This is a genomic window from Bradyrhizobium sp. SEMIA (assembly GCF_014844175.1).
Lineage (GTDB): Bacteria > Pseudomonadota > Alphaproteobacteria > Rhizobiales > Xanthobacteraceae > Bradyrhizobium > Bradyrhizobium arachidis.
Genome location: NZ_CP046601.1, coordinates 4,656,110 through 4,711,867, shown reverse-complemented (window position 1 = coordinate 4,711,867; position 55,758 = coordinate 4,656,110). Strand labels below are relative to the sequence as shown.

At 64.2% G+C, this 55,758-nt stretch carries 53 protein-coding genes and 8 pseudogenes (1 of these 61 running past the window's edge); 25 read left to right on the top strand and 36 right to left on the bottom strand.

From position 1 onward, the window contains the following. The 3 genes from FOM02_RS23115 to FOM02_RS23105 all read right to left on the bottom strand — a co-directional run. Positions 1–53, bottom strand: the start of a protein-coding gene (locus FOM02_RS23115; protein WP_231164214.1) for a hypothetical protein. It extends 220 nt beyond the left edge of the window; 53 of the gene's 273 nt are visible here — the first part of the coding sequence; the start codon lies at positions 51–53; the stop codon falls past the left edge of the window. A 258-nt stretch (positions 54–311) separates the two neighbouring features. Next, positions 312–551: a hypothetical protein gene (locus tag FOM02_RS23110; protein WP_231164215.1), complete on the bottom strand. Its 240-nt coding sequence runs from the start codon at positions 549–551 to the stop codon at positions 312–314. A gap of 26 nt (positions 552–577) precedes the next feature. Further along, positions 578–814 (bottom strand): hypothetical protein, encoded by a 237-nt coding sequence (locus FOM02_RS23105; RefSeq protein ID WP_027560972.1) that lies wholly within the window; start codon positions 812–814, stop codon positions 578–580. A 144-nt stretch (positions 815–958) separates the two neighbouring features. On the opposite strand from FOM02_RS23105, the gene FOM02_RS23100 reads away from it, so the two are divergent. Further along, positions 959–1,384, top strand: coding sequence for a DUF5413 family protein (locus FOM02_RS23100; RefSeq protein WP_027560971.1), 426 nt, complete (start codon positions 959–961; stop codon positions 1,382–1,384). 59 nt (positions 1,385–1,443) lie between these two features. Beyond that, complete coding sequence (locus FOM02_RS23095; RefSeq protein ID WP_027560970.1) at positions 1,444–1,980, top strand: DUF4112 domain-containing protein; 537 nt, start codon at positions 1,444–1,446, stop codon at positions 1,978–1,980. 78 nt (positions 1,981–2,058) lie between these two features. On the opposite strand, the gene FOM02_RS23090 is transcribed toward FOM02_RS23095, so the two are convergent. The 4 genes and pseudogenes from FOM02_RS23090 to msrA form a co-directional block, all read right to left on the bottom strand. Beyond that, positions 2,059–2,352, bottom strand: coding sequence for a hypothetical protein (locus tag FOM02_RS23090; RefSeq protein WP_027560969.1), 294 nt, complete (start codon positions 2,350–2,352; stop codon positions 2,059–2,061). 214 nt (positions 2,353–2,566) lie between these two features. After that, the gene (locus tag FOM02_RS23085; protein ID WP_035731827.1) at positions 2,567–2,731 is read right to left on the bottom strand and encodes a DUF3309 family protein; all 165 of its coding nucleotides are present in this window, start codon (positions 2,729–2,731) and stop codon (positions 2,567–2,569) included. Positions 2,732–2,839: 108 nt separating this feature from the next. Then, entirely contained in the window at positions 2,840–3,259 is a 420-nt protein-coding gene (gene msrB / locus FOM02_RS23080; protein WP_027560968.1) for a peptide-methionine (R)-S-oxide reductase MsrB, read from the bottom strand. Between the two features lie 30 nt (positions 3,260–3,289). Next, positions 3,290–3,993, bottom strand: a pseudogene (gene msrA / locus FOM02_RS23075) (peptide-methionine (S)-S-oxide reductase MsrA). A 306-nt stretch (positions 3,994–4,299) separates the two neighbouring features. Here msrA and FOM02_RS23070 point away from each other — a divergent pair. Then, complete coding sequence (locus tag FOM02_RS23070; RefSeq protein WP_027560966.1) at positions 4,300–5,985, top strand: caspase family protein; 1,686 nt, start codon at positions 4,300–4,302, stop codon at positions 5,983–5,985. A 301-nt stretch (positions 5,986–6,286) separates the two neighbouring features. On the opposite strand, the gene FOM02_RS23065 is transcribed toward FOM02_RS23070, so the two are convergent. The 6 genes and pseudogenes from FOM02_RS23065 to napE form a co-directional block, all read right to left on the bottom strand. Next, positions 6,287–7,402: an ATP-dependent DNA helicase gene (locus tag FOM02_RS23065; protein WP_027560965.1), complete on the bottom strand. Its 1,116-nt coding sequence runs from the start codon at positions 7,400–7,402 to the stop codon at positions 6,287–6,289. Positions 7,403–7,665: 263 nt separating this feature from the next. Then, positions 7,666–8,325 (bottom strand): NapC/NirT family cytochrome c, encoded by a 660-nt coding sequence (locus tag FOM02_RS23060; RefSeq protein ID WP_027560964.1) that lies wholly within the window; start codon positions 8,323–8,325, stop codon positions 7,666–7,668. Beyond that, positions 8,322–8,792: a nitrate reductase cytochrome c-type subunit gene (locus tag FOM02_RS23055; RefSeq protein WP_027560963.1), complete on the bottom strand. Its 471-nt coding sequence runs from the start codon at positions 8,790–8,792 to the stop codon at positions 8,322–8,324. Before FOM02_RS23055 ends, FOM02_RS23060 begins: the two co-directional genes overlap by 4 nt. Beyond that, the gene (gene napA / locus FOM02_RS23050; protein ID WP_265442148.1) at positions 8,789–11,302 is read right to left on the bottom strand and encodes a nitrate reductase catalytic subunit NapA; all 2,514 of its coding nucleotides are present in this window, start codon (positions 11,300–11,302) and stop codon (positions 8,789–8,791) included. Before napA ends, FOM02_RS23055 begins: the two co-directional genes overlap by 4 nt. 16 nt (positions 11,303–11,318) lie before the next feature. Then, positions 11,319–11,632: pseudogene (locus tag FOM02_RS23045) on the bottom strand (chaperone NapD). A gap of 25 nt (positions 11,633–11,657) precedes the next feature. Continuing rightward, on the bottom strand, positions 11,658–11,843 hold the full coding sequence (gene napE, locus FOM02_RS23040; RefSeq protein ID WP_027532529.1) for a periplasmic nitrate reductase, NapE protein: 186 nt from the start codon (positions 11,841–11,843) through the stop codon (positions 11,658–11,660). A 278-nt stretch (positions 11,844–12,121) separates the two neighbouring features. On the opposite strand from napE, the gene FOM02_RS23035 reads away from it, so the two are divergent. Continuing rightward, positions 12,122–13,327, top strand: coding sequence for an LLM class flavin-dependent oxidoreductase (locus FOM02_RS23035; protein WP_027560959.1), 1,206 nt, complete (start codon positions 12,122–12,124; stop codon positions 13,325–13,327). A gap of 215 nt (positions 13,328–13,542) precedes the next feature. Further along, positions 13,543–14,037 (top strand): septal ring lytic transglycosylase RlpA family protein, encoded by a 495-nt coding sequence (locus FOM02_RS23030; RefSeq protein WP_027560958.1) that lies wholly within the window; start codon positions 13,543–13,545, stop codon positions 14,035–14,037. 69 nt (positions 14,038–14,106) lie between these two features. Here the strand turns inward: FOM02_RS23030 and FOM02_RS23025 are convergent, their stop codons facing one another. Continuing rightward, positions 14,107–14,268, bottom strand: a complete 162-nt coding sequence (locus FOM02_RS23025) for a hypothetical protein (protein ID WP_167336536.1) — start codon at positions 14,266–14,268, stop codon at positions 14,107–14,109. Positions 14,269–14,663: 395 nt separating this feature from the next. Here FOM02_RS23025 and FOM02_RS23020 point away from each other — a divergent pair, with 395 nt between their 5' ends. From FOM02_RS23020 to FOM02_RS23010, 3 genes are all read left to right on the top strand, one after another. Beyond that, positions 14,664–15,452 (top strand): helix-turn-helix transcriptional regulator, encoded by a 789-nt coding sequence (locus FOM02_RS23020; protein WP_027560957.1) that lies wholly within the window; start codon positions 14,664–14,666, stop codon positions 15,450–15,452. 205 nt (positions 15,453–15,657) lie between these two features. Then, on the top strand, positions 15,658–17,442 hold the full coding sequence (locus FOM02_RS23015) for a caspase family protein (RefSeq protein ID WP_027560956.1): 1,785 nt from the start codon (positions 15,658–15,660) through the stop codon (positions 17,440–17,442). 140 nt (positions 17,443–17,582) lie between these two features. Next, positions 17,583–17,930, top strand: coding sequence for a hypothetical protein (locus FOM02_RS23010; RefSeq protein ID WP_027560955.1), 348 nt, complete (start codon positions 17,583–17,585; stop codon positions 17,928–17,930). Between the two features lie 250 nt (positions 17,931–18,180). Here the strand turns inward: FOM02_RS23010 and FOM02_RS23005 are convergent, their stop codons facing one another. Further along, entirely contained in the window at positions 18,181–19,110 is a 930-nt protein-coding gene (locus FOM02_RS23005) for a helix-turn-helix transcriptional regulator (protein ID WP_231164362.1), read from the bottom strand. 860 nt (positions 19,111–19,970) lie between these two features. Here FOM02_RS23005 and FOM02_RS23000 point away from each other — a divergent pair. The 3 genes from FOM02_RS23000 to FOM02_RS22990 all read left to right on the top strand — a co-directional run bounded on the left by FOM02_RS23000 (position 19,971) and on the right by FOM02_RS22990 (position 23,812). After that, a complete protein-coding gene (locus FOM02_RS23000) occupies positions 19,971–21,146 on the top strand; it encodes an OpgC family protein (RefSeq protein ID WP_027560952.1) in 1,176 nt (391 codons plus the stop codon). A 264-nt stretch (positions 21,147–21,410) separates the two neighbouring features. Then, positions 21,411–22,289 (top strand): L,D-transpeptidase, encoded by an 879-nt coding sequence (locus FOM02_RS22995; protein ID WP_027560951.1) that lies wholly within the window; start codon positions 21,411–21,413, stop codon positions 22,287–22,289. 701 nt (positions 22,290–22,990) lie between these two features. Next, on the top strand, positions 22,991–23,812 hold the full coding sequence (locus FOM02_RS22990; protein ID WP_159073938.1) for an ABC transporter substrate-binding protein: 822 nt from the start codon (positions 22,991–22,993) through the stop codon (positions 23,810–23,812). Here the strand turns inward: FOM02_RS22990 and FOM02_RS22985 are convergent. Continuing rightward, positions 23,777–23,935 (bottom strand): hypothetical protein, encoded by a 159-nt coding sequence (locus FOM02_RS22985; protein ID WP_156950890.1) that lies wholly within the window; start codon positions 23,933–23,935, stop codon positions 23,777–23,779. The two genes, FOM02_RS22990 and FOM02_RS22985, sit on opposite strands and share 36 nt — an antisense overlap. Positions 23,936–24,065: 130 nt before the next feature. Here FOM02_RS22985 and FOM02_RS22980 point away from each other — a divergent pair, with 130 nt between their 5' ends. The 10 genes and pseudogenes from FOM02_RS22980 (at position 24,066) to FOM02_RS22930 (ending at position 33,142) form a co-directional block, all read left to right on the top strand. Beyond that, positions 24,066–24,929: a helix-turn-helix domain-containing protein gene (locus FOM02_RS22980; RefSeq protein ID WP_027560949.1), complete on the top strand. Its 864-nt coding sequence runs from the start codon at positions 24,066–24,068 to the stop codon at positions 24,927–24,929. A gap of 112 nt (positions 24,930–25,041) precedes the next feature. Continuing rightward, on the top strand, positions 25,042–26,403 hold the full coding sequence (locus tag FOM02_RS22975) for an FAD-binding oxidoreductase (RefSeq protein WP_027560948.1): 1,362 nt from the start codon (positions 25,042–25,044) through the stop codon (positions 26,401–26,403). Positions 26,404–26,640: 237 nt separating this feature from the next. After that, the gene (locus tag FOM02_RS22970) at positions 26,641–27,807 is read left to right on the top strand and encodes a cytochrome P450 (protein ID WP_027560947.1); all 1,167 of its coding nucleotides are present in this window, start codon (positions 26,641–26,643) and stop codon (positions 27,805–27,807) included. A 548-nt stretch (positions 27,808–28,355) separates the two neighbouring features. After that, positions 28,356–29,306: a sulfonate ABC transporter substrate-binding protein gene (locus FOM02_RS22965; RefSeq protein WP_027560946.1), complete on the top strand. Its 951-nt coding sequence runs from the start codon at positions 28,356–28,358 to the stop codon at positions 29,304–29,306. A 2-nt stretch (positions 29,307–29,308) separates the two neighbouring features. After that, positions 29,309–29,431, top strand: coding sequence for a hypothetical protein (locus FOM02_RS22960; RefSeq protein WP_265442147.1), 123 nt, complete (start codon positions 29,309–29,311; stop codon positions 29,429–29,431). 10 nt (positions 29,432–29,441) lie between these two features. Then, a complete protein-coding gene (gene ssuD, locus FOM02_RS22955) occupies positions 29,442–30,605 on the top strand; it encodes an FMNH2-dependent alkanesulfonate monooxygenase (protein WP_265442146.1) in 1,164 nt (387 codons plus the stop codon). Continuing rightward, positions 30,602–31,408 carry an aliphatic sulfonate ABC transporter permease SsuC gene (gene ssuC, locus FOM02_RS22950; protein WP_027560944.1) on the top strand — a complete coding sequence of 269 codons (807 nt, stop codon included), beginning with the start codon at positions 30,602–30,604 and terminating at the stop codon, positions 31,406–31,408. The genes ssuD and ssuC overlap by 4 nt, the downstream gene beginning before the upstream one ends. Positions 31,409–31,428: 20 nt before the next feature. Next, a pseudogene (locus FOM02_RS46890) lies at positions 31,429–32,275 on the top strand (ATP-binding cassette domain-containing protein). A gap of 32 nt (positions 32,276–32,307) precedes the next feature. Further along, positions 32,308–32,889 carry a flavin reductase family protein gene (locus tag FOM02_RS22935; protein WP_027560942.1) on the top strand — a complete coding sequence of 194 codons (582 nt, stop codon included), beginning with the start codon at positions 32,308–32,310 and terminating at the stop codon, positions 32,887–32,889. A gap of 97 nt (positions 32,890–32,986) precedes the next feature. Then, the gene (locus tag FOM02_RS22930; protein WP_027560941.1) at positions 32,987–33,142 is read left to right on the top strand and encodes a hypothetical protein; all 156 of its coding nucleotides are present in this window, start codon (positions 32,987–32,989) and stop codon (positions 33,140–33,142) included. Between the two features lie 239 nt (positions 33,143–33,381). Here FOM02_RS22930 and FOM02_RS22925 read toward each other — a convergent pair whose 3' ends face one another. Next, a complete protein-coding gene (locus FOM02_RS22925; RefSeq protein WP_027560940.1) occupies positions 33,382–34,530 on the bottom strand; it encodes a M20 family metallopeptidase in 1,149 nt (382 codons plus the stop codon). A 110-nt stretch (positions 34,531–34,640) separates the two neighbouring features. Next, positions 34,641–35,891: a vanadium-dependent haloperoxidase gene (locus FOM02_RS22920; protein ID WP_027560939.1), complete on the bottom strand. Its 1,251-nt coding sequence runs from the start codon at positions 35,889–35,891 to the stop codon at positions 34,641–34,643. A 344-nt stretch (positions 35,892–36,235) separates the two neighbouring features. Here FOM02_RS22920 and FOM02_RS22915 point away from each other — a divergent pair, with 344 nt between their 5' ends. Next, positions 36,236–36,568, top strand: a complete 333-nt coding sequence (locus tag FOM02_RS22915) for a GYD domain-containing protein (RefSeq protein WP_027560938.1) — start codon at positions 36,236–36,238, stop codon at positions 36,566–36,568. A gap of 125 nt (positions 36,569–36,693) precedes the next feature. Here the strand turns inward: FOM02_RS22915 and FOM02_RS22910 are convergent, their stop codons facing one another. From FOM02_RS22910 to FOM02_RS22875, 8 genes and pseudogenes are all read right to left on the bottom strand, one after another. Further along, positions 36,694–38,076, bottom strand: a complete 1,383-nt coding sequence (locus tag FOM02_RS22910) for a sigma-54 interaction domain-containing protein (protein ID WP_027560937.1) — start codon at positions 38,074–38,076, stop codon at positions 36,694–36,696. 39 nt (positions 38,077–38,115) lie between these two features. Beyond that, positions 38,116–38,465: pseudogene (gene fliN, locus FOM02_RS22905) on the bottom strand (flagellar motor switch protein FliN). A 3-nt stretch (positions 38,466–38,468) separates the two neighbouring features. Continuing rightward, positions 38,469–39,092, bottom strand: a complete 624-nt coding sequence (locus tag FOM02_RS22900) for a FliH/SctL family protein (protein ID WP_027560935.1) — start codon at positions 39,090–39,092, stop codon at positions 38,469–38,471. Beyond that, complete coding sequence (fliG, locus tag FOM02_RS22895) at positions 39,092–40,180, bottom strand: flagellar motor switch protein FliG (protein WP_027560934.1); 1,089 nt, start codon at positions 40,178–40,180, stop codon at positions 39,092–39,094. Before fliG ends, FOM02_RS22900 begins: the two co-directional genes overlap by 1 nt. Positions 40,181–40,209: 29 nt before the next feature. Further along, positions 40,210–41,825 (bottom strand): annotated as a pseudogene (fliF, locus tag FOM02_RS22890) (flagellar basal-body MS-ring/collar protein FliF). A gap of 192 nt (positions 41,826–42,017) precedes the next feature. Next, positions 42,018–42,293, bottom strand: a complete 276-nt coding sequence (locus tag FOM02_RS22885) for a DUF1153 domain-containing protein (RefSeq protein WP_002714638.1) — start codon at positions 42,291–42,293, stop codon at positions 42,018–42,020. 404 nt (positions 42,294–42,697) lie between these two features. Then, complete coding sequence (locus FOM02_RS22880) at positions 42,698–43,405, bottom strand: flagellar hook assembly protein FlgD (RefSeq protein ID WP_027560932.1); 708 nt, start codon at positions 43,403–43,405, stop codon at positions 42,698–42,700. Between the two features lie 13 nt (positions 43,406–43,418). Further along, positions 43,419–45,020: a flagellar hook-length control protein FliK gene (locus FOM02_RS22875; RefSeq protein ID WP_027560931.1), complete on the bottom strand. Its 1,602-nt coding sequence runs from the start codon at positions 45,018–45,020 to the stop codon at positions 43,419–43,421. 344 nt (positions 45,021–45,364) lie between these two features. On the opposite strand from FOM02_RS22875, the gene mnmA reads away from it, so the two are divergent. Next, positions 45,365–46,546, top strand: coding sequence for a tRNA 2-thiouridine(34) synthase MnmA (gene mnmA / locus FOM02_RS22870; protein ID WP_027560930.1), 1,182 nt, complete (start codon positions 45,365–45,367; stop codon positions 46,544–46,546). A 21-nt stretch (positions 46,547–46,567) separates the two neighbouring features. Then, on the top strand, positions 46,568–47,206 hold the full coding sequence (locus FOM02_RS22865; protein WP_027560929.1) for a class I SAM-dependent methyltransferase: 639 nt from the start codon (positions 46,568–46,570) through the stop codon (positions 47,204–47,206). 380 nt (positions 47,207–47,586) lie between these two features. On the opposite strand, the pseudogene FOM02_RS22860 reads toward FOM02_RS22865, so the two are convergent. The 10 genes and pseudogenes from FOM02_RS22860 to FOM02_RS22810 form a co-directional block, all read right to left on the bottom strand. After that, a pseudogene (locus tag FOM02_RS22860) lies at positions 47,587–48,210 on the bottom strand (succinylglutamate desuccinylase/aspartoacylase domain-containing protein); the annotation flags it as partial. Positions 48,211–48,265: 55 nt separating this feature from the next. Next, positions 48,266–48,610 (bottom strand): RidA family protein, encoded by a 345-nt coding sequence (locus tag FOM02_RS22855; RefSeq protein ID WP_027557462.1) that lies wholly within the window; start codon positions 48,608–48,610, stop codon positions 48,266–48,268. Between the two features lie 56 nt (positions 48,611–48,666). Further along, positions 48,667–49,464: a transporter substrate-binding domain-containing protein gene (locus tag FOM02_RS22850; protein ID WP_027557463.1), complete on the bottom strand. Its 798-nt coding sequence runs from the start codon at positions 49,462–49,464 to the stop codon at positions 48,667–48,669. A 26-nt stretch (positions 49,465–49,490) separates the two neighbouring features. Then, positions 49,491–50,219 (bottom strand): amino acid ABC transporter ATP-binding protein, encoded by a 729-nt coding sequence (locus FOM02_RS22845; protein ID WP_027557464.1) that lies wholly within the window; start codon positions 50,217–50,219, stop codon positions 49,491–49,493. Continuing rightward, positions 50,206–50,856 (bottom strand): amino acid ABC transporter permease, encoded by a 651-nt coding sequence (locus FOM02_RS22840; protein WP_027557465.1) that lies wholly within the window; start codon positions 50,854–50,856, stop codon positions 50,206–50,208. Before FOM02_RS22840 ends, FOM02_RS22845 begins: the two co-directional genes overlap by 14 nt. 10 nt (positions 50,857–50,866) lie before the next feature. Next, positions 50,867–51,526: an amino acid ABC transporter permease gene (locus FOM02_RS22835; protein WP_027557466.1), complete on the bottom strand. Its 660-nt coding sequence runs from the start codon at positions 51,524–51,526 to the stop codon at positions 50,867–50,869. Between the two features lie 9 nt (positions 51,527–51,535). Continuing rightward, positions 51,536–52,502, bottom strand: a pseudogene (locus tag FOM02_RS46885) (amino acid deaminase). Between the two features lie 142 nt (positions 52,503–52,644). Further along, positions 52,645–53,487, bottom strand: a complete 843-nt coding sequence (locus FOM02_RS22820) for a metallophosphoesterase family protein (RefSeq protein WP_027557468.1) — start codon at positions 53,485–53,487, stop codon at positions 52,645–52,647. 90 nt (positions 53,488–53,577) lie between these two features. After that, positions 53,578–54,210 carry a tetratricopeptide repeat protein gene (locus FOM02_RS22815; RefSeq protein WP_265442142.1) on the bottom strand — a complete coding sequence of 211 codons (633 nt, stop codon included), beginning with the start codon at positions 54,208–54,210 and terminating at the stop codon, positions 53,578–53,580. A 228-nt stretch (positions 54,211–54,438) separates the two neighbouring features. Continuing rightward, a pseudogene (locus tag FOM02_RS22810) lies at positions 54,439–55,073 on the bottom strand (acriflavin resistance protein). A gap of 156 nt (positions 55,074–55,229) precedes the next feature. Here FOM02_RS22810 and FOM02_RS22800 point away from each other — a divergent pair. Then, on the top strand, positions 55,230–55,652 hold the full coding sequence (locus tag FOM02_RS22800) for an MAPEG family protein (RefSeq protein ID WP_027557471.1): 423 nt from the start codon (positions 55,230–55,232) through the stop codon (positions 55,650–55,652). Positions 55,653–55,758 lie beyond the last annotated feature (106 nt).

The window sequence follows — 55,758 nt, the reverse complement described above, 5'->3', positions numbered from 1 at the left end:
GCGATGGCGGCGGTGAAGGCGAATAGCGAAGCGATGGTGTGATAGCGTGACATGTAGAATACGTCCCCGAGTTCCTAGGGCTTGAGCCACTTGATTTTGGGGCGCCGCACGCGGCTTGATCTGCCGCATGTCACAGCCTTCACGCCGGGAGCCCGCTCCCGCATGTGGTCGCTCGATTTCCTGATGTCCGAATCGAAAAGTGCTGCGCCGCCCGATTCGAGTATGCGCCATTGTCACGGAGCTGCAATGGCTGGCGTGAAGGAATTCGCAGTTGTTGCACGCACGTCACTCGGAAAGCAGCAACGTGCGGGTCAGATCAGCCGATCGGACGATGCGTTCGCCTCGTCCGCATCATCAGCGCCGAGCGCGGCAGCGTGTTCCTCGACCGCGCTGATGCCCTTTGGTGTGAGCTCGAACAGATCTCCGTCCTTCATCACATAGCCGTCGGCGATCAGCTCGCCGATCTTGCCGTGTCGGTCGTCGGCGAAGGCAACGGATTGGCTGATGTCCCTGAGGATCGAGAGCTGTTCGTCGCGCAGCATGTCTGACATCTCCGATCTCGGCAGGGACTCGATCCTCACATGCCGTGGCTCTGGAAGACCTTGCTGCAGGCGCGCGACAGCTTGGCGCGGTTGGCTTGCAGGCAGCTCTGCACCGCACCGTCATTGCCAAGCTCCTTGCGGCAGAGCCGCGATGCGTCCCGCGAGCAGGCGTTCTGCTCCTGCGGCGTGCCCATGTGGCCTTGCGCAAGAGCGGGGGATAGGCCGCTCATGGCGACCAGCGTGATCGTCGCCAGGACAAGTTTGCGGGACATCGGCGGCTCCAATCCGGCAGGAATGTTTCAGGTCCTGTCTGAACTCGGCGCCTTGCCACTTGTTCCCCTCGAGACAGCGCCCGCGGCCGCTGTTCAAGGTTCCCGCAGCGCTGCTATAACGGGGCGAAGTAACGAGGGTGTTCGATGAAACGCTATCTGGTGTTTGCGCTGGTCGGTCCTTTCGTCGGCGGGTTCCTGCTGCTGCTGACCACCACCTACCAGTCCGGCTATTGGGCCCAGACCAACCTCGGCGAGGTCGGCAAGCTGTTCGCGGTGTTCTTCAAGTCCCTGCAATACAGCTATCTGTTCGGCTTCCTGCCCTCGCTGATGATCGGCGCGGTCGACGACATCCTGCTCCATGTCAGGCGGATCGGCCCGGTCGTGCGCATGCTGCTGGTCGGACTGTTCGCCTTCCTCCTGGCTTCCCTGACCTACAGCTCGCGCGGGCCGGACTCCGGCGCGGTTCAGTTCATCCTGTACGGCCTGGTCGGGTTCGTGCCGGCCGTGATTTCATCCTGGCTCGTGCATAGATATGTCGAGGAGCCGCGACCGGCGGCGGCCCCGACCTGAGCGCGCGACGTTCGGGCGCAGCAGCAACCTCCGCTGCGCCGGTGCGTTCTCAGAAGGCCATGACCATGTCCGACGACGACATCCTTGCTCCGCGCAAATCCCGTTCGGGAGAGCGCTCGCGTTTTTCGGACCGCGAGGCGCGCGGGCCGATCATCGACCAGGAGGGGCATGAGATCCGCCCTGAGACGCTGGACCAGGGCTTTCGCGAGTTTCGCTTCGAGTTCGGCAAGGATAATCCGTTCGGCAATCTCACCCGCGAGCAGCGCATCGCGCGGCTCGAGGCGATCGCCAAGCTGCTCGACGTCGCCTTCATCCTGCCCGGCACCAATATCCGCTATGGCATCGACGGGCTGATCGGGCTGATCCCCGTCGTTGGCGACATCATCACCACCGCGATCTCGCTGTGGCTGGTGCGCGAGGCGCGCGCCTTGGGCGCGCCCTGGTACATCACGGCGCGCATGCTCGGCAATGTCGCGGTCGACGGCGTGGTCGGCATGGTGCCGTTCGCCGGCGATGCCTTCGACGTCATGTTCCGCGCCAACATGCGCAACGTGCGCCTGCTCCGCCGCTGGCTCGACAAGCAGCCGCGGATGTGAGGTCCCCAAAAACGCAAAAAGCGCGATGGCCCTTCGGCAATCGCGCTTGCTGCGCACATCGGAGGCTTGCGAAGAAACTTACGCCGCGTCGGCGTCGGTCTCGGCGGCCGGGGCCGGCTTGGGACGGCGGGGCAGCGGGAAGGCTTCGCTCTCATAGAGCGAGCGGATGCCGTTCTGGTCGAAGCGCGCTTCCTCGACCTGGAGATAGGCGCCGTTCAGCGAATCCGTCGGCAACTGCTCCATCGCGAACTGCACGGCTTCGGCCGCGGTGCCGAACCGGCGATAGGTGAAGCCCGCGCGCTTCTTCTTGCGGATTGCGGCGGGGAACAGTTCGGCGGAAGTATTGAAGTTGAACGGACGCAGTGGACGCATGGTCAAAGACCTCGTGAGCTTCTCTGGGGCTTTAAGCGCGTGGGGTTTGGGAGGGCAGGGGCCGCAATCGAGCGGGCCCGCCGCACATGTCATTTTCGCCCACTAATATAGGCCGATTTGACAGAATTGCGACCCCTGCGATGGGAGATGATGAATCCACGCATGGCAGCCCCGCAGGGACGATAAGATAAGTAATTTCAATTACTTATATGGTTTACAGTTTGCCAAGAAGCAGCAGCACCAGCAACACCACCAGCACGACGCCGCCGATCCCCATACCGGAATGGCCCATGCCGTAGCCGTAGCCGCCGATCCGGCCGGACCAGCCGCCCAAGAGATAGATGATCACCAGGATGATCAGGATGGTCCCAAGCGTCATGGCATCCTCCCTGGCGGCCGGCGGACTGTGCGCATCGGCCGCACCGCCAGGAGAGAAAAGCATAAAGGTGCCATCGGGTTCCACTGGGGAACCCGATGGCACGCAATATTATTTCGGCTCGAGCTTCAGCGCCGCCGAATTGATGCAGTAGCGCAGGCCGTTCGGCCCGGGACCGTCAGGGAAGACGTGGCCGAGATGGCCGCTGCACTTGGAGCACAGGACCTCGGTGCGGATCATGCCGTGGCTCATGTCCCGCTCCTCGTCGATATGGCTCTCGACGGCGGGCTGGGTGAAGCTCGGCCAGCCGCAGCCGGAATCGAACTTGGCGTCGGATTCGAACAGCACATTGCCGCAGCCGGCGCAGACATAGGTGCCGGCGCGCGGGTCGTGCTCATACTCGCCCGTGAAGGGACGCTCGGTCGCCTTCTCGCGCAGCACCGCGTATTGCATCGGCGTCAGCTCGCGCCGCCACTGCTCCTCGCTCTTGATGACCTTGTCGTCGGTGGTTTTCGCTTTGGTGTCGGGCATGGGTCTCCCGTTTCTCTTGCGATCTTTCGATCAGTTGGTCGCCTTGCTGGCACTGACCAGCGTCGGCTTCTCGATGTAGTTATCCGCGAACAGCTTTTTCAGGTTCTCGACCTTGGGAAGGTCGTTGTAGGCGATGTAGGGCTGGTTCGGGTGCAGCGTCAGATAGTCCTGGTGATAGGCCTCGGCCGGGTAGAACGCCTCCAGCGCGCCGACCTTGGTCACGATCGGCCTCTTGAACACCTTGGCGCTGTCGAGCTGCGCGATATAGGCCTCCGCCACCTTCTTCTGCTCATCGGAGGTGGTGAAGATCGCCGAGCGATATTGCGTGCCGGTGTCGGGGCCCTGGCGATTGAGCTGGGTCGGATCGTGCACCACCGAGAAGTAGATCTGGAGGATCTTGCCGTAGGAGATCTTCTTCGGGTCGTACTTGATCTCGACCGACTCGGCGTGGCCGGTCCGGCCGCCCGAGACGGTCTGGTAGTCGGCGGTCGCCTTGGTGCCGCCGGCATAGCCGGAGACCGCGTTGACGACGCCCGCTGTGTGCTGGAAGACGCCCTGCACGCCCCAGAAGCAGCCGCCGGCAACCACGGCGGTCTGGATGCCGGTTGCGGGCGCGCGTCCATGGCGGGAGCGGGGATCACGACCGCGTCCTCGGCGGCCCGTGACGGCAAGGCGAAGGCCAGCGTCGCGGCGGCGGTGGCGGCGAGCAGGGACAAAAGGACAGGTCGGCGCATGGCGGATCCTCTTTCGGAAGGGCTGGCAGTCTAGGGCGCTTGGGCTCGGGCGAACAGTCCGCCCGGCCGCGTTTTCGCGTCATCCGAGATACGGGCAGAGCCGGCGATTGTTACGCCGCCAGGCACACGAGGCTGTGAAGACCGCCGCGTGAGACGGCTGGCTTGGCGAGCTATGGAACTTCGGGTTAGAGCATGATCCGGAAAAGTGTGAGGCGGTTTTCCGCAAAGATCATGCGCAAACAATAGATGAACCCGCGCGATCGACGATCGACTTAGAAAAGTGGTGGCTGGAGCTGACCTGACAACATGCTGCGCGTCGTTTCCCTGACCCTCGTCGTCCTCATCGCGGGGGCCGCGATCGCCGCGGCCGAGCCGCAAGCCGGCGACGATCTCGCCATTTGCCGCGACCGCCAGGGCGAGGCCCAGGCCCGTGCGACAGCCTGCGACAATCTGCTCAATGCCGACCGTGTCACCGGCAAGGACAAGGCCATCGCGCTCTCGGTGCGCGGCAACACGCTGCTCAACAAGCGCGACTACGTCCACGCGATCGAAACCCTGTCCATGGCCATCGACCTCGATCCGGACTACGTCATCGCTCTCAACCTCCGCGGCCTCGCCTATGAGCGCAAGGGCCAGGATGATCTCGCGATGGCCGACTACAACCTCGCGCTCCAGAAGCGGCCGACCTACGGCGTGCCTTACAACAATCGCGGCGTCATCCAGTTGCGCCGGGGCGCGCTGCAAAGCGCGCTCGACGATTTCAACCTGTCGATCAAGTACACGCCGAAATTCCTGCTCGGCTGGACCAACCGGGCCCGCGTGCGCACCTTGATGAAGGATTACAACGGCGCGATCGCCGATTTCGCGGAGGCCGAGAAGATCGATCCAGCCGCGCCGCAGATCGCCAGCAACCGCTGCATCACCTACGGCCTGATGGGCAAGTACGACCAGGCCTTTGCCGATTGCAGCGGTCTGATCGAGCGGCAGCCGAAAAACGTCTACGCGATCAACAATCGCGCCGATGTCAGCATGATGAAAGGCGATCTCGATGCCGCGCTGAAGGACTACAACACGGCGATCCAGATCAATCCGAACAATGTCCGCGCCCATGCCGGCCGCGGCCAGATCTACGAGCGCAGGAAGGATCTCGCCCAGGCCCGCGCCGACTATCGCTCGGCGGCCTATTCGCTGACGAATTTCGACGAGATCGACGTTGCGCGCGCCCGCGCCATTGCGCGGGAGCGGCTTGCCGCGCTGACGCCGCAGGCGCCGGCCGCCGCGGGCAGCCGCCGTGTCGCGCTCGTGATCGGCAACGGCGCCTACAAGAACGTCCACGCCTTGCCCAATCCGCCGCGCGACTCCAAGCTGATCGCGAACGCGCTGCGCGATGTCGGCTTCCAGAGCGTGATCTCCGTCAGCGATCTCACCCGCGACAAGTTCTTCGAGGCGTTGCAGACGTTCGCAGCCGAAGCGGAGAAGGCCGACTGGGCCGTGGTCTATTACGCCGGCCACGGTTTCGAGATCGGTGGGGTGAACTACCTCGTTCCGGTCGACGCCAAGCTCGCCGCCGACCGAGACGCCGAGACCCAGGCGGTCGCGCTGGAGCAGGTCATCGCAGCAGTGGGCGCGGCACGTAAAGTGCGTCTCGTCATGCTGGATGCCTGCCGCGACAATCCGTTCGAGCCGACCATGCAGCGCACGCTGTCGCTGAAGCTGGTCGACAAGGGTTTTTCCAACATCGAGCCCGGCGCCGGCTTCATGGTGGTCTACGCCGCCAAGCACGGCGAGACCGCGATGGACGGCGACGGCGGCGCCGACAGCCCCTTCGCCATCGCGCTCGCCCGCGAGATCAAGGAGCCGAAGGTCGAGATCCGAAAGCTGTTCGACATCATCCGCGACGACGTCTGGGCCGCCACCAAGCACGAGCAGCAGCCGTTCACCTACGGCTCCCCGCCGGGCCGGGAAGATTTTTATTTCGTGGCGGGGAAGTGAGGACGGAGTGCGGGACGCGATGGCGGAGCCTCAATCTCCGCTGTCGTCCCCGCGAAGGCGGGGACCCATAACCCCAGGGAGGAGTCGTGGTGCGAGGCGCCCACTCCGAGTCTTCGCAAAACTTCTTCTTGTGGGTATGGGTCCCGGATCGGCGCTACGCTTGTCCGGGACGACAGCGGAGGTTGAGGCGACGGTGCCGTAGGGTGGGCAAAGCGAAGCGTGCCCACGCGTCTTATTGCTTATGGAGAGAGATCGTGGGCTCGGCGCTTTGCGCCTTTGCCCACCCTACGGCAGCGGAGTTCTAAACGACGATACTCAACCGCTTCGCCGCGCGCGTAATCCCCGTGTACAGCCACCTCGCGCGGCTGTCCTGAAACGCAAAACTCTCGTCGAACAGCACGACGTCGTCCCATTGCGAGCCCTGCGACTTGTGCACCGTCAGCACATAGCCGTAGTCGAACTCGTCGTAGGGCTTGCGCTGCTCCCAGGCGATCTGCTCGACGCCGCCCTCGAAGCAGTCGGCGCGCACCGAGACCTTCGTCACCTTGTGGCCGAAATCCTCGTCGGGCGACAGCCGCATCGAGAGGATGCGCGATTTCGAGCGCGAAGTGTTGCGCGACTTCACGCGCCAGAGGCCGCCGTTGAACAGGCCCTTCTTGCGGTTGTTGCGCAGGCACACCAGCTTGTCGCCGGCGACCGGAAAGACGTCCTCGATGTTCTGGCGCTGGCGCACCCGCATGTTGTAGGCGCGCCTCGTGTTGTTGCGGCCGACCAGCACCTGGTCGGCGCCCATGACGCGATCGGGGTCGAGTTCTTTCCGCGACACCACCTCGCTCTCGCCGTAACGGCCGATGTCGAGCTCGCGGCCCTCGCGCACGTCCATCGACATCCGCACGATCGGATCGTCCTGGGCCTGGCGGTGCACTTCGGTCAGCATCGCGTCCGGCTCGGAATTGGTGAAGAAGCCGCCGCCCTGGATCGGCGGCAGCTGCGCCGGATCGCCCAGCACCAGAAGCGGGCAGTCGAACGACATCAGGTCGCGGCCTAGTTCGGCGTCGACCATCGAGCATTCGTCGATCACGATCAGCTTGGCCTTTGAGGCCGGCGCGTCGTCCCACAATTCGAAGCTCGGCTGCTCCTCGCCGGATTCGCGGGCGCGGTAGATCAGCGAGTGGATGGTGGAGGCCTCGTCGCAGCCCTTGTTGCGCATGACGAGGGCCGCCTTGCCGGTGAAGGCGGCGAACTTCACCTCGCCGTCGACGCCTTCGGCGATGTGGCGCGCCAGAGTGGTCTTGCCGGTACCGGCAAAGCCGAACAGGCGGAACACCGGCGGCGTGTCGCCCCGGCCGGGTTTGGCCTTGAGCCAGTCGCCGACGGCCTTGAGGGCGGCATCCTGATGCGGGGTGAAAGTGGCCATATCTGTCTTGAGGAGGGGCGAAACGAGGCGATTCGCCGTCCGTCAAAACTAACCATTCGCCCCGCCCATTCAAGCGCGGGGAGACGCATCTTTGGGCCCTTTTCCGCGGCCATCCTGCGAGACGCCCGCCTTTGGCGGGCTCCCTCAGGATGAGGGCGGAGTACGCGGCGGCAATTTCAACGGGCACCGATGCCGATTAGCCTCGCGCAGCGGTCGTCTCGAAGGACGAGGCGCTTGCACGGGCCCCGCCAAGAGCAGCAGCGCTACTGCCAGCCGGGAACGCCGCGCATGTCGGGCAGGTGGTGGGCGATGCCCTTGTGGCAGTCGATGCAGGTCTTCTCGCCGGTGAACAGGAAGCGCTGGTGCGCCACCGACGCCCGCGGCGACTGCTTGGTGATGTCCATGGAATCGGCGCTGTGGCAGTTGCGGCACTCCAGGGAATCATTCGCCTTGAAGCGCGCCCATTCATGCGCGGCGAGCTCGAGCCGGTGATCCAGGAATTTTTCGCGCGTGTTGATCGTGCCGAAGATCTTGCCCCAGACCTCCTTGGAGGCCTGCATCTTGCGCGCGATCTTGTCGGTCCAGTTGTGCGGCACGTGGCAGTCCGGGCAGGTCGCGCGCACGCCGGAGCGGTTGGTGAAGTGGATGGTCGACTTCAGCTCGGCGTAGACGTTGTCCTTCATCTCGTGGCAGCCGGTGCAGAACTTTTCGGTGTTGGTCAGCTCCAGCGCGGTGTTGAAGCCGCCCCAGAAGATCACGCCGGCTATGAAGCCGGCGAGCACCAGAGTGCCCAATGCGAACACCGTGCTCGGCCGTGTCAGCACGCCCCAAAGCTCGAGCGCGAAGTCCCAGCTTCGCGCTAGAAAGCCGCGCTTGGCCTTCTGCTCCAGCTTTTCATTGGGCCCGTCGGCGGTCGTCGTCATCGCCGGCCACCCGGGCTTGCGCGCGACAGCAGCGTGTCGATGTCGGTGAAGTCATTGCTGACAGGCGGCATCGCGGTGTTCTGCGGCACGTGGCATTCCGTGCAGAAGAAGCGGCGCGGCGAGATCGAGGCCAGGAACTGGCCGTCGCGGTCCATGAAATGCGTGATCGAGACCATCGGCGCCTGCGATTCCGCCGTGCGCGCCCGCGCATGGCAGGACAGGCATTTGTTGCCGTTGAGGTCGATCTGGTAGCCGTCGATATTGTGCGGGATGACCGGCGGCTGCTCCGGATAGTTGCGCGACTCCCGCTCGGAGGTGTTGCGGTTCGGCAGCATCGGCGGCGCCGGGCCTTCGTCATTGAGCGGGGTCGGGCCGCGCAGGCCCGACGTCACCGTCTGCGCGGTCAGCGAGCTCGCGCCGGCCGCGATCGCGACCGCGAGCAGCGCTATGCCTAATCGTTTCATCATGACTGGGTCACCCGCTCGATGCGCACGGCGCATTTCTTGAAGTCGGTCTGCAGCGAGATCGGATCGGTGGCGTCCAGCGTCACCTTGTTGATCAGCTTGGACTCGTCGAACCACGGCACGAACACGAGACCCTTCGGCGGCCGGTCGCGGCCGCGCGTCTCGACGCGGGCGCGGATGAAGCCGCGGCGCGACACGACCTTCACCTCGTCGCCCCGGCGCACCTTCATGTCCTGCGCATCATCAGGGTGCATGAAGCAGACGGCTTCGGGGAACGCCTTGTAGAGCTCGGGCACGCGGCGCGTCATGGTGCCGGAATGCCAGTGCTCCAGCACGCGGCCGGTCGAGAGCCAGTACGGGTACTCCTGGTCAGGCGATTCCGCGGCCGGCTCGAACGGCAGCGCGAAGATGCGCGCCTTGCCGTCCGGATAGCCGTAGAACTGCACGTAGGTGCCCTGCTTGACGTAGGGGTCGCTGCCCTCGCGGAAGCGCCACCGCGTTTCCTGTCCGTTGACGACGGGCCAGCGCAGGCCGCGCTCCTTGTGATAGCTCTCGAACGGCGCGAGGTCGTGGCCGTGGCCGCGGCCGAACGAGGCGTACTCTTCAAAAAGCCCCTTCTGCACGTAGAAGCCGAACGCCTTGGATTCCTCGTTGGCGTAGCCTTCCTCGATCTCCGAGGTCGGAAACTTGTCGACCTGGCCGTTTTTGTAGAGCACGTCGAACAGTGTCTTGCCGCGCACCTCGGGCTTCTTGGCGATCAGCTCCTCCGGCCACACCTCCTCGATCTTGAAGCGTTTCGAGAACTCCATGAGCTGCCAGAGGTCGGACTTGGCTTCGCCCGGCGCATTGACGAGCTGGTGCCAGAACTGCGTGCGGCGCTCGGCGTTGCCATAGGCGCCTTCCTTCTCCACCCACATCGCGGTCGGCAGGATCAGGTCGGCGGCGAGCGCCGTCACGGTCGGATAGGCATCGGAGACCACGATGAAATTGTCGGGGTTGCGGAAGCCCGGATAGGTCTCCTCGTTGACGTTGGGGCCGGCTTGCAGATTGTTGTTGACCTGCACCCAATAGGCGTTGATCAGGCCGTCCTTCAGCATCCGGCTTTGCAGCACGGCATGCGCGCCGTTCTTGTCGGGAATGGTGCCTTCGGGCAGCTGCCAGATGTGCTCCGTCTTGTCGCGATGCTCCTTGTTGGTCACGACCATGTCGGCGGGCAGCCGGTGCGAGAACGTGCCGACCTCGCGCGCGGTGCCGCAGGCCGAGGGCTGGCCGGTCAGCGAGAACGGGCTGTTGCCGGGCGAGGAGATCTTTCCGGTCAGAAGATGGATGTTGTAGACGAGGTTGTTGCACCAGACGCCGCGGGTGTGCTGGTTGAAACCCATGGTCCAGAACGAGACCACTTTTGTCTTGGGATCGGCGTAGAGTTCGGCAAGCGCCTCAAGGCGATTGAGCGGCACGCCGGACATCTTTGCCGCCTTCTCCAGCGTGTAGTCCGACACGAACTTGGCGAACTCGTCGTAGCTCATCTCGGTGGAGTCATTGGCCTTCGCCGCGCCCGTCGCCTTCTTCTGCAGCGGATGCTCGGGCCGCAGGCCATAACCGATGTCGGTCTGTCCGCGCCGGAAGATGGTATGGGCGTTGACGAAGTCCTTGTTGACGCGGCCGGTCGTGATGATGTGGTTGGCGATGGCGTTGAGGATGTAGAGATCGGTCTGCGGCACGAACACCATGCCGATGTCGGCGAGATCGAACGAGCGGTGCTCGAAGGTGGAGAGCACGGCGACGCGGACATGCGGCGCGGAGAGCCGGCGGTCGGCGAGGCGCGTCCACAGGATGGGATGCATCTCCGCCATGTTGGAGCCCCACAGCACGAAGGCGTCGGTGGCCTCGATGTCGTCGTAGCAGCCGGCCGGCTCGTCGATGCCGAAGGTGCGCATCATGCCGGCCACGGCCGAGGCCATGCAGTGCCGCGCATTAGGATCGATGTTGTTGGTGCGGAAGCCGGCCTTGAACAGCTTCGAGGCCGCATAGCCCTCCCAGATCGTCCACTGGCCGGAGCCGAACATGGCGACGCCGTTCGGCCCGCGCTTCTTGATCGCCTCCTTCCACTTCGCCTCCATGATGTCGAAGGCTTCGGTCCAGGTGACGGGCGTGAAGTCGCCGTTCTTGTCGTATTTGCCACCCGTCTTGCGCAGCATCGGCTGCGTCAGGCGGTCGTGGCCGTACATGATCTTGGAGAGGAAGTAGCCCTTGACGCAGTTGAGGCCGCGATTGACCTCGGCCTTGATGTCGCCATGGGTGGCGACGACGCGATTGTCCTTGGTCGCGACCATCACGGAGCAGCCGGTGCCGCAGAAGCGGCAGGCGGCCTTGTCCCATTTCAATTCGCTGTTGTCGCGCTCGGTGACGAGATTGGCGGCAAGCGCAGGTGCCGGCATGCCGGCAGCGGCGGCCGCGATCGCGGCGGCTTCCAGCTTGAGCATCTGGCGGCGGTCGAGCTTCGGCGATGTCATGATGGCTCTCCGGCCCTTAAGTCGTTTCGATGGCGTGGAAGACGAGCGCCGCGGAATAGACGTGGCGCAGCGACTGGATGGTGTTGAGCAGGGTGCCGAGACTGCCGGCATCCGGCGCCTCGGTCACGACGACGAGTTTTCCGCGCGGTCTCGTCCGTGAATTTCGCAGCCGGGAAGCGCAGCGATCTCGGCTTCCAACTCGGAAAGACGCTCGGGGCGCGCCTGCACGACGATGCTGGCGATCTCGCAGCCGGGCGGGGAGATAACGCGCTCGGCGCTGAGCACCCGGCCGGTGATCAGTGCGCGGCGGTTGAGTGTGGTTTGGGCCATGATGCCTGTCTTTCGCTTGTCGGGATCAATGCGGGGAGGGCGGCGGGCCGGGAGGACCGGCGAACATCTGGTAGATCCAGACGCCGAGGCCGTAGGAGCCGACCGTTCCGACCGCGAGGACGGGCATCACGACCGCGGTCAGGAACAGGAAGGCGAAAATCTCCATGCGCTTACGGCGCACGCGCGAGGTCGTGTCGTCAGGGGCCGACATATTCGGTCTCTCTGAAATGGTATCGAGAATCGGGACGGCATCCGGGCCGTTGCCTTGCTGCATTTTAGATGCAGCAGGGCCGCTAACGCGTTGATCTGGATCAAGCTGTCGGGTTCGACGCACCGTGCAGGCCCGCGCCAGGACCGGCCCTGAGCATGATGCGCAGGCGAAGGATCGATCTCCCGCGCGGCGGAATTGCTGCTCCGTAGACAGCGCCGCCTCGCCCACTAAGATGAGCGCAACAAGAACAACCGGGCAAGAGAACTGGGAGAGGCGTCATGAAATTCGGCATCTTCTACGAGCTGCAGCTGCCGAGGCCCTGGGTCGCCGGGGACGAGCTCGCCCTCTACCAGAATGCCCTCTCGCAGATGGAACTCGCCGACAAGCTCGGCTACGACCATGCCTGGGTCGTCGAGCATCACTTCCTGGAAGAATACTCGCACTCGCCGTCGCCGGAATCCTTCCTTGCGGCCGCAAGCCAGCGCACCAGGAACATCCGTCTCGGCCACGGCATCCTCCAGCTCACGACCAATCATCCGGCGCGCGTCGCCGAGCGCGTTGCGGTGCTCGACCTGCTCTCCAACGGCCGCTGCGAATTCGGCATGGGCGAGAGCGCCTCCATCACCGAGCTGACGCCGTTCGGCCGCGACATGGAGACCAAGAAGGAGGTGTTCGAGGAGGCCGTCGCCGCGATCTTCCCGATGTTCAAGGACGCAGGGTCCGAGCACCACGGCAAATATTTCGACATCCCCTTGCGCAACGTCGTGCCCAAGCCCGTGCAGAAGCCGCATCCGCCGCTCTGGATGGCCTGCTCGCAACTGCCGACCATCGAGCGCGCCGGCCGTCACGGCTTTGGCGCGCTCGGCTTCCAGTTCGTCAGCGCCGATGCCGCGCATGCCTGGGTGCATGCCTACTACAACGCCATGACCAAGCGGCTGCACAAGCTTGCCGACTACGAGATCAATCCGAACATGGCGCTGGTGTCGTTCTTCATGTGCGCGAAGACGGACGAGGAGGCGCGCGCCCGCGCCGACGGCGCCACCTTCTTCCAGTTTGCGCTGCGCTTCTACGGCGCCTCGCAGAACCGTCAGCGGCCTGCGCCCTACACCGTCAACATGTGGGACGAGTACAACAAGTGGAAGCGCGACAACCCTGAAGCGCAGGAGGCGGCGCTGCGCGGCGGTCTGATCGGCTCGCCCGAGACGATCCGAAAGAAGCTGAAGCGCTTCCAGACCTCGCATATCGATCAGGTGATTCTGCTGAATCAAGCGGGCAAGAACAGCCACGAGCACATCTGCGAATCGCTCGAGCTGTTCGGCCGCGAGGTGATGCCGGAATTCCAGAACGATCCGGCGCAGGCCGCGTGGAAGCAGGGCGTGATGAGCGGCGAGATCAAGCTCGAAGAGATCGACACAGAGGCTTTCACGGATCGCTACGGCAAGCTCGCGATCAATGTCGCACCAGCCAAGGCGGCGGCGGAGTAGGCCGTTCGTCAGGTCATGTTGCTGACGCATTCTCTGTCTTAACCGGCGACAACGTAAAACACTGCGTGGGAACCACTTTGGTTCGCACGACGGTTCCATAGCCAAGGGGTTGGCACGAGTCCGTAAAAGTCCGGTGCAAGCTTGATGAACGCGTTCGCGTTCGCTTGCGCTGTTTGCGGTGTCGGGAACCGGCGATCTAAAAAATCACAGGAGTTATGATGTCGTTCCGCTCGAGCGCCGCAGTTTGCGGCGCCCTGGTTGCGCTTGCCGTTTCTGTTACCGTTGCTCGGGGTGAAACGCGTGGGGTTCCTTCAAGCACCGTCGTTGATGCCGCGTCCGGAAATGCAGTCGTCGGCGCTGCATCCATGTACAATCCATTCAAGCCCGGCAAGGAGGAGGGCGGGCCGAGCACAGCTTCCGGCGAGCGCTATAATCCGTCGGAGTGGACGGCGGCCATCAAGACGAGCTTGCGCAGGAAATTTGGTGGGGTCCTGTTTGGTGAGAGGCCGAAATATGCCCTCGTCGAGGCCGTCGGCAAGAAGGTCATCGTCAAGATCAATGATGTGGGACCACTCAGGCCCGGCCGCATCATCGACTTCAACGAGCGCACGATGCGGCACTTCGATCCAAGCCTCGAGCGCGGAGTGATCCAGGACGTCAAGGTCAGCCCGCTTTCAGGGGACGATTGGACACCGGGGCCAGTGGGCTGAACGTCTCATGCGATAAGCGCAAACAACAAGCCAAAGCGCGATGACGAGTTATCATGACCTCATCGCGCTTTAGCTCCTGCCGTACTGGTCCTGATCGTAGGACTGCAGGATGCGGACGAAATCAGCCATGCTGGATCGATCTCGGTTTTCGGCGATTGCCGCAACCTCGGTATTGGACGTGGACTGGCTTCCTTGCCAGAACCGCATCAGGAGATCGGTGATGTTTTTCATGGCGTACTCTCTGCGGCCAAGCGTGGCAGTAGACACCAATTGAGCGGCAACGCGCCGCTAAAGCGTGATCCGGAAAAGTGCGAAGCGGTTTCCCGGATAGATCGTGCGTAAAATCTAAAGGTCGAGAAAAGCCGGCGGGCGTTACGCCGCCGACCTTGCCCCGCAACTGCCGGCTCGCAAGACCGGTTCCGTTGCTTTGCACTCTCGATTGATTGGTAGCATCGGGCACTCGGATGGCGCCATTGCGCACGGGTATGAAGGGGGCATACTTAGGTTGGCTTTGACTAGTGAATCGGAATCGGTCGACCCCGCCGCTGCCTACGCCGGCCTCGCCGACTTCCGGTAAAATTCTCTTGCTGCTATCCTCCGGCAAAAGGCGTCTGACGGAGGAAACGATGCGGTCCTATGGGGCGGGCTCAGGCTTGGCGGCGGCTGACGTCACGTCCGCAGTGCTCGCCATCGGCCACCCCGACTTCCCAAAGGTCCTGATCGACACGCTGCGCCGGCAGGCCGGGGTTGGTCATTGCATGGTGTTCGCGCTGAGCCGCGCCGGCGCGGCGAGCTGTTTGCTCGATGCCGGCAACATCCCGACCGGCGCCGATCTCGGCGCGGCCTATGCCGGGCAATTCCACGAATCCGATCCCAATCGCGATGCGCTGTTCGAGGGCGAGGGCGGTGCGCCGATCATGCTGCCCTTGTTCGCGCCGCGCATGTACAGTGCGCGCTATCGAAAAATCTTCTTCAACGATTCCGACATCGTCGATAAATGCGCCACCGCGATCTGGACCGGCGACACCTGCTTCTATGTCAATTTCTACCGCATCACGTCTCAGGGGCGCTTCGGCGATGCCGAGCGTGCGCGGCTGCAAACGATCGCGCCGGCAATCGGCGCCAGCGTCGCACGTCATTTCCAGCAGATGGCCACTGCGACGCCAGACCAGAACCTCGCCGCACTGTTCGCAACGCGCGCGCCGCTCTCCGCGCTGACGCCGCGCGAGCAGGAGGTGTGCCGCCGCATCCTGCTCGGCTTCAGCTCCGAGGCGATCTCGCAGGCCCTCGGCATCAGCCTGCATTCGACCCTGACCTACCGCAAGCGCGCCTATGAGCGGCTCGGCATCTCCTCGCAGAACGAGTTGTTTGCGATCGTGCTGGGTCTGCTGGCGGGTCCGCGCGGCCTGAACTGAGGGAGATTCCAACTCAGCGACATCTGCTCTCGAGGGCAAAGCGGACATGCAGTCTGCCGCCAGGATCATCGCTTTTGAGCCGGAGCGACGTTTGCGCACTGAGCCCGAGCCTCGAAATTGCATGAAATGTGATGGACGTCACAGATTGGCTGCTTGCCTTTCGGCAGGCTGTGCATAGGCTGCGCACATATTGTCGGGGACTGTAATGGGCGCTTTTCGTTGGTTTTCTTTGTTTGTTTCGATTTGGCTGATGTGCGGCTCAGCATATGCGGAGCGCCGCGTCGCGCTAGTGATGGGCAACTCGGCCTATAAGAGCGTACCCAAGCTCTCCAACCCCGCGAACGATGCCGCCTTGGTCGGGGGCATGTTCAAGAAGGCCGGGTTCGACTGGATCGACATCAGGACCGATCTGAATGCTTCCGAGATGCGCAAGGCACTGCGCGACTTCGGCGGACGCGCGCGAGATGCTGAGGTTGCCGTCATCTACTATGCCGGTCACGGCATCGAGCTTGATGGCACCAACTACCTGATACCGACCGATGCGGCTCTTGAAACCGACAGCGACGTTCTCGATGAGACCGTGGGACTTGACCGTGCGCTGTTCGCCGTTGAGCCTGCCAAGCAGCTTCGGCTCATCATCCTTGATGCTTGCCGCGATAACCCCTTCGCCAAGACCATGAAGCGAACGGTTGCTGCCCGTGCCATCGGACGCGGCCTTGCCAAGGTCGAGCCAACCAGCCCGAACACCATGATAGCTTTCGCAGCGAAGGCCGGGTCCACGGCTTCCGACGGCGACTCAAGGAACAGCCCCTTCGCCGCAGCGCTGGTCGAGCGGCTGCCGACGCCCGGGCTCGATCTGCGGAAGGCGTTCGGCTTCGTCCGAGACGATGTTTTGAAGAACACCAGCTACAAGCAGGAGCCGTATGTCTACGGTTCGCTTGGCGGCGATGATGTGGCGCTCGTTGCTGCGAAGCCGATTTCCGGTGGGCCTCAGGCCAGCCCGGATGACGCGATACGCCGGAACTATGAGCTTGCCCTGCAACTCGGCACCCGTGATGGCTGGAACGTCTTCCTCGCCCAATACCCGGATGGCTTCTATGCCGGGCTTGCCAAGGGGCAACTCAACAAGATTGCAGCGGAGGAAGCTCGCGCACTGGCGGTCGAGAAGGCTCGGCAGGCCGAAGACGAAAAGGCACGCCTGGCCGCCGACCGCGCGAAGAAGACCGAACAGGACAAGGCCGCGGCCACGGCCAAGGCTGCCGAGGATGCACGGGTCGCCGCCGAGAAGGCCAAGCAAGTCGAGGAGGCAAAAGCCGCCGCAGCCGAGCAACGGCGTAAGGAGATTGAGGCCGCTGTTGCGAAGGCTCTGGCCGACAAGCAGGCAGCAGAGAAGAAAAGCGGCTCCGAAGCTGACCAGAAGGTTGCGGCCCTCCCATCGCCCGCACCTTCGGCTGAACCGGTGCAGTCGCCGCGAGAGCTCGCCAAGTCCGTCCAGTCCGAACTTCGCCGCGTCGGCTGTCTTGCCAATCTGGAGAATGGCGAGTGGAGCGCCAAGTCACAACGCTCCCTGGCACTGTTCAACAAGTACGCCGGAACGAAGCTTGATACGACGCTCGCAAGCGCCGATGCGCTGGACGCGATCAAGGCCCGGTCAAGCCGCGTCTGTCCGCTGGTGTGCGATCATGGTTTCAGGGCAGATGGAGATGCCTGCGTCAAGATCGCATGCCGCGCTGGCTATCGCGTCAACGACGACAACGAATGCGAGAAGGTCCAAGACAAGAAGCCGGTCGCCACGCGCGAAGATGCGACGAAGCGGGATGCGGAGCGTAGGAAAATCGAGGCTACACCGGCGAAGCCGCAGACGAGCGGACAGATCGTTTGCAATAGCGCCGGTTGCCGACCAGTATCCAAAGGTTGCCGATTGGAGTTTCGCAGGGGCGGCGGGAGTGCCAACACGCACACTGGCGAAAGTGTTGAAGTCTGTAACTAAGCCCATCCCCTCCATTCTGGTTCGGATCGCCGGCTCCAGCAATTTCTTGGGGTCGAGACAGGCGGGCAACGCCCCGTGCTTCGGAACTTTGCCGATGCCTCGTCGTTCCCGGTGAGCGGGCACGAACGTAGGCGGAATCTATGAAATGGATGTTGGTGGTTCTGGTAGGCGGGGTCTCGCCCGTCAACACCGATCTGGTGTTCGATAAGTTCAGCGACTGTCTCGCCGCCGAGGAGCAGATGCGGCAGCACTATGCCGATGCGTTCGATGCGTGGGACCGCATGGCTGCGGCTAGGATCGACCGGCGCAGGGACTACAAGAAGGCCCGCGATGTTGAGGCCAAGCGGCTGCTGAGCAATGTGGGGACATGTGTCCCGCATGGTGGCGGCGATCCGCAGACGGTCACCACTCCGCAGCAGCAACCTCCTGCTCCATCTTCGCAGCAGCCTGCTACGCCATCCCCGTCGCAGCCGGCGCCGCGAACTTAGCGGCGTTGATGCCCTGACACCTCAGACCGGCGCTTCAAGCGCGCCTATGAGCGGCTCGGCATCTCCTCGCCGAACGAATTGTTTGCGATCGTGCTGGGTCCGCTCGCGAGGCCGTGCAGCCTGAACTAACGCGAACTCCAAGTCCGCGATATCGGCTTCCGAGCGCAAAGCGTACAGGTAGTCTGCGGCCAGGATCGTCGCTTCTTGCCCAATGCGGACATTCGCTAGCAGGATCTCGCGCGCGCGCCGATCAGGGGCACGTGGCTCGGCCGGGATCCCTGTCGGCGTAACGAACCCCACGCGGCGAATCGCCGAAGCGAGCTCGGAACAGGCGATTGAAATGCGAAACATCCGAGAAGCCGACCTCCAGCGCGATATCGGAAATTAGCTGCGCGCCGGCGCGGGCCTCGGTCAACAGTTTGAACGCAAGTTGGAGACGTAGCTCATTCACGTGCCCGGTGAACGACGATCCTGATAACGCCATCAGGCGCTGCAGATAGCGAGGTGAGATGCCTTGGCGATGAGCGACCTCCTCGACGCTAAGCCCAGGCTTCTGAAAATTTGCCGCGATGTAGTCGAGTACGGCGCCGTGGCGCGCGGCCACGACCGCACTCGCATCGCTCTCGCCCAAGGGAGCGCGCTCGCCGACCGCGAGCGCAACAAGATCACAGGTGTGAGCTACGACCGCATCACGCAGCTTGGGGGCGGCCAGAGCCCCCTCCTTAAATGCTGACTTCAGATAGGTCATGAGGAGGCGGAGGGCTTCATTCCGCTGAGGAATCGGCCGCATGGCGAGGCTCTCGATGTCTGTCACGCGCTGCGCAAGCGCCTCGCGGGGTACCGCCAGACCAAATAATATTCCGTCGATATAGGTGACGGTAGCGGGCTCCGAATGCAGAATCGAGATTGCGTCGCCGGCGCAAAGCTCGATGTCGCGGCCGCGCTGCGACAAACGACTTTTGCCGGGTAAGCTGACGATGAGGCCGATCGAGTCCTCGCCGTCAGTAACGCTTGCCCGCAAGCGCTTGAAGCGCATGGGAGAGCCTTTCAGTGCGAGCGTGCGTAGCCCCCGGAGCGCTTGCAATGTTGCGTCGGCTTGAAACGGAACGTCCGTTAGAGGTTCGATATCTACGTGAACTATTCCCCGCACAAACCTCTCGCGCCATAGTGGAAGTCGCATCCGCTCCGGATGCTCGCGCGTCGAGAATCGATGCGTTACGAAATTGGCTGCGTCCGTAGACATGGGGACCTCCAGCCTTGGTAAGCGACTGCGTCAAAATGCTGCGGCAGGCCAGCTGCCGGTATCCGTATTTTGCAATTCGCGCACCGACCGTCTCCTCAGGTACGCAGGATTCCAAGAAGCTACTTCGTTTGTCTGCTAGTCTCATTCACCTGTGATAGATGCTGATGTGAACTGGCTCACGTGGCGACCAGAAAATTGCAGCAATTTTTGATTGCAAATGCCGCGTGCAAATATCTCCTTTAAGAGGAGATGATTGTAATGGCTCTATTTCAAATTGCTGCCATCGGATCCGGTTTGAACATCCCTGGCAGTCTGGAAGACCAGATCCAACTTTATTGCGCTGCTCGCGACTGATCGGGCTCATTGGCCCGCGGGCAGAAGTTCTGCAGAACAACACTGTGCTCTGATCCGGTTTCCTATCGTGCCTTGATCGCCGCATCACCTTTAAGGTCGTCGGACACAGATTACTTCCCGGCACTATTCCTTTTTAGCTGCCGGATGAAATGGTCGAAATCTGTCACATGGGACGTCGACGTGGCGATCAGGAAGAGGTTCGATCATGTCCATCATACTCGACATGCTTTATCGCGAGTACTGCCGGGCCCGCCTCACCGAAATGCGAAGCCAACTTTTGATACGGGGCGTTGGCGATAAAGTCCTGGAAGCGCCTTGGGAGGACGATGATCCTCCCGACCCTGGCGCTCGAAGGAGTAGCTGGGCGACGAAGGAGCCCCCATCACCCATCGGATAGCTGGAGCGCGTTATCGACCCTATGAGGCGCGAGCGCGGGCCAACAGATGGACGATCGAACTCAAACCTCGACGCGATTGTTCGGCGAAACTCCGCCGGAGTTCAGAGCGGCCGGCCGCGATCTGCGTATCGATGTCTGTCGCGGGATCGCGTTATGGTGGATCTTTCTCGATCATGTTCCCAATAACATCGGGAGCTGGCTGACACCGCGCAACTACGGTTTCTGCGATGCCGCCGAGATCTTCATGTTCCTCTCGGGCGTGACCTGCGCGCTGGCCTACGGCAGGGCGCGTGAGCGCGAGGGCTGGAGCGGCATGATCGGCCGTTCGCTGCGCCGGGGATGGGACATCTACGCGGCGTTTCTGCTGCTTACACTCGCTTGCGCTATTCTGGTCTACCTTGCGGGCAGCGATGATCTCGCCGACGGGAGCAATACGCGAATTCTGCTCGAACGTCCGGGCGCGACGCTTGCGCACGCCGCAATCCTGCAATACCGGCCTGTCAACACCGACGTCCTGCCGGTTTTTGTGATTTTTCACGTGCTGTTCGCGCCGCTGCTGTGGCTGCTGCTGCGAGCGCCGAACGTCACGCTTGGGGTGTCCTTGTTGCTCTACGCGCTCGTGCACGTCTTTGGTTGGAGAGTTCCCGCCTGGCCCAGCGGCGTCTGGTTCTTCAATCCGCTGGCCTGGCAGTTTCTGATCGTGCTGGGCGCATGGTGCGTCATTGAGGGAGAGAAATTCCGGCCGTGGGTGATGTCGCGCTTGACGCTTGTTCTGGCCGTCCTCTATCTGGTTTTCGGCCTAGTCCTTGCGCAGAGTTGGAGCATCGCGCCGCTGGTCGCGCAAATTTTGAGGGACCTGCCATTTCCACTGGATAAATCGAATCTCAGTCCGATACGGCTGCTGCATTTTGTGGCTCTTGCAATTGTGGCGCTACGATTCATTCCGCGGAATTGGGACGCGCTATCGACGCCGGTGCTGAGCTGCGCGAAGTGCTGTGGCGAGAATTCGCTGCCGATCTATTGTCTCGGCGTCCTTCTGGCGCTCGCCAGCCAACTTACGCTGCTCGACCTCTCGGAGGGGCTTGCGATGCAGATCGTGGTGAGTGTTGCCGGAGTGCTGATGATGATCGGCGTCGCGCGGTTACTGAACGCGATCGGCATCCAGCGCGAGCGGATGTCAGCGGGGACGCAGTCGATCGGGAAAGTTCCGCCGGTTCGCTAAGCTGGTAGATTGCGGGTGGAGCACGGAGGGTAGGGCGGCAGAGGCGAGGCTTCGAGAAATAAGTCCTGTTGCAACCTGTCACCCACGCTGGTTTTCGCGATGAGAAACGCATCGTCCTCGTCGCGACATTTCCAGCGGTACGCCAAATGCCGAACATGAGTTCGCGTTAACCATAGCGAACGGCTCCCGTCTGAGCGACATCGCTTCGAAGTTTCTTAAATTTTGCTGGGTACCTCTCTTGGACAGAGTGACCTGGGGAAAGATATGGCTAAGCGCGCCAAACGTGGAAAGGCGGAGACGTTCGCACTCCCAATGGCCGCGAGAGTTGCTATTGGCGTCGTGGCCGTCGCCGCGTTGGGGTACGGTTTGCTGACTCGCCCGGCGAGCGAGCAACCGGCACGGAAGCCCTCCGCGCAGGAAGCCCGGGCGTCGTCAACGCCCGTTTACGTGGCAACTCCAGTTCGTGCATCAGCGGCAGTTCCGGCTCCAGCGCCAGCTCCGATTCCGGCCCCCGCCCCGGCGCCTCTGGTCGAGCCACCAAAAGCCGCCGACGGTCCCGGAGCATTGGTCCGGCAGGTCATTGATTACGCCAGCCACCAGGCACCGGGCACCGTGATCATCGATACCAAGAACACGTTCCTCTATTTCGTCCTGAACGACAGGCAGGCGCTGCGCTACGGCATCGGTGTTGGCCGCGAAGGTTTCACATGGTCCGGTGAGCAGACTGTGGCCCGCAAAGCTGAATGGCCGGATTGGCATCCGCCCACAGAGATGATCGGGCGTCAGCCTTATCTGCCGCGGTTCATGGCAGGCGGTCCCGGCAACCCGCTCGGCGCCCGTGCGATGTATCTGGGCGAGACCGAATATCGCATTCACGGCACCAACAATCCCGATACGATCGGGAAGCGGGTTTCGTCCGGCTGTATCCGGCTGACCAATGACGACGTCGTGGACCTCTATGAGCGGGTGAAAGTCGGAGCGAAGGTGATCGTGCTTCCGGCAACCGTAGCCCGCCGGCCTTCCCAGGGCGCGCCGACCGACGCCGCGTTCCGGTTGCCGGACCCGGCATCTCCATCGAAGCGGCCCCTGGCGGCCAACGCGCAGATGCTGTCATCCGGACCGAAGATCGCCGAGGCGCAGTAGTTCGGTCCTCCGTGCCTGCAACTGAGGACAAGCAAACATTCAAGCCACCGGCGGCAAGCTCCGGCGCTTGCTCGTATCCATCTGCGACGATCTTGTAGCTTTCAACCAAAGCGAGTAGCTTGGGGTTGGGTATAGGGAGCCGTCGTCATGAGGTTCTCGTCACGTGCATTTGTCCCCTCTTTTTGCGTTGCTTTGTTGATTTGTGGATCGGGCAGTCCGGCGCTGTCGCAAACTGCAGGGTCCCTTCCCAGCGTCACGGTCGACGCCCCAACCGTCAGCCTGGCTCTGAAGTAGCAGAGCGTGTGCTGAACTGACGATGGCCGGCAGGGCTGGCGGCTTCAGTCGCATCATCTGTCTGTTCCTATCGCTAGGGACAGACGCCGGCGCGGTGGTGCGCTAGTCTCGCCTGGAGGAAACAAGAACCCAGGGGAGCCAGCCTTGAGCGCCGCGCATCGACATCGACCCGGCTGCGTTCTGGGCCGATCCTATCCGAAATGAGCGGTCCGGAAGCGCCGCAGACCGATTGTGCTCAACGTGGGTTTGGGGCGGCGATGAGGCGGCGCGAATTTATCTGGATGCTGGGAGGCTTGTGCACGTCATGTGCAGTCAGGGCGCATGCCGAATCGAGAGTCTACAGGGTCGCACTGCTAACGCTTGAACCGGACGCGGATGGCTCTCAACTCCTTGGACCATTGCACAAGTTGGGTTATCTCGAAGGCCGCAACCTCTTCTTCCAACACCGGTCCGCCGAGGGGGACCCCGGGCGACTCGCCGCACTGGCCAACGAACTTGTGCAATTGAAACCGCATGTGCTGGTGGCGGGTTGGGGAACGCTGGCGCCCAAAGCGCTCAAAGCAGCGACTGAGACTATTCCCATTGTGTTTTCGACCGTCGGCGATCCAATCGGGGCTGGCCTGGTGCAATCCCTGTCGCGACCAGGAGGGAATGCAACAGGCCTTAGCGGTCAATCCACCGACTTGAAAGGCAAGCAGCTTCAGTTGTTGCTGGCGTGCATTCCGGGGCAGCGCGTTGTCGGCGTGCTCCTGAACCCAGACACGCCATACAGTGCTCTGGCTCTAAGACAGTTGAAGGCGGCAGCTGATATGGAAAGCATAAGGCTCGAACCCCTGGAGATACGAAACGCGGCGGAGTTGACCGAATCCAGGATGGACGCGCTTGTCGCATCCGGTGCGACAAGTGTCATTGTTATCGAGGACCCGGTCACCGTCACCCTTCGGGAGACGGTCATCGATCAGGCAAACAGACGGCGACTTCCCACAATGACCGGCTTTGTCGAGTATGCTCGCTCAGGTGGCCTGCTGACATATGGCCCTGTACTGAAGGACGCGTACCAACGCGCCGCGGAATATGTCGACAAGATTCTCAAAGGTGCCAGTCCTGGCGATCTGCCGGTCCAGCAGCCGACTCAATTTCAGTTCGTGATCAACCTCAAGACCGCAAGGGCGCTAGGCGTGGCGATACCACCCTCATTGCTCGCCCTTGCCGACGAGGCTATCGAGTGAAGCGACGACTTCCGCCGTCACCTTGCGGCAATCGCAACGAGCTGGCTCGCCACTCTGCTCCAAATCCTTGATCTTCTGGAATTTCAGGATGTGGCCGCGCAGGCGGCCTTGCGGGAGCTTCATTCGAAATCGCGCATGGTGATCACGCGTTCTCACGTGTGCGTCATGGTTCTTCGAAACTCTTTCCCTTCAGGTTTCCACACCTCAATTTGCGGGATTATTGGCTGCTATCTCCAACAGGGCTTTCGCTGCGATGAGGGAACTCGGAAAGTTACGCTGGGCGCAGAAGGATGGCCGTCCCCCGCAACTGCTTCACGCTGAAAGACCTGCCGGCGAGAGCGGCGTCCGCGCATTTCGCGTGCGATTCGACGGGGGAGCCTATTTCCGCGCGACTGCGCTCCAGCATCTGATCTACTTCCAGATGTCGCCGTCGTCGCTGCGGATTGAATGCCGTATGGCCGGGCTGCACGCGAAGCAGGAAGCAGCCGCCGGCGCGCTCGCGATCGGTCCCGCAGGTATTGATTGTGAGGCTGAAAGCAACCAATCGGCGGACGTGCTGCTCATCGCGGTGGAGCCACGCCGGCTAGCGCTCGCGTCGGCAGAAGATCACGTCCCTAATGCAGAATTGTGCGAGCGCGTCTCTGGATACGATGAATCCCTTCTCCGGGCGGCGCGGCAGCTGGAATCAGAAGTTGCGGGTGGTTATCCGCGCGGCCCCTTGTTCTGGAGTGAGGTTGCGAGCCGTCTCATCGGCCGCCTTCTGGTTGGCCATACGTCAAATCCACCCGCTTCATCCCGCGGCAGGCTGGGCCGATACGCGCTGGAGCGGATCAGGGATTACGTGTTTGCCCACATCGCAGAGCCGATCCAGGTGGCCGAGCTTGCCGCACTGATTGGCCGCAGTGAGTTCCATTTCTCGCGTGTGTTCGCCCGCTCCGTCGGCATGACGCCGTATCGCTATGTGGTCCATCTTCGCCTTCACGCGGCGGTCCAGCACATCCGGGACGGGCGCATGGGACTGGCTGAAATTGCGGCAGAGACCGGGTTTGCAGATCAAAGCCATTTGTCGCGATGGGTCCGCCGTGTACACGGCGTCGCGCCCTCGGAGCTCGCCTGATTGCTCTCGCAAAAGAGCAGGAATCTTCACGAACGTCTGTCCGCTTCTCCGTAAACCGGTCGTCAGTCGCGCCAAATGTTCCGCTCGCGCGAAATCAACGGAGAGCAAGACCATGTCGGATTCCATCGAAAGCGCGTTCCTGGGCCTGAGTGGTAAAATCGCCGGGCGCGTCTCGTTGCCTGGAAGCGAACGCTATGTCGCCGCAACCGGTCTCTGGGCAAAGCAAACCGACGTTTCGCCTCGGGCCGTCGTGCACTGCGAATCCGCTGCCGACGTGCAGGCCGCCATTCGTGCTGCGCGCGAGCACGGGCTGCCGCTTTCGGTTCGCGGTGGCGGCCACGACTGGGCGGGCCGAGCTCTCTGCAACGGTATCGTCATTGACTTGAGCAACATGCGACACGTGGTGCTCGGCTCCGACCATCGCTTCGTCACGATTGCCGGCGGCGCCCGCGTCGCCGACGTCACGGCGGTGACGGACCCAGCCGACCTTGCTGTCGTGGCGGGCTCCGTCTCCTGCGTCGGCATGGCCGGGCTCACGCTCGGCGGCGGCTACGGCCCCTTGATCGGACGTTTCGGGCTCGCGCTCGACAATATGCTCGCCGCACAGGTGGTGCTGGCGGACGGACGAATCGTGTCTGCGGATGACGACAACGATGCCGACCTGTTCTGGGCGCTGCGGGGCGGCGGCGGCAATTTCGGCGTGGTCACGCAGATGCGTCACCGCGTGCATGAGTTGCCGAACGTCCTTTCCGGTCTGCTGGTCTATCCCTTTGCCGAGGCGCGCGCCGTACTCGAAGGATGCGCTTCGTTGACGGCATCGGCACCGGATGAGTTGACGGTGCAGGCGGGGCTCGTCGCCGATCCCTCGGGCACGGTTGCGGTCATGTTGATTCCAGCCTGGAGCGGCCGACCGGAAGAAGGCGGGGCCAAGCTTGAACCCTTTCTCAAGCTAGGGACCTTGCTCGCCGGCCGGATCGAAAGAAAATCCTACGGCGCGCTGCTCGGCGTGTTCGATCCCTACCTCGTCGATGGATTGCGGGCTGTCATGGAGACGTGCTCGTTGCCCGTGTTCGACCGCAGATGCATCGACACGTTCGTCGATGCGATGGAAGCGGCGGTATCGCCGGGCTGCGCCATCTTCACCCACGAGTTCAGGGGCGCGGCATCCGGTGTCCCGGAGGCCGCGACGGCCTTCGGTCTCCGCCGTGATCATGTGCTGGTCGAGATGCTCGCGACCTTCCCCGACCGGGCCGACGCCGAGGACGAGCCACTGCATCGAGATTGGGCGCGCTCCACCCGCCAGGCCTTCGCGGCGGCGCTGCCTGGCGGATATCCAAACTTGCTCGGCCCCAACGATCCCGATCGCGCCCGGCATAGTTATGGCGGCAATGCGAAACGATTGATGGAAGTAAAGCGCCGCTACGATCCGGACAATGTTTTCTCGTCCGCCATTCCGTTGCCGCGTGCCCTGTAGCAAGCGGCAGACCGCACGGCGCGCGGATGAGGATTTTGGCCTTTAGGCGAACACTCGCTCATGTATCGTCGATGCCCGGTGTCGTGGGCATGCGGACTTCGTCATCGAACCGCGCGCGTGCTCGACCTTGGACGACGCGGCCAGAGACCGTCTGTCCCTATTGCTAGGGACAGACGCCGGCCCCGGATTTCGCTAGTCTCGCCTGGAGGAAGCGAGAATCCCAGGGGAGAGACCGCCTTGAGCACCGCGCCGCGCATCGACATCGACCCTGCTGCATTCTGGGCCGATCCCTATCCGATGCTCGCCAAAATGCGCAAGGAGGCGCCGATCGCGTTCGTGCCGCAGCTCGGCTCGACGCTGCTGACGAGCCGCGACGACATCTCGATCTCGGAGAAGCAGATCGATGTGTTCTCCTCGCACCAGCCCGCGGGCCTGATGAACCGCCTGATGGGCCACAACATGATGCGCAAGGACGGCGAGGCGCATCAGGTCGAGCGGCGCGCGATGTTTCCGACGATCTCGCCGAGGACGGTGAAGGCGCACTGGACCGCGCTGTTCCAGGCCCATGCCGACCGCATCATGGATGGCGTCGTGCCCGGGCGGATCGACTTCATGCGCGACTTCGCGCTGCCGTTCTCCGGCGAGTGCCTGAAGTCGATCACCGGCCTCACCAACATCCGCTTTGAGGACATGGATGCGTGGTCGCAAGGCATGATCGAGGGAATCGCCAATTATGCCGGCGATCCCGCGGTCGAGGCACGCTGCCACGCGGCGACATCAGGCATCGACGCGGCGATCGACGACATCCTGCCGGTGATGCGTAGGCATCCCGACCAGAGCATTTTGGGCGTTCTTCTTGCCTCCGGCATGGCCATGGAGAGCGTGCGCGCAAATGTAAAACTCGCGATCTCGGGTGGCCAGAACGAGCCGCGCAAGGCGATCGCCGGCACCGTATGGGCGCTCTTGACCCATCCCGACCAGCTCGATCTTATCAGGCGCGGTGAAGTGTCCTGGCTCCAGGCCTTCGAGGAATACGCCCGCTGGATCTCGCCGATCGGCATGTCGCCGCGGCGTATCGCGAGGCCCTGGAGCATTCGCGACGTATCCTTCGAGCTGGATGAGCGCGTGTTCCTGATGTTCGGCTCCGCCAATCGCGACGAGACGCATTTTGAGCGCGCCGACCAGTTCGACCTGCGACGCGACACGTCCAAGAGCGTCGCCTTCGGCGCCGGTCCGCATTTCTGCGCCGGCGCCTTCGCCTCGCGCGCGATGATCGCCGACGTCGCCCTGCCGACGGTGTTCGCGCGTGCGAGTCGTCTTGAACTTGCCAACGACGAACCGGTCCGGATCGGCGGCTGGGCCTTCCGGGGCTTGCAGAATTTGCCGGTGAGGTGGTCGCAATAGGCCGGCGAGGGGCTATGCGCATGAACAGGGTTGTCGCACGCGTTCCATCGTACAAATTCGGTGTCATCGCCCGCGAAGGCGGGCGATCCAGTATTCCAGAGACAGTCGTTGGATACGGAGACGCCACGGCGTACTGGATTCCCCGCCTTCGCGGGGAATGACAGCAGAGGGGGGGAGGGAGCTTCGCGCTCCTCAGCCCTCAGTCCGCGACGATGGCATTATGCCCCTGTTTTGCCCGACGTGTCAAACGGCGTTCGGATAATCAGCAATTCATCGATTTCGTACGCCCCGGCTACTGTGCATGGGGTTGTTTTCGCGTTTTTGTTCCGATCGCACAAGCGTCGGACAAAAATCCGCGCCGCTCTCACATTCGTGTGCGGAAAAATTCCGTCTGCATCATCGCAGGCGATTGAAAGATTAATCATGCCTGCCGCCACGCGCGCAGTGTGCGCATCGCTATTTTTCCCGATGTCTCGACAGCTCCGCTGACCCACACCATCATTCCCGCATCGCAATGAACGACGGCCGCACCCGGCCGGGAGTGATGAATGCAGCGTCGTGACTTTCTCAAGCTTTCCGTCGGAACGGCCGCCGCCGCTGCGTTCGCATCGCCCGTAATCGCGCAAGGCGCGGTGAAGGAAATTCGTATCGGCTACCAGAAGAACGGCGTGCTGGTCATCACGCGCCAGCAGGCCGCGCTGGAAAAACATTTTTCCCCGCAAGGCATCGAGGTGAAGTGGGTCGAGTTCTCCTCGGGCCCGCCGATGATGGAGGCGATGAATGTCGGCAGCGTCGATTACGGCGCGGTCGGCGATTCCCCGCCAGTGTTCGCGCAGGCCGCGGGCGCAGCGATTGTCTATGCCGCCGGCCAGCCCATCACCAACGGGCAGGGCATCCTGGTGCCCAAGGACTCGCCGATCCGCATCATCACGGAGTTGAAGGGCAGGCGCGTCGGCTTCACCAAGGGCTCGAGCGCCCACAATATCGTGGTGCAGACGCTGGAGAAGGCGGGCCTCACCTATGCCGACATCACTCCGGTCTACCTGACGCCGCCCGATGCAGGCCCGGCCTTCGCCAATGGCAGCATCGAGGCCTGGGCGATCTGGGATCCGTATTTTGCGATCGGCGAGACCAAGCAGAACGGCCGCATCCTGATCAATGCGCGTGAGGTCACCAAGACCAACTCCTTCTACATCGCCAACCGCGACTTCGCGAAAAACCACGGCGCGATCCTGCAACAGATCGTCGACGTCACCACCGCGACCGCCAAATGGGCCGAGCAGCACCGCGACGAGGTCGCCAAATCGCTCGCCGCCGTGACCGGCATTCCGCTGGATATCCAGACCATCGCGGCCAACCGCTCGTCCTTCGTGGTCGGCCCCGTCACCGACGACATCGTTACGACCCAGCAGGGCGTCGCCGACCGCTTCCACAAGCTCGGCCTGATCCCGAAGCCGATCGTGATCCGCGACATCGTCTGGCGCAACCCGGCAGCCTGATCGTGCCGACCACTCTTCCCACGCACAAGGGTTTGAACATGAGGCGTATCATCCAGCGTCTGATCGCGGCCGTCATGCTGTCGATCGGCATCGTCGCCGCCGCGGTCGGCACGTCCTACGGCTAGAGGCAGAGCCATGAGCCAATCCAACGCCAACATCCTCTGGTTCCTGCCGACCCACGGCGACGGCCGCTATCTCGGCACCGGCATCGGTGGCCGCGAAGTCAATTTCAACTATCTGCGCCAGATCGCGCAGGCCGCCGATCAGCTCGGCTATTACGGCGTGCTCTTGCCGACGGGGCGCTCCTGCGAGGATTCCTGGATCGTCGCCTCCAGCGTCGCGCCGTTCACCGAACGGCTGCGCTATCTCGTCGCCGTTCGCCCCGGCCTGCAATCGCCGAGCGTCGCCGCGCGCATGACCGCGACGCTCGACCGCGTCACGGGCGGCCGGCTGCTCGTCAACGTCGTCACGGGCGGCGATCCCGTTGAGAACAAGGGCGACGGCATCTTCCTCGCCCATGACGAGCGCTACGAGGTCACCCGCGAGTTCCTCAACGTCTATAGCGACCTGCTCGCCGGCAAGACCGTCAATGTCGAGGGCAAGCACATCCGCATCGAGGACGGCAAGCTGCTGTTTCCTCCGGAGCAGTCGCCGCGCCCAACGCTTTATTTCGGCGGCTCGTCGGACGCCGGCATCGACGTCGCGGTCGACACCGTCGACAAATATCTCACCTGGGGCGAGCCGCCGGCGCTCGTCGCCGACAAGATCGCGAAGGTGAGGGAGGTCGCGAGCGCACGCGGCCGAAAGCTCTCTTTCGGCATCCGCCTTCATGTGATTGTTCGCGAGACCAATGACGAGGCCTGGCGAGCTGCCGACGAGCTGATCAAGCATGTCAGCGACGACACCATCGCCAAGGCGCAGAAGAACTTTGCCCGCATGGACTCCGTTGGCCAGCAGCGCATGGCGCAGCTGCATGGCGGCCAGCGCGACAAGCTCGAGATCGCCCCGAATCTGTGGGCCGGCGTTGGCCTCGTGCGCGGCGGCGCCGGCACGGCGCTGGTCGGCGACGCCAAGGCCGTCGCCGCCCGCATCAAGGAGTATCAGGATCTCGGCATCGATACCTTCATCATGTCGGGCTACCCGCACCTCGAGGAAGCCTATCGCTTCGCCGAGCTGGTGTTCCCGCTGCTCTCGCTGGAGCAGCCGACCAACGTCGCCAAGCTGCACTTCAACGGCGGTCCCTTCGGCGAGACCGTCGGCAGCGACTTCCGTCCGCAGCACAGGGTGTCGCAGTCATGAGCCTGATCGACAGCGTTTCACTTCCGCGCGGCTTCCGCCTGCCGCGCGTCGACGGCCTCATCCAGTGGATCGTGCCACTCGCCATCGTCGCGATCTGGCAGGTCGCGAGCGTCACCGGCTTCGTGCCGACGCGCGTGCTGCCGGCGCCCAGCGACGTCGTGCTCGCCGGCTGGAAGCTGCTGCTTTCCGGCGAGCTCGGCCGCAACATCTGGGTCTCGTTCTGGCGCGCCTCGATCGGCTTTCTGATTGGCGGCGGCATCGGCTTCGCCTTCGGCCTTGCCAACGGCCTGTCGCAGCTCTCGGCCAAGCTCACCGACACCACGCTGCAGATGGTGCGCAACGTGCCGCATCTGGCGCTGATTCCGCTCGTCATCCTCTGGTTCGGCATCGACGAGAGCGCAAAACTGTTCCTGGTGGCGCTGGGCGTGTTCTTCCCGATCTATCTCAACACGCTGCACGGCATCCGCACCGTCGATCCGCAGCTGATCGAGATGGGCCGCATCTACGGCATGACCGACGGCGAATTGTTCCGCCGCGTCATCTTCCCGGGCGCGCTGCCCTCGATCTTCGTCGGCATCCGCTTCGCCCTCGGCATCATGTGGTTGACGCTGATCGTCGCCGAGACCATCGCAGCGTCCTCGGGCCTCGGCTACATGGCGATGCAGGCGCGCGAGTTCATGCTGATCGACGTCGTCGTGCTCTCGATCCTGATCTACGCCCTGCTCGGCAAGCTCGCCGACAGCGCCTCCCGCGTGCTGGAGCGCCTCACGCTCTCCTGGCACCCCGCCTATTGGAAACGTTGAGCAGAAATACTGGGAATCACATGCAGACAGCGCTTCGTACGTCCCTTCCCGAAACCGAGCTCGCCAGCCGCGCCAATTTCGCCCCTCACGCCCGCGTGGTGCGCGAGGAGCGGCAAGAAGAACGCCGAGTGCAGAGCAGCGGCCTGCCGCTCAGCATCCGCGGCTTGCGCAAATCCTTCGGCGACAATGAGGTGCTGCGCGGGATCGACCTGCACATCCCTGCCGGTCAGTTCGTCGCCATCGTGGGCAAGAGCGGTTGCGGCAAGAGCACGCTGCTGCGTCTCATCGCCGGCCTCGAAAAGATCGATGCCGGCAGCGTGAGCTTTGGCCAGGATGTTCAGGCGGAAGACATCCGCGTGATGTTCCAGGAGCCGCGGCTGTTGCCCTGGGCGCGCGTGCTTGCCAATGTCGAGGTCGGTCTCGGCCGCGACCGCGCCTCCGCCGATGCGCATGCGCGCGCCGAGAAAGCCTGGCGAGGTCGGTCTTGCCGACAAGCGCGATCAGTGGCCCTCGGTGCTGTCGGGCGGCCAGAAGCAGCGCGTCGCGCTCGCTCGCGCGCTGGTGTCGCGGCCGCGCGTGCTCGCCTTCGACGAGCCGCTCGGCGCGCTGGACGCGCTGACCCGGATCTCGATGCAGCGCCTCCTGGAGCGCGTCTGGCGCGACCAGGGCTTTACCGCGATCCTGGTGACCCACGACGTCTCTGAGGCTGTCGCGCTGGCCGACCGAGTGCTGGTGATCGAGGAGGGGCGCATCGCCCATGACGTCACGGTTAACGCCGTCCGGCCGCGCGAACGCGGCTCGGTCGAGCTCGCGGGCCTCGAAGGCTCGATCCTGAGCCACCTGTTGTCGGCGGACGATCGTACCTAAATAAAGAGGAACCCCGCTTCGGGGAGCAAGCCATGAATGTAGTGCCCCGCGACCTCATGACCGAAATTCCCGTCTCGCCCGCCGATTTCCGCGGCGCCATGCGCCATCTCACCGGCGGCGTCAGCATCATCACCGCCGGGCGGGGCAAGGACATCACCGGCATGACGGTTACATCCGTAACCTCGCTGTCGGTCGAGCCGCCGACGCTGCTGGTCAGCATCAACCGCGATGCGTCCTCGTTCCCGCTGATCAAGCGCCACGGCGCCTTCGGCGTGAGCATCCTCAATGCCGACCAGCTCGACGTCGCCGAGCGGTTTGCCGGCAAGGGCGGGCTGAAGGGCGCCGATCGCTTTGCCGGCAGCCACTGGGTGACGGCGGTCTCGGGCGTTCCGCTGCTGGTTGGCGCATTGTCGGTGTTCGACTGCGAGGTCGAAGAGATTCTCGAGCGCCATTCGCACGGCATCGTCATCGGCCGCGTCAGGGACGTCAGGAACTCGACCCGCAACGCCGCGCTGGCCTATTGGCATGGCCAGTATGTGGCGGTCGACCAGGACGAGGACGCGGCGAGGCTCGCCGATGTCAGCGTTCCCGCGCGGAGCCGGCGCGGCATTTGATCGCCGTCAGTCTCAGGCCGTACGGGCTGGTCTTTTCCTCATCATCGCTCTAGAAGCGCCCCGAGCCGTCCCGCCGGGACGGCAATGGAGCGGAACGATGAAGCGCGTCGCGACCTTCGCCTTCTACGCCATCGGCGCGCTCGCGATCGCCTATCTCGCGCTCTATGCCTATGCGACGTTCCGCGGCCAGCCGATCATTCCCGGCGACCCCATCCACATCTTCCGCAAGCCGGACGCGCCGAGTTATTCGTGAGGTCTTTCCTCGTCATGGCCGGGCTTGACCCGGCCATCCACGTGCATCGGCGCTTTCGGAAAGACGTGGATGCCCGGGTCAGGCCCGGGCATGACGACGGAGTGTGCGGCGGCTAGCCTCTCAAGATCGCCAGTCTCGTAGGGTGGGCAAAGGCGCACTTGCGCCGTGCCCACCACCTCTCTGCTGCCGCGAAAGGTTCGTGGGCACGCTTCGCTTTGCCCACCCTACGGCACCTTCCTTCACCCCCGCAAAATCGCCAGCGCCAGCGCCTGTGCGCGCGGCACGATGCTGTCGATCTCGAGATATTCCTCCGGCGTGTGCGCGAGGCCGCCGACCGGCCCGAGGCCGCAGATGGTCGGCGTGCCCACCGCCGCGGTGAAGCCGGAATCGGCGCAGCCGCCGGAAAACTCGCCCTGCAGCGTGGTGAGGCCCGCTTGCCTTGCGGCGGCCTGATAGCTCTCGAACAGCGCCTTCGAGTCCGCGCTCTGCACCACCGGCACGAACTCGCCCTTGACCGTCAGCGTCGCGCTGGTGCCCGGCACGTAAGATGTGGCAACGATCGTCTCGATCGCGCCCATGATCCGCGCGCGATCGGCGGGATCGACATAGCGCAAATCGATCTGCCCTTCCGCATAAGGCGCCGTGGTGTTAACGGACTGGCCGCCCGAGACCAGGCCGACATTGAGCGTGATGCCCTTGTCGAGATCGGTCAGCGCATGGATGTGAATGATCTTCTGCGCGAGCTCGCCGATGGCGCTGACGCCGGCGGCGAAGTTGGCGCCGGAATGCGCGGCCTTGCCGGTGATGGCCATGTGCATGAAGATGCCGCCCTTGCGCCCCGTCACGACGTTGCCGGTCGGCCGCCCCGGCTCGGAATTGAACACCGCGCGGGCGGCGCGTCCCTCGCGCTCGATCACGGGGCGGGAGGAGGGCGAGCCGATCTCCTCGTCCGAAGTGATCAGCACCTTGATCGGATGCGGCGCGCCGCCGAATTTGTGGAAGGCGGTGGCCACGAACACGTTCATGACGAGGCCGGACTTCATGTCAGCGACGCCGGGGCCGTAGGCGCGGCCGTCCTTGATCGTGAACGGACGCCGCCCAGCCTCGCCCTTGCCGAACACGGTGTCGCGATGGCCCATCAACAGCACCGGTTTCTCGTTGCTGCCGGGCTTTGCGACCTCGGCATGGATGGCGTCGCCGAAGGTATCGTTGCTCTCACGCCGGCAGGGAATGCCGTGCTCGGCAAAGTGCCGCTCGAACCGCGCGCCGACCGCATCGACGCCTGCCTTGTCATAGGATCCGGAATCGATGTTCACGACATCGCGCAGCAGGTCGATCATGGCCTGCTTCTGCGACGCCAGCCAGTCCGTGATTTGAGCTTGAGACATTGTCATCCTCGCGTGGTTCTCACGCGAGGATATAGAGCCTTGCCCAGGCGTGACCTAGTCGCCGGATGCGGTGCGGCCATGTGTTCGGCGCTTTGAAAAAGGCAGCCGGCTTAGCGGCTCGGCTGCGCCATTGCCTCTACGCCGCGAAGCTGCGTCGCGACGGTCAACGCGCCGATCTTTCGGCCCATGTCCTTGCCGACCTCGGTCGAGAAGCGGTAGTGAAAGCCGGCCCAGATGCGCGCGTTGGCGACTTCGTCGCTATAGTCCTGGAGCCGCGACCATCTGCGTGTGACGCCGGGTGCCGTGGGGCTGGTCAGTGAGAACTCGCCAAAATCTCCAACGACCGTTTGCAGCACGGTCGAAATCGCGGCCGAGACGATGCAGTGCGCGCAGGGATATTCCGGATGCATCGGCGTGTCCCCGAGCGGCAGCCAGGACGGATCGCGAGGCGTTGCGGCATTCGCCGTCAGATCGGCATTACGTATGGCCGTGATCGGTCGCCAGAAATTGTAGGTGTACTTGGCGTCGAACACGGCAACGATGGCATCGTTGCCGGTCATCGATGTCAGGGCGAACAGGCGGGCGCAGTCGACGAGATCCATGCCCTTGGCCATCGCAGCCTGCCTCACGATGGGGTTGTAGGTGCGGGCGCCGACGAAGAACCAGAAGCGGCCGATCGTGGTTTGCTCAGACGTCCGGGTCGGGCTGCCTCGGCTGCCGACCTCGCGGATTTCGTTGACGTCCTTGGTCCAAACCTCTGAATCGAGCGCGGGCGGGGGGCCGGGGCGGAACTGCGATCCCGACGTCATGACCCAGGGCGTCGTCGCGCCGGTGGTGGAGAACAGCGGGACCACGGTTGGAACATAGGCGCCCGGCTTGGTCAGGGGCCGGTACGTTTCCACGGCGTTGCTGCCGTCTTTGGCGCGAAGCTCGATGATCTGCACCGCAGCCTCCTTCCCGAGCGCGATGCCGGCGGTCTTGGACTCGCTATCGGCAATCGGCGTCAGCGCATTCGTGAGCGTCGCATCCAGATCTGGCTTGAGGTCTGGATAGATCGACAGCAGCACATCGTGAGCGGCAACCGCCGCTGCGGCTTCCCGCGACGTCGAGCGGTCGGCCGACAACGAGAGCTTATAGGGCGCGTAGCGGTGGTCGATCGCATTGACCGCCTCGAACATCGCGACGTGCATCATGGACAAGGCACGGCTGTGGGGCGCCGGAGTGATTTGCTTCTCGGCGGCGATCGCGTCAGCCTTTGCGTTCCAGTCCATGATCACGTCAGCGCGCGCAAGCGTCACCGAGGCGGCGAGCAACATCGGGATCATCGATAGACGGGAGATCGTCCACGAAGAATATTCCATGGCATTCCCCTTCGAGTTGAACCACGTTTGAGAAGGCAGACGCGGTCTGTGGCCGACATCACCTCACTCCAAAACTCTATCGATCCTGATGCGTATCGATAGTGAACTGCTTCACTCGCGGCGACACGATAGTCGCGCCCCCAAATGGGTAGGCTTGGCTTACCGTTCGCGCCGTATCGCGGAGTTGGTTATAGTTGACACAAGCTGCCAGTTGGACGTGCCGAGGTCCGCAGCTCTATTTCAAGGCAGCTCGCGTGCTGTCGGCAGGCCGTGCCTTGCTCTCGCTCGGAGAGCTCTTTCCAAGACTACAGATGTTGTCGCTCTAACTTCGACGGAGAGAAAACATGCCGCTGTTCATCTCATACGTCTCGTACTCAAATGCCGGCATCAAGGGATTGGTCGACAAACCGTCCGATCGTAGCGCGGTCATCGGACCGATTATCGAAAAAGCCGGCGGAAAGCTCCAGGGAGCGTTCATGACAACAGGCGCACATGACGCGCTCATCGTTGCGGAGTTCCCCGATGGAGCCGATGCTGTCGCCCTCGGAATGGCGGCCGCGGCAAGCGGCGCCATCGCCAAGATCGAAACCGTACGCGCCTGGAAGATGGGTGAATTCAAGATCGTCGCGGAAAAGGCCGCGAAGCTTGCAAGCGTCTACGTTCCGCCTGGCAAGTAGCCTCTTGTGAGCGTGACGCCGCCATGAGGCGAGACACTCGGTGGCGGTGGCTGGGCTCGTCCCGGCCACTCGCACGCTTCATGCGAATGCCCGGGCGGGCTTGACGAGATCGATGAGCTGTTTGCTCACCCCATGGCCGGCATGCGCGGATACTCGCCCGGCGTGCCCGCGGGCGGGATCGGGATGCCGCCGTCGGCGTATTCGTTCAGCTTGTTGCGCAGCGTGCGGATCGAGATGCCGAGGATGTTGGCGGCATGGGTCCGGTTGCCGAGGCAGTGCTTCAGCGTCTCCAGGATCAGGTCGCGCTCGACGTCGGCGACAGTGCGTCCCACCAGCGCGCGCGTCACCTGCTCGGCGGCCATGGTCGCGTGCGCCACGGCGGGTGCGGTCTTGGCAAGGTCGAGACGGTCGCCGTCCGGGGTGATGATGGCGTCCGGGCCGATCTCGTCGCCCTGCGCCATCAGCACCGCGCGGTGCATGGTGTTTTCGAGTTCGCGAACGTTGCCCTGCCAGCGGTTGGTGGAGAGCACGCGGCGCGCCTCCGCCGAGATCGGGCGCATCGGCACGCCGTTGGCCTCGGCATATTTCTTCACGAAATGCTGGGCGAGCTCCATGATGTCGGCGGGACGCTCGCGCAGCGGCGGGATCTTCAGGTTCACAACGTTGAGGCGGAACAGCAGGTCCTCGCGGAAGGTGCCTTCGCGCACGGCTTCCGCCAGATTGCGGTTCGAGGTCGCGATGATGCGGATGTCCACCGGCACCGGCTTGGTGCCGCCGACACGGTCGATCACGCGCTCCTGAATGGCGCGCAGGAGCTTCGATTGCAGGCGGACGTCCATCTCCGAGATTTCGTCCAGCAGCAGCGTGCCGCCGGTCGCTTCCTCGAACTTGCCGATGCGGCGGGCGACCGCGCCGGTGAAGGCGCCTTTCTCGTGGCCGAACAGCTCGGACTCCAGCAGGTGCTCGGGAATGGCGGCGCAGTTGATCGAGATGAACGGGCGCTTGGCGCGGGCCGAGCGGGTGTGGACGTAGCGGGCCAGCACTTCCTTGCCGGTGCCGGACTCGCCGGTGATCATCACCGAAGCGTCGGAGCCTGCGATCTGCTGGGCCAGCTTGATCACGCGCGCCATGGCGTCGTCGCGATAGACCAGCTCGCGGGAGTCGTTGGCGACGGCGGCCAGCACCGCGGCGATCAGCTCGGGGTCCGGCGGCAGCGGGATGTATTCCTTGGCGCCAGCGTGGATCGCGGCGACCGCGGCGCGGGCATCGTTGGTGATGCCGCAGGCGACGATCGGCGCGTGGATGTGCTCGGCTTCCAGCCGCATCACGAGGTCGCGGATGTCGAGGGCGACATCGACCAGCAGGAGGTCGGCGCCCTTGCCGCCGCGTAGCACGCGCATCGCCTGCTCGTGATCCTCGGCATGGGTCACGGTGGCGCCGTTCTCCATCGCGATCTTGGTGGCGGTGGTGAGCTGGCCCTTCAATGTGCCAACGATGAGAAGCCGCATGTCAGTCTCCTGTCGGTCTGGTCGCGCTGTTGCGCGTTATCACGTGCGTTCGGTCTTGATGATTTCGGTCATGGTCACGCCGAGCTTGTCCTCGACCAGGACGACCTCGCCGCGGGCGACCAGCTTGTTGTTGACGTAGATGTCGATGGCCTCACCGACGCGGCGGTCGAGCTCCAGCACGGTGCCGGGTCCGAGCTTGAGCAGCTCGCCGACATCCATCTTGGAACGGCCGAGCACGGCCGAGACCTGCACCGGCACGTCGAACACGGCCTCGAGGTCGGCGGCGGCGCGCGCCGCATATTCGTCCTCGTTGTAGCCGACATCCGCGTTGTCGGCGGCAGCGGACCGTTGAGATCGGGCAGCGGGACCTGTCCGTCGGTGTCGCTCATGGCTTAGCTCCCCCTCCGGGACGCGATATAGCGTCCGACCATTTCGTCGATCTTGGCCGCGATGGCGCCGCGCTCCAGCACGACACCGCCATCGGCCCATTCGATCCGGCAGTCGCCGGTTGCGATTTCAGGCTCGGCCAGGATCACCAGCCGGCCCTCGAAGCCGCTCTGCTTGGCGAGCCGCTCGATCTTCTCGCGCGCGGCGTCGTAGAGCGCATCGTTGATGCGGACGACCAGATGCGGCGTCGCGACCAGGTGCGCGAAGCAGTCCTTGACCAGCGCCATGATCTCGCCGAGCGGCTCGGCAGCGACGAGGTCGGCGCACAGCTTGCGCGCCACCGCGATCGCAACCTCGACCGCCTCGGTCTCCATCCTGGTTTCGATGTTGCCGATGCCGGCGGCGACGCCGCGGATACCGATGTTGATCTCTTCCATGGCTAGCGCGACGCGGCGGTCGCTCTCGGCCTTGGCCTCGCGCTGGCCGGCGGCAAAGCCGTCCTGATAGGCGCGCGCCTCGGCTTCGGCGACCTTCTGGGCGATCTCGGCCGCGGTCGCGGCCTTCTCGCGCGGCGAGCGCTCGGGAGCCGCGAAGTCGGTATCGAACAGGAATTTTGCCGGAGCGGCCATCAGTACACCAGCTCGTCGTCGGCGCGGTTCTTGGTCAGCATGATCTCACCCTTGGCGGCGAGGTCCTTGGCGAGGTTGACCAGCAGCGCCTGGGCCTCGTCGACGTCGCGCAGGCGCACCGGGCCCATCGCCGCCATGTCGTCCTGCAGCATCTTGGCCGCGCGCGAGGACATGTTGCCGAAGAAGAAGTTGCGAACGTCCTCGTTGGCGCTCTTGAGCGCGACGCCGAGCTTGTCCTTGTCGACGTTGCGCATCAACGTCTGGGCGGAGCCGGAATCCAGCTTCACGAGATCGTCGAAGGTGAACATCAGCGCCTTGATGCGCTCGGCGGACTCGCGGTTGTCTTCTTCCAGCGAGGTGATGAAGCGGGTCTCGGTCTGGCGGTCGAAATTGTTGAAGATCTCCGCCATCACCTCGTGGGCGTCGCGGCGGCGGGTCTGCGACAGGTTCGACATGAACTCGGTGCGCAGCGTCTTCTCCACGCTCTCGATCACCTCCTTCTGCACCGCTTCCATCTTCAGCATGCGGTTGACGACGTCGAGCGCGAGCTCCTCGGGCAGGATGCCGAGCACACGGGCGGCGTGCTCCGACTTCAGTTTGGAGAGCACCACGGCGATGGTCTGCGGATATTCGTTCTTGAGATAGTTGGCGAGCACCTCTTCCTGCACGTTGGAGAGCTTCTCCCACATGTTGCGGCCGGCAGGGCCGCGGATCTCGTCCATGATGCCGTTGACGCGCTCCGGCGGCAGATATTGCTGCAGCAGGCGCTCGGTGGCGTCGAAATTGCCCATCAGCGCGCCCGAGGCCGACATGCGCGAGACGAATTCGAGCAGCATGTCCTCGACGGTGTCGACCTCGACGGTGCCGAGCGTCGACATTTCCAGCGAGAGCTGGCGCACCTCGTCGTCGTCGAGCAGGCCCCAGATCTTGCCACCATACTGCTCGCCGAGTGCAAGCATCAGGATCGCGGCGCGTCGCGGCCCGGTCAGTGCTTCGACCTTGCCCGCACGATTGCCGGCGCGCTGGCCGAGCGTGGAGATCACGCTGGTGATGTCGTTCGAGTTGGCGTTTTGCAGTGAGGCGGCCATGTCAGATCACTTCTTGATTCACTTGGCAGTTACTTGGCTGGCTCGGTGAGCCACTGGCGGATGATGGCGACGGTTTCGTTGGGGTTGCGCTCGGCGAGCTCGCCGACGCGGTGAACGGACTGGGCGTGGACCTGGCCCTGAATGGTGGCGACGTCGATCGCGCTCGCGGCACCGCCCGGTAGAAGCGGCTGGCCGCCGGCGGCAGGTGCGGCCTCGTCGCTCCCGGCCGGGCCTGCGAGGACGCCGGAGATGGCGGCGGCGACCTCGTCGGACGCCAGGATGCGCTTGACCAGCGGGCGGATCACCATGAACAGCACGACGAGGCCGAGCAGCATCATCACGCCGAGCTCGACGAAGTACATGACGTCGTCCTTGGTGAACTGGAGCATGCCGAGGAAGCCGGAGGGCTCGCCGATCGGGGCGGTGGAGGGCGCATCCGCAAAGCGCAGGTTGACGACCTCGACCTGGTCGCCGCGCTTCTGGTCGAAGCCGATCGCCGAGCGCACCAGCGCGGCGATGCGGTCGAGCTGCTCCTTGGTGCGGTCCTGATAGGCGAGGTCGCCCTTCTCGTTCTTGGAATAGATACCGTCGACCAGCACCGCGACCGAGATGCGGTTGACCCGGCCGGCTTCGGTCACCTCGGTTTTGGTGGTGCGGGAGATCTCGTAATTGTTGGTCTCTTCGGTCTTCTTGCTCTGGTCCTTGGCCGCGACGCCGTTGTTCTGCTGGTTGCCGGGCAGCTCGTTGTTGACGGTGACCTGGCCGTTGTTGTCGGCGGTGAGGCTGCTCTCTTCCCGGGTCTGGCTGGAGCGCAGCACGCGGCCCTCGGGGTCGAATTTGTCCGAGGTCTGGGTCACCTTGTTGAAGTCGAAGTCGGCGGAGAGCTGGACGCGGGCGCGGCCCGAGCCGACCACGGAGGAGACGATGTCCTCGACCTGCTTGCGCATCCGCTTCTCGAAGGCGATGCGGCGCTCGTCGCCGACCGCCTGCTCCGGATCGGTCGCGGCGCCGTCGGCGAGCAGCTGGCCGGCCTCGTCGACGATCGAGACCCGCTGCGGCTTCAGCCCGTTGACGGCGGAGGCGACGAGATGGCGGATGGCGCGGATCTGCTGCGCCTCCAGCGAGCCGCGGACGCGGACCACGATCGAGGCCGACGGCTCCGGCGCTCGCGCGAGAACAGCGGGCGCTCGGGCAGCACGAGGTGGACGCGGGCGGCCTGGATACGGTCGATGGCGCGGATGGTGCGGGCGAGCTCGCCTTCGAGCGCGCGCAGATGATTGATGTTCTGGACGAAGGAGGTGGTGCCGAGCGCGTCCGACTTGTCGAACACCTCGTAGCCGACGCCGCCGCCCTTGGGCAGACCGCCCTCGGCGAGCTTCATGCGCAGCCGCGTGACCTTGTCCTTGGGCACCATGATGATGCTGCCCTCATTGCGCAGCTCGAACTGGATGCCCTGGCGTTCGAGGTCCTTGATGATGCTGGAAGAATCTTCGACGCTGAGATCGGTGAACAGCGTCGTCATCTGCGGCGTGGTGACGCGCATGATGACGAAGGCGAAGAAGCCGATGAGCGCGGCGGTGACCGCGATCATCGCCCCGAACCGGGCGGCGCCGATACTTTTTAAGAAGTCCGCAAGACCTTGCAAGCAACCGCCCCGACAGCTTCGACCCGCATTCCAAGAGCGGCCGACTGGGCAATTATTGCCTAGGTGATGGTTTCGATATGGTTAACGAAGGTTAAGAGGTCGGACAAAAGTAGTGCCAGAAGCAAACATGAAAAAAATCGGCCTCGCGGAGCGAGGCCGATTTTGTTCAAAAGCTGCAATTTTCCGGATCGCTTACTGGCGATATTGCTGTATGCGGGTGGTGCGAAGACCCGCCAGACCGTGCTGGTCGATGGAAAACTGCCAGGAGAGGAATTCGTCTACCGTCAGGGTATAACGGCTGCAGGCCTCCTCGAGGGAGAGAAGTCCGCCACGCACAGCGGCGACGACTTCGGCCTTGCGGCGGATGACCCAGCGTTTGGTGCCGGGCGCGGGCAGGTCTGCGATCGTCAGCGGACTGCCGTCCGGCCCGATGACGTATTTTACCCTCGGGCGATGGGGTTCTGTCATGGCGTACTCACAAACTCTCAACCACTGAACTCACGCGGTAACCTTACGCCCGGCGGCTTAAAAATCCGCTAAGCCTAAGGCTTCAATACAATTCTCGTTGAATCTTGCGGGAACGCGGCCGGCCCGGGGGGCCGAAAACGCGGTTTCGGCGGGCCGGGCGGGGCAGAAGGTAAATACTTTACTAACAAACAGAGGCCTGAGCGCGGTGCCGCAAGCCTCTCAACCGTCGTCCAGGGGCGCGCGAAGCGCGAGCCAGGGACCCATAACCCCAAGGAGTAGTTTAGCGAAGACCCGGGGTTACGACCTCATGCGAGAACGATTTCCTGGGGTTATGGATCCCCGCCCCGTGCGCAATTGCGCACTAGGCGGGGATGACATCTCGTGTTTGGCGCGCGTAGTGCGCCTCAATTGCTGCTGGTCGCGATGATGCTCTTCACCTGGCTCAGCGTGTAGCTGGCGCCGTCGATCGTCAGCAGCGGCGGCGACTGGGTCAGGTCGACGGAGGACACCACGCCCTGCACCTGCGCGGCGATGCCGACATTGTTGTTCGCGACGTCCTTGCCCGTGGCCGAGATCGTGTACTTGCCGTCGGGCCATTGCGTGCCGTCATTGCCCTGGCCGTTCCAGGTGAAGGGAATGTCGGTGCCGGCAGAGGCAGTGTATTTGCCGGTGAACACGGTCTGGCCGCTGGCATTGGCGACGGTGATGTCGACGGTGGAGTCGGTCGGCACGTTGAGATGCCAGGTCGCCGACGATTTCGTCATGGTCGCGGTCGAGCCGTCGACCAGGGCCGTCTTGCCGACGAAGCCGAGTGCCTGGGTCGCCTGCGTGGTCTGCTGCAACGTGACGAGCTGCGACAGCGAATCGTTGGTCTTGAGCTGCTGCTCGACGCCGGCGAACTGCACCAGCTGCTGGGTGAACTGGTTGGTGTCGAGCGGATCGAGCGGGTTCTGGTTCTGCAGCTGCGTCGTCAGCAGCGTCAGGAACGTCTGGAAGTTGCCGGCGAGCGTCGAGCCCGTGCTCGAGCTCAGCGACGAGTTCGATGAGGATTTCGGGACGTCCGTCGTGCCGGAGACGGGCGTAGGCGCGGTGGTGGCATTCGTAGTGGTCATTGTCGAATACTCCTCACACTCTGATGTCGACGCCGCTGCTCGATCCGAGCATGCGGCCGTAGCCGCGCCCGACGGGCGCTGCGGTAACGCTTTCGTCCTCGCTGATGATCAGCCGGCGGGCATTGCCGCCATTGTCGTTGTTCTGGCCGGATTGCTGGCCCGATGAATTCTGGTCGCGCAGGCTGAAGGACAGCCCGTTGCTGCCGGTCTTGAATCCGGCATCGTCGAGCGCGCGCTGCAATTGCGGCGCATCCTGCTTCAGCATCGCCAGCGTCTCCGGCTTCTCGACCGTGAGATGCGAGGTGACCTGGCCGTTGCGGTCGACATTGATGCGGACATCGATGCGGCCGAGCTCGACCGGATCGAGGCTGATGTCGAACCGCGTCTTGCCAGCGCGCGCGGCTGCGGCGATCTCGATCGGCACCGCGTTGAGCGGCACGGCCGTATTGGTGGCCGCGGTCGCGGTGAGCGTCGCGGTCGAAGCGGTCGCGGCCGACGTCGTATTGGTCACCGGCGCTTGGATGGCGGATGCAGCCTGCGCGCTGGTATCGGTCGTGGGCACGGCGGCTTGCGCGCTCGCATGGTGCGTGGTGGTGGCGGGTGTCGCATCGGCGACGCCGGCCTTCGCATCGGCCTTGGCGTCGACCGTGCCGGAATCGGCTTGCGGCTTGATGCCTTGCGCATGCGCGGCGTTGGCGGTCGTCGCTGCCGGACCTTGTGTGGTGGCGTTGGCCTTGCCTGCGTCCTGACCGATATTGGAGACGTCGGTCTGGCCTTGCGCGGTGGCGGCGGCCTTGAACGAGGTTTTTGGCGTGCCGAGGTCGGCGACGGCGATCAGGCCGCCGCTGGTCTTGGCATCGGTCGCGGTGCCATCGGTGGTGGCCGTATCCCCGAGCGTTGCCGAGGTGTCGGCAGCGACCTTGGCGCCGGCCGTCTTGGCGCTCTTGTCGCCCGCCGTTGCGGTGTCGGTCTTGTTGCCCGCGATCTGCGCCGCGGTGGAGGCGCTGGCGGCAAGGCCGGCGGCGGCGATCGTCAGCGGGGATGCGGCATCGGATGCCTGGTTAGCTGTGGCATTGGGATCGACCGGTACGACGGGCGCAGCAACGGGAATCGCGTTTGGATCGGGCACGGCCGCCTGCGTCGCGCCGGTCTGCGCGGTCGCCGTGGCATCGACGGCGGCGGCAAGCCCATCGGTGGTGTCGTTCTTGTCAGCCTTGGTCTGGTCGGACTTGTCCGCCGGCTTGGCGTCGGAGGTCTCGGACTTGTCCTTGGCCTTGCCGGCCTTGTCAGCCGCTTTGGCCGAATCGGTTGTCGTGTCGCTGCTGGCGCTCGTGGACGGCTCGGTGTCGTCGCTCGCTTTGCTCTGCGAGGAGGAGTCGCTCGATGACGTGTCGCGCGTGCTGCGGTCCGAGGCGGAGGAGGACGAGGTCGCGGAATCGGACCGGCGCGGCGCGGTGTCCTGCGTGCCTGCGTTGTTGCTGATCGCCTGGGTGTTGCTGTCGACCAGCGAGCCGAAGGAGTCGGAGGTGTCCCTGCTGCCCTGCGACTTGGCAGGCTTTTGCTGCGCGCTCGGAACTTGCACGCTGGCGGCTACATCTGACGTCCGACCGACCACAGGCGACCTCTTGGAAACATCTTCGGCATAGGAGGTAGCAAGGAGCGGGCCAGCCTTCCGTCTTCGTATTTTATACAGCAAAATCAATATGTTGATGAATCTGGGTTGGCCCCGGGGACCCCATCCGGCCCCGCCATTTCTGCCGCCCCGGCAAGAATTGCCCTAAGCGCGCCGCGCGCGTGATTGCTTCACCGGAATGCCGCCTATATTAAAGAGGCAGCTCTCAGCCGCTTTCGCCCGGGCCAGCCGTGCCCTTCGGGAACCAAAGTTCCCGGGGAGCGCCGATGTCCCGGTCAGAAGCAAATTGCGGATCGCCGAACGCCGCCGTCACAAGCTTTAAAGTCATGCTCAACAGTCTGGATATCGAAGGCCGACCTGAGGATACCAGGGTCGTCGTTGCCATGTCGGGCGGCGTCGATTCCTCGACGACGGCTGCGCTGCTCAAGGCTGAGGGCTATGACGTGGTCGGCATCACGCTGCAGCTCTACGACCATGGTGCGGCGACTCATCGCAAAGGCGCCTGCTGCGCCGGCCAGGACATCCACGACGCCCGCGACGTCGCCGCAAAACTCGGCATTCCCCATTACGTGCTCGATTACGAGGACCGCTTCCGCGAGTCCGTCATCGACAACTTTGCCGACAGCTACGCGCTCGGCGAGACGCCGGTGCCGTGCATCGAGTGCAACCGCTCCGTCAAGTTCCGCGACCTCCTCAAGACCGCGCGCGAACTCGGCGCGCAGGCGCTCGCCACCGGCCATTACGTCGCCTCGCGCCGCCGCGATGACGGCTCGCGTGCGCTGGTCTGCGCCGCCGACAGCGACCGCGACCAGAGCTACTTCCTGTTCGCGACCACGCAAGAGCAGCTGGATTTCCTGCGCTTCCCGCTCGGCGACATGACCAAGCCCGAGACGCGCGAGCTCGCGCGCCGCTTCGGACTCGCCGTCGCCGACAAGCACGACAGCCAGGACATCTGCTTCGTGCCGACCGGGCGCTACACCGACATCATCACGCGCCTGCGCCCGAACGCGATGGACCCCGGCGACATCGTCGATCTCGAGGGACGCGTGCTCGGCCGCCACAACGGCATCGCCAATTTCACCGTCGGCCAGCGCCGCGGCCTCGGCATTGCGGCTCACGCGCCGCTGTTCGTGGTGCGGCTCGATGCCGCAAACCGCCGCGTCGTCGTCGGCCCGCGCGATGCGCTGAAGATGCACCGCATCAGCTTGCGCGACGTCAACTGGATCGGAGGCGGCGACATCGACCGCGCTATCGGCAATGGCCTTGAGATGTTCGTTCGCGTGCGTTCGACCCGCTCGCCCCAGCCGGCCTGGCTGCGCGGGGCGAACGGTCACTACGAGGTCGAGCTCGTCGCCGGCGAAGAGGGCGTCTCGCCGGGACAAGCCTGCGTGTTCTACGACGCGCCCAGCGGGCAGGCGCGCGTGCTCGGCGGCGGCTTTATCCAGAGCGCCACGGCGAAGGTGACGGCGAGTTCAGCGAGGCCACTCGCGGAAGCCGTCCGCGGCTAAGTAATTTCCGGGGCAGGGGGCATGGCAGCAGACATCTCGCGGGCCGGGGTCGAGAAGGCCTATGGCCGCTGGGCGCCGGTCTACGATCTCGTATTCGGCAAGGTGTTCGACGCCGGACGGCAGTCGACCATCGCGGAGGCCGACCGCATCGGCGGCCGCATCCTCGATGTCGGCGTCGGAACCGGCCTGTCGTTGTCCGATTACGCGCGCACCACGAAGATCTGCGGCGTCGACATATCCGAGCCGATGCTGCGCAAGGCGCAGGCGCGCGTGCGTGCGCTCAGGCTTTCCAACGTCGAAGTGCTCTCGGTGATGGACGCGAAGAATCTCGCCTTCCCCGGAAACTTCTTTGACGCGGTGGTCGCGCAATATGTCATCACCGCCGTGCCCGACCCCGAAGGCACGCTCGACGAGTTCGTGCGCGTGCTCAAGCCCGGCGGCGAGCTGATCCTCGTCAACCACATCGGCGCCGAGAAGGGTTTTCGCAAACTCTCCGAGCTCGCCTTCGCGCCGCTCGCCCGCCGCCTCGGCTGGCGTCCGGAATTCCCGTGGGCCCGCCTCGAAGGCTGGGCCGCCAAGCACGGCGGCGTCACGCTCACCGAGCGCAGGCCGATGCCGCCGATGGGTCACTTCTCCCTGATCCGCTACCGCAAGGACTGACGGCGAGCCCGGCGCGCCGCCAAGTCAGCAGTGCGCTCCCTCCCCCGCGAGCGGGGGAGGGTTGGGGAGAGGGCTCTCTCCACCCGCGATATTTCGCGAGTCGCTCCGTCATTGCGAAGCGAAGCAATCCAGACTGTCGCGGCGAATCGAGACCTCATCCTGAGGAGCCCGCGAAGCGGGCATCGAAGGATGCGCGGCGCGGAAACCCGCGACATTCCAGCGCTTCAATTCGTCGTGCGCCAGCCGGAACCTCCGTATAGGCGCAGACGTTTTCTCCCCATGCGCACGACATCAAACATCATCTTGGCCAGCCTCTTGATCGCCGCCTCCGGCAGCGCGATCGCGCAGCTCCGCCGCCCGCGCGCACTCACCACCCTCGAATCGCCCGACAGTCCGATCGCGCCCGCGCGCGCGGCCGCCGCCATCGAGGTCGGCGCTGCCGCGCCGTTCTCGGCGACGAAGGCGAACGGCATGCCCAATCCTTCCATCAGCCGCAGCGCATGGCCGAACATCTCCGGCGGTCCCTGCCGCTCGATCAGTGCGCAAGGCACATGCGCCATGGACGTGCCGCCGGAATGGATGTCGAACACGACATCGTGCCGCGGAAACAGCTCGTGCTCGAGGAAGTGGGCGAGGCGGAATGTCGGCGTGCCCCCGGCATCGCCCGGGAAGGCCCGGTTGAGATTGCCTTCGTCGAGCGGCGAGCGGCGGCGCGCCGCCATCACGGCGGGCAAATTGGCAAAGGGGAGAATGGTGATCTCGCCCTTGATCGCGTTCGCATCGAGCCGGCGATACAGCCGCGTCAGCGTGATCTCGCCCTCATACTCGTCGCCGTGATTGCCGGCCATCAACAGCAGCTTTGGTCCAGCACCGTTCTTGATCCGGAAGATCGGGATCTTGAGCTGGAAGTAGGGAGAGCGGTCGATCGAGAAGGGAATGCCGAGATGGCCCGACCATTTCTGGTCCTTCTCGAAGTCGATGTCGTGAAACAGTCCGGTATGCATGGCTTGCCTCGGGGCCGCGCCGAAGCCAGCGCCGGCCGAAGGTTGGAAGAAGGGCTTAGAGCAGTGCGACCGCGGTCATCTCGACGCGCAAATCGGGATCGGCGAGGCGGGCTTCGACACAGGCGCGCGCCGGCGGATTGGCTGGATCGATCCAGGCGTCGTAGACCGAGTTCATGGTGTCGAAGTCGATGATGTGCGGCAGGAAGACGTTGACCGCGATCAGCTTGGAGCGGTCGGAGCCAGCCTCCTTCAGCAGCGCGTCGATCTTGGCGAGCACCTGCTGGGTCTGCGACACGATGCCCGCCTTGCGGTCATCGGCAACCTGGCCTGCGATGTGCACCATGCCGCCGGCGGCGACGGCCTGGCTCATGCGCGAGCCGACGACGTAACGTTTGATCATCTCAATTCTCCTCGTGAAGGTGGGTGCTCCCGCGACGAACGCGGGAGCATGTCGGTTCAGAGTGTCGGCAGCGTCTGCTCTTCCTTGAACCATTTCAGCTGAAGTGCGCCGAGCTTGCCGTTGAGCTTGTTGAAGAAGATGTCGGTGTTGATCCAGTTGAGCAGGTTCTGCTCGCCCTGGCGCACGCCGACATGGGCCGGGGACTGCCGGATCAGGAACTTCAGCTCGACCTCCTTGGTCGGGTTCTGGTCCTGCACCTTCAGCGCAATGGCGCTGTTCTCGGCGAACGTGTCGGCCTGTCCGGCGAGGTAGGCTGCGATCGCGGCCGGGGTGTCCTCGAAGCGCACCAGCTTCACCTTCGGCGCATTGTCGGTGAGCCAGATGTCGAGCGTCGAGCCCTTGGCGACCGCAACGCTGCGGCCGTCGAGATTGTCCGGTTTCTTGCCGGTCGCGGCGGGAAGCGATTTGGCGCCATAGACGCCGAGATTCACCACCGCATAGGGCTGTGAGAACATCACCTGCTGAGCGCGCTCGGGCGTTGCGCCGAGGCCCGCGATCAGCATGTCGATCTTGTCCGAGAGCAGGCTCGGGATGCGCGCGGCGCCTGTCACCGGCACCAGCTCGAGCTTCACGCCCATGTCGGCGGCGATGAGTTTTGCAAGGTCGGCGTCGAGACCTGCGATCTCGCCCTTGTCGTCCTTGAAGCCCCAGGGGGCGGCATCGGTGAGGATGCCGACGCGCAGCTTGCCGGCGCCGAGCACGTCCTGGAGCTTGTCGGCCTTGGCAAGGTTCGGCGCGGCGAGGACGGCGAGCGCCGTTGCTGCGATGGTGAAGAGGGACTTCAGTTGTCTCATGACTCTCTCCTTGAAGGGGAAGGTTTTCACTTGGCGGATGCGATGAAGCTTGCGAGCTCGGGGGTTTCAGGATTGGCGAACAGCTTTGCCGGCGGTCCCTGTTCCCAGACGCGGCCCTGATGCATGAAGACGATGCGGTTGGCGACGTTGCGGGCAAAGCCCATCTCGTGCGTGACCAGGATCATGGTCATGCCTTGCTTGGCCATCGCCTCCATCACCTTCAGGACCTCGCCGACGAGCTCGGGATCGAGCGCCGAGGTCACCTCGTCGAACAGCATGAGGTGAGGCGCCATGGCGAGACAGCGGGCGATCGCGACACGCTGCTGCTGGCCGCCGGAGAGCTGCTCCGGCCAGGCATCGATCTTGTCGGCGAGGCCGACGCGGGTCAGCACGTCCTCGGCGAGTGCGCGGGCTTTCGCCTTGTCGATGCGGCCAGTGAGCAGCGGAGCCAGCGTGATGTTGCGCTCGACCTTCAGATGCGGAAACAGATTGAAGGCCTGGAACACGATGCCGACGCGCTGACGGAATTTCTTCAGGTCAGGCATCCGGGTGTGGACCTTCTGGCCCTCGACCCGGATCTCACCGGAATCGACGCTCTCGAGCGCATTGATGCAGCGGAGCAGCGTCGACTTGCCTGAGCCGGAGCGGCCGATGATCGTGACGATCTCGCCTTCCTCGACATCGAGCGAGACGCCCTTGAGCACCTCGACCTTGCCGAATGTCTTGTGCACGTCGCGGATTTCAACGAGAGCCATCGAGGCGGGCCTCCAGGGAGCGGGACCAGAGCGTGAGTGGCAGGCACAGCGCGAAATAGATCGCGGCAACCAGCGCGTAGGTGAGCAGCGGCTGGAACGTCGCCGCGCTCACCACCTGTCCGGCGCGGGCGAGCTCGACGAAGCCGAGGATCGAGGCGAGCGAGGTGCCCTTGATCAGTTGCACCAGGAAGCCGACGGTCGGCGGCAGCGACAGCCGCAGCGCCTGCGGCGCGATGATGTGGCGGAACTGCTGCCAGGCCGAGAGGCCGAGGCAGGCGCCAGCCTCCCATTGCGCCTGTTTCACGGCCTCCAGTCCGCCGCGCCAGATCTCGCCGAGGAAGGCGGCCGTGTAGAGCGTGTAGGCGACGGTGACGGCGACCAGCGCCGGCACCTGGATGCCGAGGAAAACGGGCATGCCGAAATAGAAGAAGAACAACAGGCCAAGCAGCGGCACGCTCTGGATCACCTGGATGCACGCCGCCATCGCCCAGCGCAGGCCGGCGAACCGGCTGATGCGGCCCGCGGCGAGCCCGAGCGCCAATGGCGCGCCGAATGCGAGCGCGAGCACGACGAGCGCGACGGTCCAGCGCAGCGCGGTGAACAGCGAGACGAAGTCGATGAGGGAGAAGGATCGCATCGCTTGTCCCTCAGCGCCGCCGCGGCCAGCGGAAGGCGGTCATGCCGATGATGGCGAACAGCGCCTTGAACGACATCGCCATCGCGAAATAGACCGCGCAGATCACCGCATAGACCTCGAAGCTGCGATAGGTGCGGCTTTCGATGAAGCCCGCGACATGAAACAGCTCGTCGGCGGCGACCTGCGAGGCGAGCGAGGTGCCGAGCAGCAGCAGCACGAACTGGCTGGTCACAGCCGGATAGGCATTGCGCAGCGCCGGCGGCAGGATGATGTGGCGGAACACCTGCCAGCCTGACAGGCCGAGGCACTGTCCCGCCTCGACCTGGCTGCGCGGAATGGAATCGAGGCCGGAGCGGATGATCTCGACCGAATAGGCGCCGAAATAGAGCGACAGTGCGACGGCGGCGGCCTCGAAGGCCGGCAGCTTCAGGCCGAAGTTCGGCAGCACGAAGAAGACGATGAAGATCTGGATCAGCGACGGCGTGTTGCGGAACAGCTCGATGTAACCCCGCACCAGCCAGCGCAGCGGCGTGATGCGCCCCTTCAGCGCGACCGCGCCGGCGATGCCGATCACGAGCCCGGCGAGCGCCGAGATCACCGTCAGCTCCAGCGTGACGATGGCCCCGTCGATGAGCTGGTTCTGGTAGCGCCAGAGCGGCAGGAAATTCATGCGCCGCTCTCAGCCGAACTGGGTGGGGAGGGCGCGCGTCACAACGCCGTCGGCGTCGAGACCGAAGATGACGCGCCAGCGGTCGAGGCAGGTGCAGGGATGCGAGATACCGAAGGCGATGACGTCGCCGACTGCAAGCGTGGCTTCGGAAGCCACCGACAGGAACGCATGCTGGTCGTTGAGGCGCGTCACTGTGAGCGTAGCGGCAAGCCCTTGCTGCTCGACGCCGTCGCGGAAGACGCGCAGCGGCACCGGCAGTCCCTGGTCGAACGAGGCATCGCGCATGCCAAAGCCGGCGATCGCAAGTCCGTCCTCGGGGCGCGACAGCACCTCGGCCCACAGCGTCAGCGCGGGCCGAAAGCCTTCGGCCGCCGAGTGGCGCGCGTTGTCGATGACGAGACCGCCGCGCCGGTCGAGCTCGGCGAAGGCGCGGGCATAGATGCCGTGATCGGCAAAGAACAGCGCGCCGGAGCGGAGCAGGACCATAGCGCTGCCGTCAGCCCGCGCGACGGGCGCAAGCGCACTGGCCACGTTGTCGAAATAGGCCGAGCCACCGGCGCTGAGGATCAGCGGCTGGTGCGGGGCGGCACTCGCGGCCGGCCGCGAGCCCGCCGATCTCGTTGGCCAGCAGCAGGTGCCGTTCGCCGTTCGCAAGCAGCACGGCGGCCTGCTGGATGTTGGCGACCGTCGTGCCCCAGGCGCCGGCCTCGCGCAGCGAGCGGGCGAGCTCCGGCGACATCGGGGTCTTGGCGTGAGGCGCGACGCTGACGCCGGCGCTCGCGCACCATCTCAGGAAGAGGTCGCGGTTGGCCGCGAAGGCGGCTTCATCGAGGGTGAGGGCGGGTAGCGCAAGGTCGCCGCGCGAAGGGGACCAGCGCTGACGGCCGATGTCGTCGGCGGCCAGGCCATCGGCCAGGGGAATGCCCCGTGTCGTCGTCGAAAGACGTTGGCTATCCCACCGGGACAAGAACTGCATCGTCGCTTCCTCCGCGGCTCGCCGACCGCTGAAGCGACGATATGTTGGAATGACAACGTTGTCATTAGGCCATTTTAGCCAATTTCAGCTCACTCAGGATGCAATGAGGTATTTTGATAGGGATTAGTGCCCGCGAATTGGGCTAGTGCTCGCCGCCCATCTGGGCGAACAGCTCCTCAATGTCGATATCGACCTGGCCCGCTGCGCGGACGTGGCGGACCTCAACACTGTCGGGCCGGAAGCGATATTCCACGAGTCCAACTTCCTTGATCGCGATGCGGTCCTGGCGTGCATCGTTGATCCTGAAGCCGGCCGAAGGCGCCCAGACGTGGCGCGTATGACGATAGGTGAAGTCGCGGCGCTGGTGCACGTGGCCGCTGGCGATCAGGCGCAGGTCGACATGTGCAAACATCTCGATCAGACGCGCACGCGCCGGCTGCGGCACGTAGCGGATCGAGGTCTCCGGCGTCTCGGGGTCGTCGGGCAGGTTGAGAAACACGGGCTTGTGCAGGAACAGCGCGACCGGCCTGCCATTGACGCGCGCGATCTCGGAGGCGAGCCAGTCAAACTGCTGGGCCTCGAAGGCGAGCCCTGAATTCATCACCAGCGAGTTGAGACCGATGAAGCGCCAGCCGGCCGCTTCGAACGACCAATGGTCTTCGCCGATGATGTCGCAGAATTGCCGGCGATGCGCTTCCGCGACCGGCGGCTTCGGAGCAGGCCCGATCGCGGTCGGATTGTCGCCGATGTCGTGATTGCCGGGCAGATAGCGGCAGGCGACGGGCAGGGCGGCGTGGAGGCTCTTGGCGAATGCGACATCGTCGCGGCTGCTCGGCCCGTCGAAGGAGACGTCGCCGGTGTTGACGACGAGATCGGGCCTGTCAGCGTCGATGTGCGCGCTGATCGCCTGGAAGTTGGCGATCAGGCCTGGAAAGCGCTGGCCAAGATGCGTGTCGGAAATCTGCGTCAGGCGAAATTCGGACATGCGATGAGCATACAGATCGTCACGCGTCGAAACGATGACGGCGCACGCATGCATCGCAACGAACAAAGTTTAAAACACGCTGTCCCCTCATCAGCCGTCAAAACAAATCCGTCCGACGGATTTGCCGTCGCGATCCCTGATGCCGAACGGACAGCGCAGCCGTTCCAGCGCCTTGCCGGCATCTTCGTTGCCCAGCGCGGCAGCGCGCTTGTAATAGTCGATCGCGGCCTTGGCATCCTTCTCGCCCGCGCGGCCGGCTTCGGCATAGGCGCCTAACCGCTCCAGCGCGTCGGCGTGATCGAGCGCGGCCGCCTTTTCGAACAGCGCCTTGGCCGCGACATCGTCCTTCGGGCCGCCATCGCCGTCCTGCGTCATCAAGCCCAGCTGATACATGGCCTCGCTGGAATTCGCCTCGATCGCCCTGGCGTACCATTTGCGTGCCATCGCGAAATCGGTCTTCCCGCCGACAGCGCCGCCGTAGAGCGAGCCGAGATTGATCATGCCTTCGACATCGCCGGCATTCGCCGCCTTCTCGGTCAGTGCCCGTCCTTCGGCGATGTTCTTCTTGATGCCGTTGCCGTTGAGCAAGAGCGCGCCGAGCCCGGCCATTGCGGACGAGCTGCCGGCGTCGGCCGCCTTGCGATAGGCGCCTGCCGCCTGCGCCGGCTGCCGGGGCGAACTCGTAGGCGCGGCCGAGCTCCATCCAGATGCGGCGCGGAGCATCCGCCGACGTAGCGGCCGCCGTGCAGGCCTTCAGCGCGGCGGCGATGTCGGCATCGGCGATCTCGAGATTGCCTTTCACGTCGGCAGGCCTGTCCGGGTCGGTGGGATGGGCGGCCAGCCGATCGCAGGTGGCGATGTCGGCCGGCGCGGCGATCACCGGCATACGCGGGCAAAGCAGTGTGGCGAGAGCAAGCGCGGCGAGGGCGCAAGATTTCGTTCGGAGCATGATCAGAGCACGCGGTAGCGGATCGTGTAGGCGTCCTGCGGAGCGACGTTGCCGGCGACCGTCGAGGCGACACTGTCGACGAGGTGCCAGGGGCCGAACTCCGCGGAGCGATGCGGCTCGGCGGGCAGGCGGAGGCGGAATTCGAAGATGCCTCTGCCGGGCAGGTTCACGACCAGCACGCGGTCGGCCGTGCGGTGGTTGAGCGCGACCGCGCCGCGCAGCACCGCGCGTCCGTCGGTGAGGTCGCGCACGCCGTCGACCAGCGCCAGCGTCTGGTTGCGGTCGGTGTGCAGCTCGATCTGGCTGTCGGATACCGTCGTCAGCGTCTCCCGGGGCATCCGGATCTCGAACTCGACCGCGGGCTTCGACGGATTGAGGCCGAGATAGGCCAGCGCCGCGTGCCGCATGTCGTAGGCGGCAAAGGCGATGAGGGCGATGGCGGCGAGCGTCGTCAGGCCATGCCTGACCACGTCGCGCCAGGTCCGGTAGGAGAGGCGGAAGTACACCGTCATCGCCAGCGCAACCGCGAGCGCGCGGCGACACCTGCCAGCGCCGACATCAGGATGCCGAGCTGGCCGTCCGCGGATTCACCCCATGAGGTGATCAAGCCGGCGATCTGGTTGAACGGGGTAGTCATGGCGGTCTCTCGCCTTGTGCCCAAACGGGACGAAATCGCTTTAACAATCGGTGGTTGGTCGCCTCATCGGGAACGCCGGTTCAACTCGTTGATTGTCAGCGCCAGAAGTCGCGGCTAATGACGGTCCGCGGCCCTCCGCTCTACGGGAAAGTTCCGATGTCCATTCAAATGGTCTTGCTGCCTGTCTTCGTGCAGGTCGGTCTCACCTTCGCGCTGCTGATCGGCATGGCGCTGGCGCGCCGGCAATCGCTGGTCTCGGGCGAGACCAAAATCCGCGACATTGCGCTGGGCGAGCCGAACTGGCCCAAGGGCACCACACAGATCGCCAATTGCTATCGCAACCAGTTCGAGCTGCCGGTGCTGTTCTACACGCTGATCGCGCTGGCGCTGCCGCTCCGGCATGCCGATCTCTTCATCGTGCTGATGTCCTGGGTGTTCGTGGTGACGCGCTTTGTCCATGCCGGCGTTTTCGTCTCTTCGAACGACCTCGGCCGGCGCTCCACCATCTGGCTCGCCGGCGTGCTGGTGCTGCTGGCGCTGTGGATCTATTTCGCGCTGAAGATGCTGTTGCTGATCTAGGCGCCCGCACGATCCGGACCCGGAGGGCCGCGTTGGCGCAAAGTGGAAGACCGGTTTTCCGACAAGATCATGCGCAAAGACATTCAATCCTGAACTGAAAGATTCA

Coding starts and splice junctions, on each gene's coding strand:
- ssuC (WP_027560944.1), top strand. CDS start 30,602: ATGAGCCTGATCGACAGCGTTTCACTTCCGCGCGGCTTCCGCCTGCCG.
- FOM02_RS23055 (WP_027560963.1), bottom strand. CDS start 8,792: ATGATGAAACGATTAGGCATAGCGCTGCTCGCGGTCGCGATCGCGGCC.
- FOM02_RS23095 (WP_027560970.1), top strand. CDS start 1,444: ATGACCATGTCCGACGACGACATCCTTGCTCCGCGCAAATCCCGTTCG.
- FOM02_RS22995 (WP_027560951.1), top strand. CDS start 21,411: ATGGCTAAGCGCGCCAAACGTGGAAAGGCGGAGACGTTCGCACTCCCA.
- FOM02_RS22800 (WP_027557471.1), top strand. CDS start 55,230: ATGTCCATTCAAATGGTCTTGCTGCCTGTCTTCGTGCAGGTCGGTCTC.
- ssuD (WP_265442146.1), top strand. CDS start 29,442: ATGAGCCAATCCAACGCCAACATCCTCTGGTTCCTGCCGACCCACGGC.
- FOM02_RS22880 (WP_027560932.1), bottom strand. CDS start 43,405: ATGACCACTACGAATGCCACCACCGCGCCTACGCCCGTCTCCGGCACG.
- FOM02_RS22915 (WP_027560938.1), top strand. CDS start 36,236: ATGCCGCTGTTCATCTCATACGTCTCGTACTCAAATGCCGGCATCAAG.
- FOM02_RS22935 (WP_027560942.1), top strand. CDS start 32,308: ATGAATGTAGTGCCCCGCGACCTCATGACCGAAATTCCCGTCTCGCCC.
- FOM02_RS22980 (WP_027560949.1), top strand. CDS start 24,066: ATGAGGGAACTCGGAAAGTTACGCTGGGCGCAGAAGGATGGCCGTCCC.
- FOM02_RS23065 (WP_027560965.1), bottom strand. CDS start 7,402: ATGGCCACTTTCACCCCGCATCAGGATGCCGCCCTCAAGGCCGTCGGC.
- FOM02_RS23100 (WP_027560971.1), top strand. CDS start 959: ATGAAACGCTATCTGGTGTTTGCGCTGGTCGGTCCTTTCGTCGGCGGG.
- FOM02_RS23105 (WP_027560972.1), bottom strand. CDS start 814: ATGTCCCGCAAACTTGTCCTGGCGACGATCACGCTGGTCGCCATGAGC.
- FOM02_RS23000 (WP_027560952.1), top strand. CDS start 19,971: ATGGACGATCGAACTCAAACCTCGACGCGATTGTTCGGCGAAACTCCG.
- napE (WP_027532529.1), bottom strand. CDS start 11,843: ATGTCGGCCCCTGACGACACGACCTCGCGCGTGCGCCGTAAGCGCATG.
- FOM02_RS22865 (WP_027560929.1), top strand. CDS start 46,568: ATGGCAGCAGACATCTCGCGGGCCGGGGTCGAGAAGGCCTATGGCCGC.
- msrB (WP_027560968.1), bottom strand. CDS start 3,259: ATGCCCGACACCAAAGCGAAAACCACCGACGACAAGGTCATCAAGAGC.
- FOM02_RS23070 (WP_027560966.1), top strand. CDS start 4,300: ATGCTGCGCGTCGTTTCCCTGACCCTCGTCGTCCTCATCGCGGGGGCC.
- FOM02_RS22975 (WP_027560948.1), top strand. CDS start 25,042: ATGTCGGATTCCATCGAAAGCGCGTTCCTGGGCCTGAGTGGTAAAATC.
- FOM02_RS23020 (WP_027560957.1), top strand. CDS start 14,664: ATGCGGTCCTATGGGGCGGGCTCAGGCTTGGCGGCGGCTGACGTCACG.
- FOM02_RS23025 (WP_167336536.1), bottom strand. CDS start 14,268: ATGAAAAACATCACCGATCTCCTGATGCGGTTCTGGCAAGGAAGCCAG.
- FOM02_RS22885 (WP_002714638.1), bottom strand. CDS start 42,293: ATGACAGAACCCCATCGCCCGAGGGTAAAATACGTCATCGGGCCGGAC.
- FOM02_RS22930 (WP_027560941.1), top strand. CDS start 32,987: ATGAAGCGCGTCGCGACCTTCGCCTTCTACGCCATCGGCGCGCTCGCG.
- FOM02_RS23030 (WP_027560958.1), top strand. CDS start 13,543: ATGATGTCGTTCCGCTCGAGCGCCGCAGTTTGCGGCGCCCTGGTTGCG.
- FOM02_RS23110 (WP_231164215.1), bottom strand. CDS start 551: ATGTCAGACATGCTGCGCGACGAACAGCTCTCGATCCTCAGGGACATC.
- FOM02_RS22965 (WP_027560946.1), top strand. CDS start 28,356: ATGCAGCGTCGTGACTTTCTCAAGCTTTCCGTCGGAACGGCCGCCGCC.
- FOM02_RS22835 (WP_027557466.1), bottom strand. CDS start 51,526: ATGAATTTCCTGCCGCTCTGGCGCTACCAGAACCAGCTCATCGACGGG.
- FOM02_RS22925 (WP_027560940.1), bottom strand. CDS start 34,530: ATGTCTCAAGCTCAAATCACGGACTGGCTGGCGTCGCAGAAGCAGGCC.
- FOM02_RS22840 (WP_027557465.1), bottom strand. CDS start 50,856: ATGCGATCCTTCTCCCTCATCGACTTCGTCTCGCTGTTCACCGCGCTG.
- FOM02_RS23015 (WP_027560956.1), top strand. CDS start 15,658: ATGGGCGCTTTTCGTTGGTTTTCTTTGTTTGTTTCGATTTGGCTGATG.
- FOM02_RS23090 (WP_027560969.1), bottom strand. CDS start 2,352: ATGCGTCCACTGCGTCCGTTCAACTTCAATACTTCCGCCGAACTGTTC.
- FOM02_RS22900 (WP_027560935.1), bottom strand. CDS start 39,092: ATGGCCGCTCCGGCAAAATTCCTGTTCGATACCGACTTCGCGGCTCCC.
- FOM02_RS22910 (WP_027560937.1), bottom strand. CDS start 38,076: ATGCGGCTTCTCATCGTTGGCACATTGAAGGGCCAGCTCACCACCGCC.
- FOM02_RS22815 (WP_265442142.1), bottom strand. CDS start 54,210: ATGCTCCGCGCCGCATCTGGATGGAGCTCGGCCGCGCCTACGAGTTCG.
- FOM02_RS22985 (WP_156950890.1), bottom strand. CDS start 23,935: ATGAAGCTCCCGCAAGGCCGCCTGCGCGGCCACATCCTGAAATTCCAG.
- FOM02_RS22845 (WP_027557464.1), bottom strand. CDS start 50,219: ATGGCTCTCGTTGAAATCCGCGACGTGCACAAGACATTCGGCAAGGTC.
- FOM02_RS23010 (WP_027560955.1), top strand. CDS start 17,583: ATGAAATGGATGTTGGTGGTTCTGGTAGGCGGGGTCTCGCCCGTCAAC.
- FOM02_RS23035 (WP_027560959.1), top strand. CDS start 12,122: ATGAAATTCGGCATCTTCTACGAGCTGCAGCTGCCGAGGCCCTGGGTC.
- FOM02_RS22855 (WP_027557462.1), bottom strand. CDS start 48,610: ATGATCAAACGTTACGTCGTCGGCTCGCGCATGAGCCAGGCCGTCGCC.
- FOM02_RS23085 (WP_035731827.1), bottom strand. CDS start 2,731: ATGACGCTTGGGACCATCCTGATCATCCTGGTGATCATCTATCTCTTG.
- FOM02_RS22920 (WP_027560939.1), bottom strand. CDS start 35,891: ATGGAATATTCTTCGTGGACGATCTCCCGTCTATCGATGATCCCGATG.
- FOM02_RS22820 (WP_027557468.1), bottom strand. CDS start 53,487: ATGTCCGAATTTCGCCTGACGCAGATTTCCGACACGCATCTTGGCCAG.
- FOM02_RS22850 (WP_027557463.1), bottom strand. CDS start 49,464: ATGAGACAACTGAAGTCCCTCTTCACCATCGCAGCAACGGCGCTCGCC.
- FOM02_RS23060 (WP_027560964.1), bottom strand. CDS start 8,325: ATGACGACGACCGCCGACGGGCCCAATGAAAAGCTGGAGCAGAAGGCC.
- napA (WP_265442148.1), bottom strand. CDS start 11,302: ATGACATCGCCGAAGCTCGACCGCCGCCAGATGCTCAAGCTGGAAGCC.
- FOM02_RS23005 (WP_231164362.1), bottom strand. CDS start 19,110: ATGCGACTTCCACTATGGCGCGAGAGGTTTGTGCGGGGAATAGTTCAC.
- fliG (WP_027560934.1), bottom strand. CDS start 40,180: ATGGCCGCCTCACTGCAAAACGCCAACTCGAACGACATCACCAGCGTG.
- mnmA (WP_027560930.1), top strand. CDS start 45,365: ATGCTCAACAGTCTGGATATCGAAGGCCGACCTGAGGATACCAGGGTC.